The 57671-nt window shown below is 70.2% G+C and carries 53 protein-coding genes (2 of these 53 cut by a window edge); 38 read left to right on the plus strand and 15 right to left on the minus strand.

The features are described from left to right. The 20 genes from rho to EOT10_RS27330 form a co-directional block, all read left to right on the plus strand. A protein-coding gene (gene rho, locus EOT10_RS27235; protein ID WP_127830987.1) for a transcription termination factor Rho crosses the window boundary here: on the plus strand, nt 1-1101 show its 3' portion. It extends 936 nt beyond the left edge of the window; only the last 1101 of its 2037 coding nucleotides appear in the window; its start codon lies off the left edge, out of view; its stop codon occupies nt 1099-1101. A 142-nt stretch (nt 1102-1243) separates the two neighbouring features. Continuing rightward, on the plus strand, nt 1244-2977 hold the full coding sequence (locus tag EOT10_RS27240) for a trypsin-like serine protease (RefSeq protein WP_223281235.1): 1734 nt from the start codon (nt 1244-1246) through the stop codon (nt 2975-2977). Between the two features lie 192 nt (nt 2978-3169). Continuing rightward, nucleotides 3170-4294 carry an LCP family protein gene (locus EOT10_RS27245; protein WP_127830988.1) on the plus strand — a complete coding sequence of 375 codons (1125 nt, stop codon included), beginning with the start codon at nt 3170-3172 and terminating at the stop codon, nt 4292-4294. Nucleotides 4295-4441: 147 nt separating this feature from the next. Beyond that, nucleotides 4442-4660: a 50S ribosomal protein L31 gene (gene rpmE, locus EOT10_RS27250; protein ID WP_127830989.1), complete on the plus strand. Its 219-nt coding sequence runs from the start codon at nt 4442-4444 to the stop codon at nt 4658-4660. A gap of 141 nt (nt 4661-4801) precedes the next feature. Beyond that, nucleotides 4802-5878: a peptide chain release factor 1 gene (gene prfA, locus EOT10_RS27255; protein WP_127830990.1), complete on the plus strand. Its 1077-nt coding sequence runs from the start codon at nt 4802-4804 to the stop codon at nt 5876-5878. Nucleotides 5879-5962: 84 nt separating this feature from the next. Then, the gene (gene prmC / locus EOT10_RS27260; RefSeq protein WP_127830991.1) at nt 5963-6802 is read left to right on the plus strand and encodes a peptide chain release factor N(5)-glutamine methyltransferase; all 840 of its coding nucleotides are present in this window, start codon (nt 5963-5965) and stop codon (nt 6800-6802) included. Nucleotides 6803-6849: 47 nt separating this feature from the next. Further along, entirely contained in the window at nt 6850-7497 is a 648-nt protein-coding gene (locus tag EOT10_RS27265; RefSeq protein ID WP_127830992.1) for an L-threonylcarbamoyladenylate synthase, read from the plus strand. After that, the gene (locus EOT10_RS27270) at nt 7494-8144 is read left to right on the plus strand and encodes an arsenate reductase/protein-tyrosine-phosphatase family protein (protein WP_127830993.1); all 651 of its coding nucleotides are present in this window, start codon (nt 7494-7496) and stop codon (nt 8142-8144) included. The genes EOT10_RS27265 and EOT10_RS27270 overlap by 4 nt, the downstream gene beginning before the upstream one ends. A 420-nt stretch (nt 8145-8564) precedes the next feature. Then, the gene (gene glyA, locus EOT10_RS27275; protein ID WP_127830994.1) at nt 8565-9833 is read left to right on the plus strand and encodes a serine hydroxymethyltransferase; all 1269 of its coding nucleotides are present in this window, start codon (nt 8565-8567) and stop codon (nt 9831-9833) included. A 129-nt stretch (nt 9834-9962) separates the two neighbouring features. Next, complete coding sequence (locus EOT10_RS27280; RefSeq protein ID WP_127830995.1) at nt 9963-11288, plus strand: MraY family glycosyltransferase; 1326 nt, start codon at nt 9963-9965, stop codon at nt 11286-11288. Between the two features lie 272 nt (nt 11289-11560). Continuing rightward, a complete protein-coding gene (locus tag EOT10_RS27285) occupies nt 11561-12010 on the plus strand; it encodes a Cg1360 family ATP-synthase-associated protein (protein WP_127830996.1) in 450 nt (149 codons plus the stop codon). Between the two features lie 225 nt (nt 12011-12235). Beyond that, entirely contained in the window at nt 12236-13054 is an 819-nt protein-coding gene (gene atpB / locus EOT10_RS27290; RefSeq protein WP_127830997.1) for a F0F1 ATP synthase subunit A, read from the plus strand. Between the two features lie 77 nt (nt 13055-13131). Then, nucleotides 13132-13371: an ATP synthase F0 subunit C gene (gene atpE / locus EOT10_RS27295; protein WP_055564408.1), complete on the plus strand. Its 240-nt coding sequence runs from the start codon at nt 13132-13134 to the stop codon at nt 13369-13371. A gap of 37 nt (nt 13372-13408) precedes the next feature. Next, nucleotides 13409-13957, plus strand: coding sequence for a F0F1 ATP synthase subunit B (locus tag EOT10_RS27300; RefSeq protein WP_127830998.1), 549 nt, complete (start codon nt 13409-13411; stop codon nt 13955-13957). Then, complete coding sequence (locus tag EOT10_RS27305) at nt 13954-14775, plus strand: F0F1 ATP synthase subunit delta (RefSeq protein ID WP_127830999.1); 822 nt, start codon at nt 13954-13956, stop codon at nt 14773-14775. The genes EOT10_RS27300 and EOT10_RS27305 overlap by 4 nt, the downstream gene beginning before the upstream one ends. Nucleotides 14776-14895: 120 nt before the next feature. Continuing rightward, nucleotides 14896-16488, plus strand: coding sequence for a F0F1 ATP synthase subunit alpha (atpA, locus tag EOT10_RS27310; protein ID WP_127831000.1), 1593 nt, complete (start codon nt 14896-14898; stop codon nt 16486-16488). 20 nt (nt 16489-16508) lie between these two features. Further along, nucleotides 16509-17426 carry a F0F1 ATP synthase subunit gamma gene (locus tag EOT10_RS27315; protein ID WP_127831001.1) on the plus strand — a complete coding sequence of 306 codons (918 nt, stop codon included), beginning with the start codon at nt 16509-16511 and terminating at the stop codon, nt 17424-17426. Continuing rightward, entirely contained in the window at nt 17426-18868 is a 1443-nt protein-coding gene (gene atpD / locus EOT10_RS27320; RefSeq protein ID WP_127831002.1) for a F0F1 ATP synthase subunit beta, read from the plus strand. Before EOT10_RS27315 ends, atpD begins: the two co-directional genes overlap by 1 nt. Before the next feature lie 154 nt (nt 18869-19022). Then, nucleotides 19023-19397 (plus strand): F0F1 ATP synthase subunit epsilon, encoded by a 375-nt coding sequence (locus EOT10_RS27325; protein ID WP_127831003.1) that lies wholly within the window; start codon nt 19023-19025, stop codon nt 19395-19397. A 160-nt stretch (nt 19398-19557) separates the two neighbouring features. After that, nucleotides 19558-20007: a DUF2550 domain-containing protein gene (locus tag EOT10_RS27330; protein WP_127831004.1), complete on the plus strand. Its 450-nt coding sequence runs from the start codon at nt 19558-19560 to the stop codon at nt 20005-20007. A gap of 72 nt (nt 20008-20079) precedes the next feature. Here the strand turns inward: EOT10_RS27330 and EOT10_RS27335 are convergent, their stop codons facing one another. Together EOT10_RS27335 and EOT10_RS27340 are read right to left on the minus strand one after the other, a co-directional pair. Further along, complete coding sequence (locus EOT10_RS27335) at nt 20080-21918, minus strand: glycoside hydrolase family 18 chitinase (protein ID WP_127831005.1); 1839 nt, start codon at nt 21916-21918, stop codon at nt 20080-20082. A 238-nt stretch (nt 21919-22156) separates the two neighbouring features. Then, a complete protein-coding gene (locus EOT10_RS27340; protein ID WP_127831006.1) occupies nt 22157-22729 on the minus strand; it encodes a cob(I)yrinic acid a,c-diamide adenosyltransferase in 573 nt (190 codons plus the stop codon). Between the two features lie 253 nt (nt 22730-22982). Between EOT10_RS27340 and EOT10_RS27345 the strand changes: the two genes are divergently transcribed. The 3 genes from EOT10_RS27345 (at nt 22983) to EOT10_RS27355 (ending at nt 27177) form a co-directional block, all read left to right on the plus strand. Continuing rightward, nucleotides 22983-23831 (plus strand): 3-hydroxyacyl-CoA dehydrogenase family protein, encoded by an 849-nt coding sequence (locus EOT10_RS27345; protein ID WP_127831007.1) that lies wholly within the window; start codon nt 22983-22985, stop codon nt 23829-23831. 169 nt (nt 23832-24000) lie between these two features. After that, the gene (locus EOT10_RS27350) at nt 24001-24324 is read left to right on the plus strand and encodes an STAS domain-containing protein (protein WP_127831008.1); all 324 of its coding nucleotides are present in this window, start codon (nt 24001-24003) and stop codon (nt 24322-24324) included. Nucleotides 24325-24573: 249 nt separating this feature from the next. Next, nucleotides 24574-27177 (plus strand): ATP-binding protein, encoded by a 2604-nt coding sequence (locus tag EOT10_RS27355; RefSeq protein WP_127831009.1) that lies wholly within the window; start codon nt 24574-24576, stop codon nt 27175-27177. Between the two features lie 99 nt (nt 27178-27276). On the opposite strand, the gene nucS is transcribed toward EOT10_RS27355, so the two are convergent. Continuing rightward, the gene (gene nucS, locus EOT10_RS27360; protein ID WP_189492137.1) at nt 27277-27948 is read right to left on the minus strand and encodes an endonuclease NucS; all 672 of its coding nucleotides are present in this window, start codon (nt 27946-27948) and stop codon (nt 27277-27279) included. 243 nt (nt 27949-28191) lie between these two features. Between nucS and EOT10_RS27365 the strand changes: the two genes are divergently transcribed. Then, a complete protein-coding gene (locus EOT10_RS27365) occupies nt 28192-28584 on the plus strand; it encodes an SCO5389 family protein (protein ID WP_127831010.1) in 393 nt (130 codons plus the stop codon). Between the two features lie 99 nt (nt 28585-28683). On the opposite strand, the gene EOT10_RS27370 is transcribed toward EOT10_RS27365, so the two are convergent. Next, a complete protein-coding gene (locus EOT10_RS27370) occupies nt 28684-29733 on the minus strand; it encodes an LLM class flavin-dependent oxidoreductase (protein WP_127831011.1) in 1050 nt (349 codons plus the stop codon). A 212-nt stretch (nt 29734-29945) separates the two neighbouring features. Here EOT10_RS27370 and EOT10_RS27375 point away from each other — a divergent pair, with 212 nt between their 5' ends. Further along, nucleotides 29946-30287, plus strand: a complete 342-nt coding sequence (locus EOT10_RS27375) for an ATP/GTP-binding protein (protein WP_127831012.1) — start codon at nt 29946-29948, stop codon at nt 30285-30287. A gap of 5 nt (nt 30288-30292) precedes the next feature. On the opposite strand, the gene EOT10_RS27380 is transcribed toward EOT10_RS27375, so the two are convergent. The 7 genes from EOT10_RS27380 to mce all read right to left on the minus strand — a co-directional run bounded on the left by EOT10_RS27380 (nt 30293) and on the right by mce (nt 40249). Further along, complete coding sequence (locus tag EOT10_RS27380; protein ID WP_127831013.1) at nt 30293-31150, minus strand: ABC transporter permease; 858 nt, start codon at nt 31148-31150, stop codon at nt 30293-30295. Then, on the minus strand, nt 31147-32325 hold the full coding sequence (locus tag EOT10_RS27385) for an ATP-binding cassette domain-containing protein (protein ID WP_127831014.1): 1179 nt from the start codon (nt 32323-32325) through the stop codon (nt 31147-31149). Before EOT10_RS27385 ends, EOT10_RS27380 begins: the two co-directional genes overlap by 4 nt. 126 nt (nt 32326-32451) lie before the next feature. After that, on the minus strand, nt 32452-33222 hold the full coding sequence (locus EOT10_RS27390; protein ID WP_127831015.1) for an ABC transporter permease: 771 nt from the start codon (nt 33220-33222) through the stop codon (nt 32452-32454). Further along, on the minus strand, nt 33223-34224 hold the full coding sequence (locus EOT10_RS27395; protein WP_127831016.1) for an ABC transporter ATP-binding protein: 1002 nt from the start codon (nt 34222-34224) through the stop codon (nt 33223-33225). Nucleotides 34225-34359: 135 nt separating this feature from the next. After that, entirely contained in the window at nt 34360-35295 is a 936-nt protein-coding gene (locus EOT10_RS27400) for a coiled-coil domain-containing protein (RefSeq protein ID WP_127831017.1), read from the minus strand. A gap of 183 nt (nt 35296-35478) precedes the next feature. After that, a complete protein-coding gene (gene scy / locus EOT10_RS27405; RefSeq protein ID WP_127831018.1) occupies nt 35479-39600 on the minus strand; it encodes a polarized growth protein Scy in 4122 nt (1373 codons plus the stop codon). A gap of 208 nt (nt 39601-39808) precedes the next feature. Beyond that, a complete protein-coding gene (gene mce / locus EOT10_RS27410; protein ID WP_100595983.1) occupies nt 39809-40249 on the minus strand; it encodes a methylmalonyl-CoA epimerase in 441 nt (146 codons plus the stop codon). A gap of 137 nt (nt 40250-40386) precedes the next feature. Between mce and EOT10_RS27415 the strand changes: the two genes are divergently transcribed. The 3 genes from EOT10_RS27415 to EOT10_RS27425 all read left to right on the plus strand — a co-directional run bounded on the left by EOT10_RS27415 (nt 40387) and on the right by EOT10_RS27425 (nt 44034). Then, the gene (locus EOT10_RS27415) at nt 40387-41589 is read left to right on the plus strand and encodes an acetyl-CoA C-acetyltransferase (protein WP_127831019.1); all 1203 of its coding nucleotides are present in this window, start codon (nt 40387-40389) and stop codon (nt 41587-41589) included. A gap of 64 nt (nt 41590-41653) precedes the next feature. Next, entirely contained in the window at nt 41654-42610 is a 957-nt protein-coding gene (gene meaB, locus EOT10_RS27420) for a methylmalonyl Co-A mutase-associated GTPase MeaB (RefSeq protein ID WP_127831020.1), read from the plus strand. Nucleotides 42611-42771: 161 nt separating this feature from the next. Next, nucleotides 42772-44034: an MFS transporter gene (locus tag EOT10_RS27425; RefSeq protein ID WP_127831021.1), complete on the plus strand. Its 1263-nt coding sequence runs from the start codon at nt 42772-42774 to the stop codon at nt 44032-44034. A 98-nt stretch (nt 44035-44132) separates the two neighbouring features. On the opposite strand, the gene EOT10_RS27430 is transcribed toward EOT10_RS27425, so the two are convergent. Further along, complete coding sequence (locus tag EOT10_RS27430) at nt 44133-44609, minus strand: MarR family winged helix-turn-helix transcriptional regulator (protein ID WP_127831022.1); 477 nt, start codon at nt 44607-44609, stop codon at nt 44133-44135. Between the two features lie 449 nt (nt 44610-45058). On the opposite strand from EOT10_RS27430, the gene EOT10_RS27435 reads away from it, so the two are divergent. The 6 genes from EOT10_RS27435 (at nt 45059) to EOT10_RS27460 (ending at nt 49811) form a co-directional block, all read left to right on the plus strand. Further along, nucleotides 45059-45403: a DUF3817 domain-containing protein gene (locus EOT10_RS27435; RefSeq protein WP_127831023.1), complete on the plus strand. Its 345-nt coding sequence runs from the start codon at nt 45059-45061 to the stop codon at nt 45401-45403. After that, nucleotides 45400-45699 carry an MTH1187 family thiamine-binding protein gene (locus EOT10_RS27440; protein WP_127831024.1) on the plus strand — a complete coding sequence of 100 codons (300 nt, stop codon included), beginning with the start codon at nt 45400-45402 and terminating at the stop codon, nt 45697-45699. The genes EOT10_RS27435 and EOT10_RS27440 overlap by 4 nt, the downstream gene beginning before the upstream one ends. A gap of 162 nt (nt 45700-45861) precedes the next feature. Continuing rightward, complete coding sequence (locus EOT10_RS27445) at nt 45862-46371, plus strand: MarR family winged helix-turn-helix transcriptional regulator (RefSeq protein WP_127831025.1); 510 nt, start codon at nt 45862-45864, stop codon at nt 46369-46371. A gap of 43 nt (nt 46372-46414) precedes the next feature. Further along, entirely contained in the window at nt 46415-46750 is a 336-nt protein-coding gene (locus EOT10_RS27450; RefSeq protein WP_127831026.1) for a DUF3817 domain-containing protein, read from the plus strand. Nucleotides 46751-46834: 84 nt separating this feature from the next. Next, complete coding sequence (gene icmA, locus EOT10_RS27455; protein WP_127831027.1) at nt 46835-48547, plus strand: coenzyme B12-dependent isobutyryl-CoA mutase large subunit; 1713 nt, start codon at nt 46835-46837, stop codon at nt 48545-48547. Between the two features lie 172 nt (nt 48548-48719). Next, complete coding sequence (locus EOT10_RS27460; RefSeq protein ID WP_223281236.1) at nt 48720-49811, plus strand: alpha/beta fold hydrolase; 1092 nt, start codon at nt 48720-48722, stop codon at nt 49809-49811. Nucleotides 49812-49887: 76 nt separating this feature from the next. On the opposite strand, the gene EOT10_RS27465 is transcribed toward EOT10_RS27460, so the two are convergent. Beyond that, nucleotides 49888-50514 carry a TetR/AcrR family transcriptional regulator gene (locus EOT10_RS27465; protein WP_127831028.1) on the minus strand — a complete coding sequence of 209 codons (627 nt, stop codon included), beginning with the start codon at nt 50512-50514 and terminating at the stop codon, nt 49888-49890. A gap of 369 nt (nt 50515-50883) precedes the next feature. Between EOT10_RS27465 and EOT10_RS27470 the strand changes: the two genes are divergently transcribed. The 4 genes from EOT10_RS27470 (at nt 50884) to EOT10_RS27490 (ending at nt 55011) form a co-directional block, all read left to right on the plus strand. Next, nucleotides 50884-51852: a tetratricopeptide repeat protein gene (locus EOT10_RS27470; RefSeq protein WP_127831029.1), complete on the plus strand. Its 969-nt coding sequence runs from the start codon at nt 50884-50886 to the stop codon at nt 51850-51852. A gap of 628 nt (nt 51853-52480) precedes the next feature. Beyond that, on the plus strand, nt 52481-53098 hold the full coding sequence (locus tag EOT10_RS27480; RefSeq protein WP_127831030.1) for a DUF6230 family protein: 618 nt from the start codon (nt 52481-52483) through the stop codon (nt 53096-53098). Nucleotides 53099-53234: 136 nt separating this feature from the next. After that, complete coding sequence (locus tag EOT10_RS27485; protein ID WP_127831031.1) at nt 53235-53789, plus strand: DUF6114 domain-containing protein; 555 nt, start codon at nt 53235-53237, stop codon at nt 53787-53789. Further along, the gene (locus tag EOT10_RS27490; RefSeq protein WP_127831032.1) at nt 53779-55011 is read left to right on the plus strand and encodes a hypothetical protein; all 1233 of its coding nucleotides are present in this window, start codon (nt 53779-53781) and stop codon (nt 55009-55011) included. Before EOT10_RS27485 ends, EOT10_RS27490 begins: the two co-directional genes overlap by 11 nt. A gap of 98 nt (nt 55012-55109) precedes the next feature. On the opposite strand, the gene pyk is transcribed toward EOT10_RS27490, so the two are convergent. Next, the gene (gene pyk / locus EOT10_RS27495) at nt 55110-56540 is read right to left on the minus strand and encodes a pyruvate kinase (RefSeq protein WP_127831033.1); all 1431 of its coding nucleotides are present in this window, start codon (nt 56538-56540) and stop codon (nt 55110-55112) included. A gap of 74 nt (nt 56541-56614) precedes the next feature. Then, nucleotides 56615-57671, minus strand: partial view of an acetate kinase gene (locus EOT10_RS27500; RefSeq protein WP_262985446.1) — the 3' portion only. Its footprint extends 176 nt past the window's final position; 1057 of the gene's 1233 nt are visible here — the last part of the coding sequence; its start codon lies off the right edge, out of view; the stop codon is at nt 56615-56617.

The following is a 57671-nucleotide window of genomic DNA, read 5'->3' on the forward strand; positions in this document are numbered from 1 at the left end:
AACTACGCGTTCATCCGGACCTCCGGCTACCTGCCCGGCCCGAACGACGTGTACGTGTCCCTCGCCCAGGTCCGCAAGAACGGCCTGCGCAAGGGTGACCACGTCACCGGCGCGGTCCGTCAGCCCAAGGACGGCGAGCGTCGCGAGAAGTTCAACGCGCTCGTCCGCCTCGACTCGGCCAACGGCATGGCGGCCGAATCCGGGCGCGGGCGGCCGGAGTTCAACAAGCTCACGCCTCTGTACCCGCAGGACCGGCTCCGTCTGGAGACCGACCCGGGCGTCCTGACCACCCGCATCATCGACCTCGTGTCGCCGATCGGTAAGGGCCAGCGAGGCCTGATTGTGGCCCCGCCGAAGACCGGCAAGACCATGATCCTGCAGGCGGTCGCCAACGCGATCACCGTCAACAGCCCCGAGTGCCACCTGATGGTCGTCCTGGTCGACGAGCGTCCGGAAGAGGTCACCGACATGCAGCGGTCGGTGAAGGGCGAGGTCATCTCCTCGACCTTCGACCGCCCGGCCGAGGACCACACCACGGTCGCCGAGCTCGCCATCGAGCGCGCCAAGCGTCTCGTGGAGCTGGGCCACGACGTGGTCGTCCTGCTCGACTCGATCACGCGTCTGGGCCGTGCCTACAACCTGGCGGCGCCCGCCTCCGGCCGCATCCTGTCCGGTGGTGTCGACTCGACCGCGCTCTACCCGCCGAAGCGCTTCTTCGGTGCGGCGCGCAACATCGAGGACGGCGGCTCGCTGACCATTCTCGCCACCGCGCTGGTCGACACCGGCTCGCGCATGGACGAGGTGATCTTCGAGGAGTTCAAGGGCACCGGCAACATGGAGCTCAAGCTCGACCGGAAGCTCTCCGACAAGCGCATCTTCCCGGCGGTGGACGTCGACGCGTCCTCCACCCGTAAGGAAGAGATCCTGCTCAACTCGGAAGAGCTGGCGATCGTCTGGAAGCTGCGCCGGGTGCTGCACGCGCTCGACTCGCAGCAGGCCATCGAGCTGCTTCTCGACAAGATGAAGCAGACGAAGTCGAACGCCGAGTTCCTGATGCAGATCGCGAAGACGACGCCGACGCCGGGCAACGGCAACGACTGAGTGCTTCGCCGATAGGCGGCACCACCCAAGGGCCGCCCCCGTCACGCTGGTGACGGGGGCGGCCCTTCGTGGTGTCCGCGGTGAGTTGTACGATCGCGCTCTTCATCAAGCGTTCAACTCATCGCTCCCAGGGGGGACTTGCGTGGACACTTCGATATCCGGGCCCGGCCGGCACCGGCGAAGACTCGGCAAGGTGCTGCCGGCCGCGGCGGCGGGCCTCGCGCTGATCGGCGCGGGCGCGTTCGCCGTCACGTCGTACGCGGGGGAGTCCGACGCCGGCCGGGTCGTGCAGCCGCCGCCCGGCGCGAAGACCGCGGAGCCCACGACGTCGTCCCCGTCGCCGAGCGGTGACCGCACCGTCACGCCCCGCATCATCGGCGGCACCGACAGCGCCGCCTCCTGGATGGTGCAGCTCGTCTACAACGACCCCTCCGGCGGCTCCTACTTCGTCTGCGGCGGCACCCTGGTCGCGCCCAACAAGGTCCTCACCGCCGCGCACTGCCTGCACGACGAGAACGGCAACCGGCAGGACTGGGGCAAGTACGGCGAAGTCGCCGTAGGCACCAGCAAGAGCGTCACCGTCGCCGGCAACGGCGCCACGTACATCGACGTCACCCGCAGCTGGGTCCGCGACGGCTACGACCCCGACGCCATCACGAACGACGTCGCCCTGCTCACCCTCGCCAAGCCGGTCGCCCAGACCACCCTCGAGCTGGCCGGGGCCGACGACAGCGCGCTCTACACCGCGGGCACCGGCGCCACCGTCTACGGCTGGGGCCTGACCGGCTCGAACGAGGACACCGCCACCATCGCGTCCCAGCTGCAGAAGGTCACCCTGCCGCTGAACTCCGACGACGCGTGCACGCAGAACCTCGACCCGTACTTCCAGGCCGGGAAGATGATCTGCGCCGGGCAGCTCGGCACCGGCGACGACAGCACCGGCAAGACCACGTGCCCCGGCGACTCGGGCGGCCCGCTCGTCGTGGGCGGCAAGGTCGTCGGCATCGTCTCCTGGGGCATCAGCCAGGGCACGCAGGTCTGCAACGTCTCCGGCACGTACGAGGCGTTCACCAAGGTCTCCACGTACCAGGCGAAGGTGCGCCCGCGCATCGACGACACCGACATCAGCCGCAACGGCAAGGCCGACTTCTTCGTGCGCGCCGCCACCGGCGGCCAGGGCTACGTCAAGGAGTCCACGGGCAGCGGGTTCGCCGCCCGCAAGACGCTGAGCGGGTCCTGGAGCGCGTACAACCTCGTCCTCCAGGCCGACATGAACCGCGACGGGTACCAGGACTTCATCGTCCGCCGCAGGTCCGACGGCGCCGTCTACTGGCGCCACCGCTCCGCGTCGAGCTCCACGTACACGGACACGAAGATCGCGAGCGACTGGTCGACGCGGAAGTTCATCGTGGCGCCCGGCGACGTGACCGGCGACCGGTTCCCCGACCTGCTGTCCGTGACCTCCGGCGGAGCGCTCTACCTGTACCCGGGCAAGGGCGACGGGACGTACGGCACCCGGACCACCGTTGGCAGCGGCTACCAGGTCTTCAACTCCCTGCGCGGCAAGGGCGACTTCACCGGCGACGGGAAGAGCGACCTGATCGCGCGCGGCAGCGGCGGCAAGCTGTATCTCCTCAAGGGCACCGGCAAGGCGGCCGCGCCCTTCGAGGCCGGGGTGCAGGTGCGCACCTGGGACGGCTACAACGCGTTCGCGGCGCCCGGTGACGTGACCGGTGACGGCAAGGCCGACTTCGTGGCGCGCACGCCCGGCGGGACGCTCTACCTGTACCCGGGCACGGGCACCGCCTCCTCGGAGATCTTTGCCACACGCATCAAGATCGGGACCGGCTACACGCAGTACAACGTGTTCGGATAAATCCCCAGGTGAGAGCCGGGTGACTGGCCGTCACCGCCACACTCTGTGCCCGTCGCGTCACTCGCGGCGGGCACAGCGCGTTGTGCAACCCTTCTTCCGGTTTCCACGTCTGACGACAAGAGACGTCCGATCGAGCCTGACCCTGCCCCCAGGGGGTAACCGACCACCGAGCAATTGAGGACCGAGGGACACATGGCCGACGAGAGCAGTCACGCGAGCACCGATCCCAGCCGCCGCACCCGGGGCGCCGGGGGCAAGCGGCGCAAGCCGCGCGGCAAGCACAGCAAGGCCCTCGTCATCACGGCCTGCACCGCGGCCGGACTCGTCGTCGTGGCCGGCGCGGGCGCCGGCTTCCTGTACTTCAAGCTCAACGGGAACCTCAAGGGCGTCGACATCAACGCCGCGCTCGGCACCGACCGCCCCGCGAACGTCGACAACGGCTCGATGGACATCCTCGTCCTCGGCTCCGACTCGCGCTCCGGCGCCAACGCCAAGTACGGCAAGGACCAGGGCGGCGCCCGTTCCGACACCGCGATGGTCGTCCACGTGTACAAGGGCCACAAGAAGGCCAGTGTCGTCTCCATACCGCGGGACACCCTCGTCACCCGGCCCACCTGCACCGACTCGCGGGGGAACGCGGTCGCGGGCGGCAGCGAGCAGATGTTCAACACGGCGTACGAGGTGGGCGGCCCGGCCTGCGCCGTCAAGACGGTCGAGAAGATGTCCGGCATCCGCATGGACCACTACGTCGAGGTCGACTTCTCGGGCTTCAAGAAGCTCATCAACACCCTGGGCGGCGTCGACATCACCACCCAGAAGGCCATCAACGACAACAAGAGCCATCTGCACCTGACGGCCGGCAAGCACACCCTCACCGGCGAGCAGGCGCTCGGCCTCGTCCGCACCCGGCACGGCGTCGGCGACGGCAGCGACCTGGGCCGAATACAGCTGCAGCAGGCCTTCATGAAGGCGCTGATCAAGCAGATCAAGGACGTCGGCGTCTTCACCAGCCCCACGAAGCTGTACGACCTCGCGGACACCGCCACCAGCACCGTCACCACGGACTCCGACCTCAACTCGGTCAAGGAACTCGCCGGCTTCGCCAGCGGCCTCAAGGGCATCGGCGCCGGCGACATGAAGATGGTGACGCTCCCGGTCCAGTACGACCCCCAGAACCCGAACCGCGTGCTCCCGCTGGAGAAGGAGGGCGCGAAGGTCTGGGCGGCCCTCCGGACGGACCGGCCGATCCCCGCCGCCGCGACCAGGGACTCCGCCGGGGACAAGGGCGCCGCGGGCTCCGTCGTCACCAGCCACTAGTTCCAGGTGACCCTTCGGGAATAGTTGCGCCCCGACCCCGGTTTTGGGGGATACGGCCAGTCCTGGCAGACTGGTACGTCGGTCCCGGTTCACGCTCCCGCAATCCGCGGAAGCGACCCGGAACCCTCCGAGAACATAGGAGACACCTTGAAGCGCGACATCCACCCCGAGTACGTCGAGACCGAGGTCAGCTGCACCTGCGGCGCGACGTTCACCACCCGCAGCACGATCTCCAGCGGCACCGTCCGTGCCGAGGTCTGCTCCGAGTGCCACCCGTTCTACACGGGCAAGCAGAAGATCCTCGACACCGGTGGCCGCGTGGCCCGCTTCGAGGCCCGCTTCGGCAAGGCTGCTGCCGCCAAGTAGCGAGCCACTTGCGCCGGTCCACGGCCGCCCTTCGGGGCGGGCCTGGACCGGCGTGCTTTTTTGGTCGGCCGGGGGCCCGGGGGTCTTCCCCGCCGGCCCGTGGCCGTTCCCTTTCGCTGTACCTCACTTCAGGAGCCGGAGATGTTCGAGGCCGTCGAGGACCTCATCGGTGAGCACGCCGATCTCGAGAAGAAGCTCGCGGACCCCGCGGTCCACGCCGACCAGGCGAACGCGCGCAAGCTCAACAAGCGCTACGCCGAGCTGACCCCGATCATCGCCACCTACCGCTCCTGGAAGCAGACCGGTGACGACATCGAGACCGCCCGCGAATTCGCCGCGGACGACCCGGACTTCGCCGCCGAGGTCAAGGACCTGGAGAAGCAGCGCGAGGAGATCACCGAGAAGCTGCGGCTCCTCCTGGTCCCCCGGGACCCCAACGACGACAAGGACGTCATCCTCGAGGTCAAGGCCGGCGCGGGCGGCGACGAGTCCGCCCTGTTCGCCGGCGACCTGCTGCGCATGTATCTGCGGTACGCGGAGCGCGTCGGCTGGAAGACCGAGATCATCGACGCCACCGAGTCCGAGCTGGGCGGCTACAAGGACGTCCAGGTCGCCGTCAAGACCAAGGGCGGCAACGGCGCGACCGAGCCCGGCCAGGGCGTCTGGGCCCGCCTGAAGTACGAGGGCGGCGTGCACCGCGTGCAGCGTGTGCCGTCGACCGAGTCGCAGGGCCGTATCCACACCTCCGCGGCCGGTGTCCTCGTGACGCCCGAGGCCGAGGAGGTCGACGTCGAGATCCACGCGAACGACCTCCGCATCGACGTCTACCGCTCGTCGGGCCCCGGCGGCCAGTCCGTCAACACGACGGACTCCGCGGTGCGCATCACACATCTGCCCACCGGAGTCGTCGCTTCCTGCCAGAACGAGAAGAGCCAGCTCCAGAACAAGGAGCAGGCGATGCGTATCCTGCGCTCCAGGCTCCTCGCCGCGGCCGTGGAGAAGGCCGAGGCCGAGGCCGCGGACGCGCGCCGCAGCCAGGTCCGCACCGTCGACCGCTCCGAGAAGATCCGTACGTACAACTTCCCGGAGAACCGCATCTCGGACCACCGCGTCGGTTTCAAGGCGTACAACTTGGACCAGGTGCTCGACGGTGAGCTCGACCCGGTGATCCAGGCCTGTGTCGACGCCGACTCGGCCGCCAAGCTCGCCGCCGCCTAAGCCACGCCAGAAGAAGACCAGCTCAGCCCCGGAGGGACCAGCGTGCAGCAACATCTTGGGGGGCGACCCCCGAACCCCCGCAGCGTGCTGCTCGCGGAAGTCGCCCAGGCCACCCAGCGCCTCGCCGACGCGGGCGTGCCCTCGCCGCGCAACGACGCGGAGGAACTCGCCGCGTTCGTGCACGGCGTGAAGCGGGGCGCGCTGCACACGGTCAAGGACGCGGACTTCGACGCCCGCTACTGGGAGGTGATCGCGCGCCGCGAGGCCCGCGAGCCGCTCCAGCACATCACCGGGCTCGCCTACTTCCGATACCTCGAACTCCAGGTGGGCCCCGGCGTGTTCGTGCCGCGGCCCGAGACGGAGTCCGTGGTCGGCTGGGCCATAGACGCCGTACGCGCCATGGACGTCGTCGAGCCGCGCATCGTCGACCTGTGCACCGGCTCGGGCGCCATCGCGCTCGCGCTCGCCCAGGAGGTCCCGCGCTCGCGCGTACACGCCGTGGAGCTGTCCGAGGACGCCCTGCGGTGGACGCGCAAGAACGTCGAGGGGTCCAGGGTCGACCTGCGCCAGGGAGACGCCCTGGAGGCCTTCCCCGAGCTCGACGGCCAGGTCGACCTGGTGGTCTCCAACCCGCCGTACATCCCGCTCACCGAGTGGGAGTACGTCGCCCCCGAGGCCCGCGACCACGACCCCGAACTCGCCCTGTTCTCCGGCGAGGACGGGCTCGACCTGATCCGCGGCATCGAGCGCACCGCGCACCGCCTGCTGCGGCCCGGCGGCGTCGTCGTCGTCGAGCACGCCGACACCCAGGGCGGCCAGGTGCCGTGGATCTTCACCGAGGAGCGGGGCTGGGCCGACGCCGCCGACCACCCCGACCTGAACAACCGCCCGCGCTTCGCCACCGCCCGCAAGGCGATGCCGTGACGACCGTGATTTCAAGCCAGCAGTACGTGTACGAGGAGGCCCGCTAAATGGCTCGGCGATACGACACCAATGACGCGTCGGACCGTACGACCGGTCTGCGTGAAGCGGCGTCCGCGGTCCGCCGCGGCGAGCTCGTCGTGCTGCCCACCGACACCGTCTACGGCATCGGCGCCGACGCGTTCACGCCCGAGGCGGTCGGTGACCTCCTGGAGGCCAAAGGCCGCGGCCGCAACATGCCCACCCCGGTCCTCATCGGCTCCCCGAACACGCTGCACGGGCTCGTCACGGACTTCTCCGAGATGGCCTGGGAACTCGTCGACGCGTTCTGGCCGGGCGCCCTCACGCTCGTCGCCAAGCACCAGCCGTCCCTCGCCTGGGACCTCGGCGAGACCCGTGGCACCGTCGCCGTCCGCATGCCGCTGCACCCGGTCGCGATCGAGCTGCTCACCGAGGTCGGCCCCATGGCCGTGTCCTCCGCCAACCTCACCGGGCATCCCGCCCCCGAGGACTGCGACGCCGCGCAGGACATGCTCGGCGACGCCGTCTCCGTCTACCTGGACGGCGGCCCCACGCCCGGCATCGTCCCGTCGTCGATCGTCGACGTGACCGGGAAGGTTCCGGTGCTCCTGCGCGCGGGTGCCCTGACCGCGGACGAGCTGCGCAAGGTCGTACCCGACCTCGAGGTGGCGAATTGACAGCCCCTGAGACGGGGCGTGGCATAGGCAACGGGGACTCCTTCCGCATCCTCCATGTCAGCACCGGCAACGTGTGCCGCTCGCCGATCACCGAGCGGCTGACCCGGCACGCCCTGTCGGACCGGCTCGGCGACCCCCTCGTGCGCGGCCTCATCGTCGAGAGCGCGGGCACCTGGGGGCACGAGGGCGCGCCCATGGAGGCCAACGCCGAGGCGGTCCTCGCGGACTACGGGGCGGACGCCTCCGGCTTCGTGGGCCGCGAGCTCCTCGACGACCACGTGATCCGCGCCGATCTGGTCCTCACGGCCACCCGCGACCACCGCGCCCAGGTCATCTCCATGGGCCACAGCGCGGGCCTGCGCACCTTCACGCTGAAGGAGTTCACGCGCCTCGTCCAGGCCATAGACCCGGCCACGCTGCCCGATCCCCTCGACGGGGCGGCCGGCGGCGTGGTCGAACGCGCACGCGCACTGGTACGCGCGGCGGCGGCTCTACGCGGGTGGCTCCTGGCCCCGAGCGTGGAAGCGGACGAGGTCTACGACCCGTACGGCGCCCCCCTCCCGTTCTTCCGCTCGGTCGGAGACGAGATCAACGAGGCGCTGGAACCGGTGGTGACGGCACTCACGGGCGTGCCTGCGCGGATGTGAGCGCGGGGCCGTGGCGGCGCGCTGACAGGGGTTCCTGCGCGTATGTGGGTGCGGGCGGTGAGGCTCTGTCGGGGTGCTGCACGTGTGTGGGTGCGGGCGGTGACGCTCTGTCGGGGGTTGCTGCGCGGGCGTGACTGCGATGGTGGCTCTGTAGGGCGTTGCCGCGCCGTGTGACTGCGGCGGTGGTTCTGGCGGGGGCCCCCGCGCGCGTGAGAGCGGTGGCGTTCTGTCGGGGGTTCCTGCGCGCGTGCAACTGCGGTGGTGGCTCTGGCGGGTGCTCCCGCGGGCGTGAGTGCGGTGGTGGCTCTGTGGGGTGTTTCCGGCTGCCGCTACACCCGCTCGTACCCGGCTTTCGGGCGGGGCGGGCGGGGCGGGCCTACATTGGAGCTGAGGTCACCCCCGCGAGGCCCGGAGCCCAAGATGCCGGTCACCACTGAACAAGCCCCCGCCGGTGCGACGTACGCGTACGCCGGCTTCGACACGCTGCGCCGGCAGGACCCCGAGATCGCCGAGATCATCCTCGGCGAGGCGGCCCGGCAGGCCATGTCGCTGCAGCTCATCGCCGCCGAGAACTTCACGTCGCCGGCCGTCCTCGCGGCCCTCGGCTCCCCGCTCGCCAACAAGTACGCCGAGGGCTATCCCGGCGCCCGCCACCACGGCGGCTGCGAGCTCGTCGACGTGGCGGAACGCATCGCCGTCGACCGCGCCAGGGTGCTCTTCGGCGCCGAGCACGCCAACGTGCAGTCCCACTCCGGCTCGTCCGCCGTCCTCGCCGCCTACGCGGCCCTGCTGCGCCCCGGCGACACCGTCCTCGCCATGGGGCTCCCCTTCGGCGGCCACCTCACCCACGGCTCGCCCGCGAACTTCTCGGGCCGCTGGTTCGACTTCGTGCCCTACGGCGTCGACCCGGAGACCGGCCTCATCGAGTACGACCAGGTCCGCGCCCTGGCCCGCCTGCACCGTCCCAAGGCCATCGTCTGCGGCTCGATCGCCTACCCGCGGCACATCGACTACGAGGCGTTCCGCGACATCGCCGACGACGTGGGCGCCTACCTCATCGCCGACGCCGCGCACCCCATCGGCCTGGTCGCCGGGGGAGCGGCCCCGAACCCGGTGCCGTACGCCGACGTCGTCTGCGCCACCACGCACAAGGTCCTGCGCGGCCCCCGCGGCGGCATGATCCTGTGCGGGGCCGAGCTCGCGGAGCGCATCGACCGGGCCGTCTTCCCGTTCACACAGGGCGGCGCCCAGATGCACACGATCGCCGCCAAGGCTGTCGCTTTCGGGGAGGCGGAGACCCCGGCCTTCGCCGCGTACACCCATCAGGTGGTCGCCAACGCGAGGGCTCTCGCGGCCGCGCTCGACGCCGAGGGCCTCGCGATCACCACCGGCGGCACCGACACCCATCTGCTGACCGCCGACCCCTCGCCGCTCGGCGTCGAGGGCCCGGCCGCCCGCGGCCGGCTCGCCTCCGCCGGTATGGTCCTCGACACGTGCGCACTGCCCTTCGGGGACGGCCGCGGCCTGCGCCTGGGCACCGCCGCCGTCACCACACAGGGCATGGGTGAACCCGAGATGGCCCGGATCGCCGTCCTCTTCGCGGGGGTCCTCCGCGGCGACTTCGATCCGCGTGCGGCACGGGAAGAAGTACGGGAACTGGCCGGAAGATTTCCGCCGTATCCGGCCTAGTCGGGGGTAGGCGGTCCAGGGCCGCTCGTCACTCGTGCAACCATCGTCGCTACCCGGCAGTCCTTCACCACATGCGCGCGAAGCTAGGGTGTGGGGCTGAGATGGCCAGCGATATATGTGGGGAAGCCCGTGCGTGAATACCTGCTGACGCTCTGCATCACGGCCGCGGTGACCTACCTGCTGACCGGCCCGGTGCGGAAGTTCGCGATCGTGGCCGGCGCCATGCCGGAGATCCGCGCCCGCGACGTGCACCGGGAACCCACACCCCGGCTCGGCGGGATCGCGATGTTCTTCGGCCTGTGCGCGGGCCTCCTCGTCGCGGACCACCTGACGAACCTCAGCCCCGTCTTCACAATGTCGAACGAGCCGCGGGCCCTGCTCTCCGGAGCCGCCCTGATCTGGCTGATCGGCGTCCTGGACGACAAGTTCGAGATCGACGCCCTGATCAAGCTGGGCGGCCAGATGATCGCCGCGGGCGTCATGGTCATGCAGGGCCTGACGATCCTGTGGCTGCCGATCCCGGGCGTCGGCACGGTCTCGCTCACGCAGTGGCAGGGCACGCTCCTCACCGTCGCCCTGGTCGTGATCAGCATCAACGCGGTCAACTTCGTGGACGGCCTCGACGGCCTCGCCTCCGGCATGGTGTGCATCGCCGCCACGGCGTTCTTCCTGTACGCCTACCGCCTCTGGTACGGCTACGGCATCGAGGCCGCCGCCCCCGCGACGCTGTTCTCGGCGATCCTGATCGGCATGTGTGTGGGCTTCCTGCCGCACAACATGCACCCCGCCCGGATCTTCATGGGCGACTCCGGATCGATGCTCATCGGCCTCGTCCTGTCCGCCGGTGCGATCTCCATCACGGGCCAGGTCGACCCGAGCGTGATGAAGCTGAACTTCGGCGGCACCCGTGACGCCACTCACGCGATGGTCCCGGTCTTCATCCCGCTGCTGATGCCGCTGACGATCATCGCGGTGCCGTTCGCGGACCTGGTCCTCGCCATCGTGCGGCGTACCTGGAAGGGCCAGTCGCCGTTCGCGGCCGACCGCGGGCACCTGCACCACCGGCTCCTGGAGATCGGCCACTCGCACAGCCGCGCGGTCCTGATCATGTACTTCTGGGCTGCGCTGCTGTCCTTCGGCGCGGTCGCCTACTCCGTCCACTCGTCGTCGATGTGGCTCGTGTTCGCGATCGTCGGGCTGAGCTTCGTCGGCCTCGTACTGCTCCTGCTGCCGCGCTTCACACCGCGCGCCCCGGACTGGGCGGAGGCCTTCGTGCCGCCGCGCTACCGGCGCCGGCGGGCCGCGGTGGTGGCCGACGTGGAGCGGCCCGAGGGCGCGGGTCAGAGCGCGGGTGAGGGCGCGCGTACGCCGATGCCCGCGGGTGTCAACGGAGCGACGGCGATCGGCGCCCGTGCGCGCGTGCATGACCGTCGTAAAGCTCACTCGTCCCGCTGAAGCGGCCGAAGGCGACCGGAGAAACCGGGCCAATACCAGACAAGTTGGCCCGATTCTTGCTCAGACGCGCGGATTACTCCTCACGTGTGACAGTGAGCACACTACACAGGTAAAGACCTCATCAAATAGTTTGTGATACCGTTCACGAGACCCGGGGATAGAGCCGAAGGACCGTAGTGCGACGGCCCCTTGGCCCGAAGTTCCCTCTCGGCCCCGGACTACGCTCGTCCATGACGACACCCTGCCCCCGTCCAGTTAGCGGAGCTGCCGCCATGCCCTCGAATGACGCACGGATCCTTCTCCAGGCCGTTGTGCCCACAGCCGTTGCCGGCGCGATCGCCGCCGTCATCAGTGGTGTGCTCGCCGGCGGCAAGGGGGCTCTCGGCGCGGTCATCGGCGCGGTGGTCGTGATCGCCTTCATGGGCCTCGGGCAGATCGTTCTTCAACGGACGGCAAAATCGCTTCCGCAGCTCTTCCAGGCGATGGGGCTCATGCTCTATGTCGCCCAGCTGCTGCTGCTTCTGATCTTCGTCGCCGTCTTCAAGGACACGACACTGTTCAACCCCAAGGCCTTCGCCGCGACACTCGTCGCCGCCACCGTCGTGTGGATGGCGGCACAGGCGCGTGCGCACATGAAGGCCAAGATTTTCTATATCGATCCCGACTCGGCCGAAGACTCCGAGAAGAGTGACAAGCCCGAGAAATCAGGGTCGTCATCGTGAGGGGTAGGGGCGGGATAAATGGTGGTTCGCGTTACTGCTATCGTCCGGTGCCAACTGCGGCACTGCGGGCGCGGGCATCTGAGCTGACGCCTGCTCGACTGCGAGGCTCACTGCCTGCCTGCCGCCCCCACATCCGAAACACCAGACCGGTGCCGATCCGCGGCTGCGCGCCGCACCGACACAACGAGGTTGCCGTACCTATGCGTCACGCCGAAGGAGCCCGTGGTGAGTGCTGACCAGACTGAGCTCGCCTTTGACTGGAGCTGTCGGATTCTCTCCGACAACGGCTGCGGCTTTCCGGCTCCCGGTCTGCACTCGTTCCTCTTCCAGCCGATCTTCACCGTCGGCGGGTTCGAGTTCAACAAGGTGATGCTGCTTGCCCTGTTGACGACGCTGATCATCGTGAGTCTCTTCTACGCCGCCTTCGGCCGCGCCAAGGTGATCCCGGGGAAGCTCCAGATGGTCGGTGAGGCGGGGTACGAGTTCGTGCGCCGCAGCATCGTCTTCGAGACCCTCGGCAAGAAGGAGGGCGAGAAGTTCGTCCCCGTCATGGTCTCGATGTTCTTCTTCATCTGGATCATGAACGTGTGGTCCGTGATCCCGCTGGCCCAGTTCCCGGTGTCGTCGGTGATCGCGTACCCGATCGTGCTCGCCCTCCTCGTCTACCTGATCTGGGTCCCGCTGACCTTCAAGCGCCACGGCTTCGTGGGCGGCTGGAAGAACATCACGGGTTACGACAACTCGCTCGGCCCGATCAAGTGGCTCGTCTCGTTCATCGAGTTCTTCTCGAACCTGTTCGTCCGCCCGTTCACGCACGCGGTGCGACTGTTCGCGAACATGTTCGCCGGTCACCTGATGCTGGTGATGTTCACGGTCGCCTCCTGGTACCTGCTGAACAGCTACATGATCCCGGCCGCGGGCGTCTCGTTCGTCATGACCGTCGTCATGATCCTCTTCGAGCTTTTCGTGCAGGCCGTCCAGGCGTACGTCTTCGTACTCCTCGCCTGCACCTACATCCAGGGCGCGCTCGCCGAGCACCACTGAGTCCCGCCCTACCTGTCAAACCCCACTCGTCCGGTGGCCAACCCCCACCGGTTCGTTAAAGAGAAGGAAGTAACGGCATGTCCGCGACCCTCGAACTCGCCGCTGGCGTCTCCGGCTCCCTCGGTTCCATCGGCTACGGTCTCGCTGCCATCGGCCCCGGCATCGGCGTCGGCATCGTGTTCGGTAACGGCACCCAGGCTCTGGCCCGCCAGCCCGAGGCCGCCGGTCTGATCCGCGCCAACCAGATCCTCGGCTTCGCCTTCTGTGAGGCGCTCGCCCTCATCGGCATCGTTATGCCGTTCGTGTTCGGTAAGTAATCACTTCTTACTGACACTTTCGACGAAAGGCACTGATGTGATCGCCAACCTGGTTGCACTCGCGGCCGAGGAGCAGCAGAACCCGCTCGTCCCCGCGGGTCCTGAGCTGCTCATTGGCGCGCTTGCCTTCGCCATCGTCTTCTTCTTCTTCGCCAAGAAGCTCCTCCCGCGTATCAACAAGACGCTGGACGAGCGCCGCGAGCTGATCGAAGGCGGTATCGAGAAGGCCGAGGCCGCCCAGACCGAGGCCCAGAGCGTGCTCGAGCAGTACAAGGCTCAGCTGGCCGAGGCCCGCCACGAGGCCGCGCGTCTGCGCCAGGAGGCGCAGGAGCAGGGCGCCACGCTCATCGCCGAGATGCGCGCGGAAGGCCAGCGGCAGCGTGAGGAAATCATCGCCGCCGGCCACTCGCAGATCGAGGCCGACCGCAAGGCCGCCGCTCAGGCGCTGCGCCAGGACGTCGGCCAGCTGGCCACGACCCTGGCCGGCAAGCTGGTCGGCGAGTCCCTCGAGGACCACGCCCGGCAGTCGCGCACGATCGACCGTTTCCTGGATGACCTCGAGGAGAAGGCAGAGGCCGCTCGATGACTGCCCACGGAGCGAGCCGCGAGGCACTCGCCTCCGCACGTGAGCGTCTCGACGCGCTGACCGACAACACCTCGGTCGACGCCCGACAGCTCGCCACGGAGCTGGCCGCGGTCACCGCGCTGCTCCACCGCGAGGTGTCGCTGCGTCGGGTCCTGACCGACCCGGCGCAGTCCGGCGAGGCCAAGGCCGAGCTCGCGGGGCGCCTGCTCAGCGGCCAGGTCAGCGGCGAGACCGCCGACCTGGTGGCCGGTCTGGTCCGCTCCCGCTGGTCCGCCCCGCGCGACCTGGTCGACTCCCTCGAGGAGCTGGCCAACATCGCCGAGCTGACCGCGGCGCAGAAGGCCGGCGAGCTGGACGACGTCGAGGACGAGCTGTTCCGGTTCGGCCGGATCGTCTCTTCGAACACCGAGCTGCGCGCCGCGCTCACGGACCGTGTCGCCACGGCTACGGCCAAGGGTGAGCTGCTGCGCAGCCTGCTCGGCGGTCGCGCCAAGGCCACCACCGAGCGTCTCGTCGAGCGCCTTGTGACCCAGCCGCGTGGACGTAGCCTTGAACAGGGACTCGAGTCCCTGTCGAAGCTCGCCGCGGAGCGCCGGGACCGCATGGTCGCGGTCGTCACCTCGGCGGTTCCGCTGAGCGACACGCAGAAGCAGCGCCTGGGTGCCGCCCTGGCGAAGCTCTACGGGCGCCAGATGCACCTGAACCTCGACGTGGACCCCACGGTCCTCGGCGGGATCAACGTGCAGGTGGGCGAAGAGCTCATCAACGGAAGCATCGCGGACCGCATTGAGGACGCCAGCCGCCGCATGGCCGGCTGACGGACTCGCACAACGTAGTAGTACCTACGGCCCTAGTTGGGCCGTGCAGAGGATTCCTGGGGGCTTACCCCAGACCCCCCAAGAAAACTTCGGGCCCAACAAGGAGAGCAGGGAACCCAGATGGCGGAGCTCACGATCCGGCCGGAGGAGATCCGGGACGCGCTGGAGAACTTTGTCCAGGCGTACAAGCCGGACGCGGCCTCGCGCGAGGAGGTCGGTACGGTCACCCTTGCCGGCGACGGCATCGCGAAGGTCGAGGGCCTGCCCTCGGCCATGGCCAACGAACTGCTGAAGTTCGAGGACGGCACCCTCGGCCTCGCCCTCAACCTCGAGGAGCGCGAGATCGGTGCCATCGTGCTCGGTGAGTTCACCGGTATCGAGGAGGGCCAGCCGGTGCAGCGCACCGGTGAGGTGCTCTCCGTCGCCGTCGGCGAGGGCTACCTGGGTCGCGTCGTCGACCCGCTCGGCAACCCGATCGACGGCCTCGGCGAGATCGAGACCAGCGCGCGTCGTGCCCTTGAGCTGCAGGCCCCCACGGTCACGCAGCGCAAGTCGGTGCACGAGCCGATGGAGACCGGCTACAAGGCCGTCGACGCGATGACCCCGATCGGCCGCGGTCAGCGTCAGCTGATCATCGGCGACCGCCAGACGGGCAAGACCGCCCTGGCCGTCGACACGATCATCAACCAGCGCGACAACTGGCGCACCGGCGACCCGAAGAAGCAGGTCCGCTGCATCTACGTCGCCATCGGTCAGAAGGGCTCGACCATCGCCTCCGTGCGTGGCGCCCTCGAAGAGGCCGGCGCGCTGGAGTACACGACCATCGTCGCCGCCCCGGCGTCCGACCCGGCCGGCTTCAAGTACCTGGCGCCGTACACCGGTTCGGCCATCGGCCAGCAGTGGATGTACGAGGGCAAGCACGTCCTCATCATCTTCGACGACCTCTCGAAGCAGGCCGACGCCTACCGCGCCGTGTCCCTGCTGCTCCGCCGCCCGCCGGGGCGCGAGGCCTACCCGGGTGACGTCTTCTACCTGCACTCCCGTCTGCTCGAGCGCTGCGCGAAGCTCTCGGACGAGCTGGGCTCGGGTTCGATGACCGGTCTGCCGATCGTCGAGACCAAGGCGAACGACGTGTCGGCGTTCATCCCGACCAACGTCATCTCCATCACCGACGGCCAGTGCTTCCTGGAGTCGGACCTGTTCAACGCCGGTCAGCGCCCCGCGCTGAACGTCGGTATCTCCGTCTCCCGAGTCGGTGGTTCCGCGCAGCACAAGGCGATGAAGCAGGTCTCCGGCCGTCTGCGCGTGGACCTCGCCCAGTTCCGTGAGCTCGAGGCGTTCGCCGCCTTCGGTTCCGACCTGGACGCCGCGTCGAAGGCGCAGCTGGAGCGCGGTCAGCGCATGGTCGAGCTGCTCAAGCAGCCCCAGTACCAGCCCATGGCCACCGAGGACCAGGTCGTCTCCGTCTGGGCCGGCACCACCGGCAAGATGGACGACGTCCCGGTCGCGGACATCCGCCGCTTCGAGCGCGAGCTGCTCGACTACCTGCACCGCAAGGAGCAGGGCCTGATGACCTCCATCAAGGAGGGCGGCAAGATGTCGGACGACACCCTCACGGCTGCCGCCGACGCGATCGCGGAGTTCAAGAAGCAGTTCGAGACCTCGGACGGGAAGCTTCTCGGCGAGGACGCTCCGGCCGCCGCCGGTAAGTGACGACGGAAGGGACCTGACTCATGGGAGCCCAGCTCCGGGTCTACAAGCGTCGCATCAAATCCGTCACCGCGACCAAGAAGATCACCAAGGCGATGGAGATGATCGCCGCCTCGCGTGTCGTCAAGGCACAGCGCAAGGTGGCGGCCTCCACGCCGTACGCGACCGAGCTCACCCGCGCGGTCACGGCTGTCGGCACCGGTTCGAACACGAACCACCCGCTGACGACGGAGCCGGAGACGGCGACGCGCTCCGCGGTGCTGCTCCTCACGAGCGACCGCGGTCTGGCCGGCGCCTTCAACTCGAACGCCATCAAGGCCGCGGAGCGACTGACCGCGCGTCTCGAGGCCGAGGGCAAGGAGGTCGACATCTACATCGTCGGCCGCCGTGGTGTCGCCCACTACAACTTCCGTGAGCGCAAGATCGCGGAGCAGTGGACGGGCTTCACCGACGAGCCCTCGTACGCGGACGCCAAGAAGGTCGCGGGCCCGCTGATCGAGGCGATCGAGAAGGACTCGGCGGAGGGCGGCGTGGATGAACTCCACATCGTCTACACGGAGTTCATCTCGATGATGACGCAGTCGGCCATCGACGGCCGTCTGCTTCCGCTCAGCCTCGAAGAGGTGGCGGAGGAGTCGAAGTCCAAGGGCGAGATCCTTCCGCTGTACGACTTCGAACCGTCGGCGGAGGACGTCCTCGACGCCCTGCTGCCGCGCTACGTCGAGAGCCGTATCTACAACGCGCTGCTCCAGTCGGCTGCTTCCAAGCACGCCGCCACGCGCCGCGCGATGAAGTCGGCGACCGACAACGCGGGAGACCTGATCAACTCGCTCTCCCGACTTGCCAACGCGGCCCGCCAGGCCGAAATCACCCAGGAAATCAGCGAGATCGTCGGCGGCACTGCAGCCCTGGCCGACGCGACCGCGGGGAGTGACAAGTAATGACGACCACTGTTGAGACGGCCGTTGCCACGGGCCGCGTCGCCCGGGTCATCGGCCCGGTCGTCGACGTGGAGTTCCCCGTCGACGCGATGCCGGAGATCTACAACGCCCTGCACGTCCAGGTCGACGACCCGGCCACCGAGGGCGCGAAGAAGACGCTGACCCTCGAGGTCGCCCAGCACCTGGGTGACGGCATGGTCCGTACGGTCTCGATGCAGCCCACCGACGGCCTGGTCCGCCAGGCCCCGGTGACCGACACCGGCGCCGGCATCTCGGTGCCCGTCGGTGACCTGACCAAGGGCCGGGTGTTCAACACCCTCGGCGACGTCCTGAACGACGACGCCTCCTCGGTCGCCGACGCCCCGCGCTGGACGATCCACCGCAAGGCCCCGGCCTTCGACCAGCTCGAGTCCAAGACCGAGATGTTCGAGACCGGCCTGAAGGTCGTCGACCTTCTCACCCCGTACGTCAAGGGTGGAAAGATCGGTCTGTTCGGTGGTGCCGGTGTCGGCAAGACCGTTCTGATCCAGGAAATGATCGTCCGTGTGGCCAAGCTGCACGACGGTGTCTCCGTCTTCGCCGGTGTCGGCGAGCGCACCCGTGAGGGCAACGACCTCATGGTCGAGATGGAGGAAGCCGGCGTTCTGGACAAGACCGCGCTGGTCTTCGGCCAGATGGACGAGCCGCCGGGCACGCGTCTTCGCGTCGCCCTGGCCGGTCTGACCATGGCGGAGTACTTCCGCGATGTGCAGAAGCAGGACGTGCTGTTCTTCATCGACAACATCTTCCGCTTCACGCAGGCCGGTTCCGAGGTCTCCACGCTGCTCGGCCGCATGCCTTCCGCGGTGGGTTACCAGCCGACCCTCGCCGACGAGATGGGTCTCCTCCAGGAGCGCATCACGTCGACCCGTGGTCACTCGATCACCTCGATGCAGGCGATCTACGTCCCCGCGGACGACCTGACCGACCCGGCCCCGGCCACCACGTTCGCCCACCTCGACGCGACGACGGTTCTCTCCCGTCCGATCTCCGAGAAGGGCATCTACCCGGCCGTGGACCCGCTGGACTCCACGTCCCGCATCCTGGACCCCCGCTACATCGCGCAGGACCACTACGACGCCGCCATGCGCGTCAAGACGATCCTGCAGAAGTACAAGGACCTCCAGGACATCATCGCGATCCTCGGTATCGACGAGCTGGGCGAGGAGGACAAGCTCGTGGTCCACCGTGCCCGTCGCGTCGAGCGCTTCCTGTCGCAGAACACCCACGCCGCCAAGCAGTTCACCGGCGTCGACGGTTCGGACGTGTCGCTCGAGGAGTCGATCACCGCGTTCAACGCGATCTGCGACGGTGAGTACGACCACTTCCCCGAGCAGGCGTTCTTCATGTGCGGTGGCATCGAGGACCTGAAGGCCAACGCCAAGGAGCTCGGCGTCTCCTGATTCTGGCTCCCCCGGGAGCACAGACTCGTGGGAGAGGGGCGGGGATACCCGCAGGGTGATACCCCAGGGTGTGTCCCGTCCCTCTCCGTACGCCGACTAGACTTTGACCCAACACCCGGCAGCAACCGCCGGGTGGTGACCCGAGGAGCCCACCTTGGCTGCTGAGCTGCACGTCGAGCTCGTCGCCGCGGACCGCAGTGTCTGGTCCGGCGAGGCCACCCTGGTCGTCGCGCGCACCACGTCCGGCGACATCGGCGTCATGCCCGGTCACCAGCCGCTTCTCGGTGTGCTGGAGTCGGGCCCGGTGATGATCCGCACGAGCGACGGCGGGACGGTTGTCGCCGCTGTGCACGGCGGTTTCGTCTCGTTCGCCGACAACAAGCTGTCCCTGCTCGCCGAGATCGCCGAGCTGTCGGACGAGATCGACGTCAAGCGTGCGGAGCGGGCGCTCGAGCGCGCGAAGTCGGATGCCGACGCATCCGCCGAGCGTCGCGCGGACGTCCGACTGCGTGCGGTGGCGACGCGCTGACCCCTGGGGGAGCGCGGAGTGACATGACTCAGCCGCGGCCAGGACCGGAGACACTTTCCGGACCGGGTCGCGGCTGAGGCGATCCTTGGTCAATTTTGCAGTTCCGTTATCGGATCCGCTGTCGGGCCCGTTATCAGATGAGGCGAGGAGGTCGGTACGAATGGTCCTCGTTCTCGTGCTGTGCGTGGTCGCGGTCGTCGTACTCGTATTGCTGGGGTTGTTCGTCTTCGGCCTGCGGCGCCGGCTGATCCAGCGGTCCGGGGGCACCTTCGACTGCTCCCTGCGGTGGGACGTGCCCGAGGAGGGCGACGCGTCCGGCAAGGGCTGGGGCTACGGCGTGGCCCGCTACAACGGCGACCGCATCGAGTGGTTCCGCGTCTTCTCCTACGCGATCAGGCCGCGCCGCACCCTGGAGCGCTCGGCGATCGAGGTGACGGGACGGCGCGCGCCCGAGGGCGAGGAAGAGCTGGCGCTGCTCTCCGACGCGATCGTCCTCGCGTGCTCGCACCGCGGCTCGCGTCTGGAGCTGGCGATGAGCGAGGACGCGCTGACGGGTTTCCTCGCGTGGCTGGAGGCGGCGCCGCCGGGCCAGCGGGTGAACGTGGCCTGAGCGGTTTTCTTCGTACGAAGAAGCCGGGCGAACGGGGGGCGGCCCCGTTCACCCGGCTTCCGTCGTGTGTGGCTAGCCGAGACCGCTGTTGATCGCGGTCACCAGTTCCCCACTGGCGGTGTCACCGCTGAACTCCCAGAAGAACGCGCCGCCCAGGCCCTGGCTCTTGACCCACGCCATCTTGGAGTTGATGGTGGCGGGGGTGTCGTACGACCACCAGTCGCTGCCGCAGAACGCGTACGCCGTACCGGCCACCGTGCCGTTCGCCGGGCACTTGGTCTTGAGGACCTTGTAGTCCTCGATGCCCTGCTCGTAGGTGCCGGCGGCGGGGCCGGTCGCCGTGCCGCCCGGCTCCTTCTGGGTGACGCCGGTCCAGCCGCGGCCGTAGAAGCCGATGCCGAGGAGCAGTTTGCCGGCCGGGACGCCCTGTGCCTTCAACTTGGCAATGGCGTCAGCCGAGTTGAAGCCCGCCTGCGGGATGCCGGAGTACGACGTGAGCGGGGAGTGCGGGGCGGTCGGGCCCTTGGCGTCCCACGCGCCGAAGAAGTCGTAGGTCATGACGTTGTACCAGTCGAGGGACTGGGACGCGCCCGCGTAGTCGTTCTTCTCGATCTTGCCGCCCGATGATGCGTCGGCCGTGATGGCCGCCGTCACCAGGTTGTTCGAGCCGAACTTGGCGCGCAGCGCCGTCGTGAGCTTCTTCAGGGCGTCCTGGCCGCTCGTGTCGCAGGACAGGCCACAGGCGTTGGGGTACTCCCAGTCGATGTCGATGCCGTCGAAGACGTCGGCCCAGCGCGGGTCCTCGACCAGCTTGTAGCAGGAGTCGGCGAACGCGGCGGGGTTCTGTGCCGCCTGGCCGAAGCCACCGGACCAGGTCCAGCCGCCGAAGGACCAGAGGATCTTCAGGCCCGGGTGCTTGGCCTTGAGCTGGCGCAGCTGGTTGAAGGCGCCGCGCAGCGGCTGGTCCCAGGTGTCGGCCTGGCCCGAGACGGAGTTGGCGGCGGTGTACGCCATGTCCGTGTCGGCGTAGGAGTCGCCCATCGTGCACTGGCCGTTCTGCACGTTGCCGAAGGCGTAGTTGATGTGCGTGACCTTGGCGGCGGAGCCGGAGGTCTCCAGGTTCTTGGGGTAGTAGGCGCGCCCGTAGACGCCCCAGTCGGTGAAGTACCCCATCTTGACCTTGCCGCCGGTGCCGGGGCCCGGGTCGGTGGTGCCGCCGCCGGTGGTGTGCACCTTGACCGCGCCGGAGACGGGACCGGTCTGGTCCGCGGTGTCGCGGGCCTGCACGGTGTACGAGTAGTCGGTGCCGGCGGTGAGCCCGGTGTCGGAGTACGAAGTCCCGGTCACCGTCGCGACCTTGGCGCCGTCGCGCAGGACGTCGTAGTTCTTGACGCCCTTGTCGTCGGTGGCCGCGGTCCAGGAGATCTTGGCCGAGGTGTCCGTGACGGAGGAGGCGCTCGGGGTGCCGGGGGCGGAGGGGGCCGCGTCGCCCGGGACGTCACCGCCGTCGCAGGAGGCGCCGTTCAGCTTGCAGCCGGTGGGGGCGCCGGGGCCCGAGCCGTTGAACCCGAAGGAGACCGAGGCGCCGGGGGCGAGCGTCCCGTTGTAGGAGGCGTTCTTGGCGGTCCAGTGGTCGGCGGAGTTGGTGACCGTGGCGTCCCACGCCGAGGTCACCTTCGTGTCGGAGGGGAAGTCCCACTCGACGGTCCAGGAACTGAGCGCCGTGGTACCGGTGTTCTTCACGGTCCACTTGCCTTCGAAGCCCGTGCCCCAGTCCTGGGTCTTCGCGTAGGTCGCGGTGGCCGTGCTCGCGGCGGCCGCCGCGTGGGAGGGGGTGGCGAGGCCGACGAGCGCGGCGGCCGGGAGCAGCAGGGTGGTCAGTCCTGCCACGGCTTTGTGTCGCGGTTTCATGCTGAGTCTGAAGCGCAAGGGGTGCTCCTCGGGTGTTCCGGGGGTCATGACGGGGGGTGGAACCCTGCGCCGCCCGTGAGCATTGCCGTGCTTGGTCATGTGCATGGCGCTGCGCACCGCAGTGCCGTGAGGATAGAAAGGTCTGGACCAACGGTCAAGGTCTAAACCAATCACGAAAGCCGCCCCGGCACAGAACCAACTCCCGTGCCAGGGCGGCCTCTTGCGCGGAAGACCCCGGTCAGCGCTCCCCGCCCGGCACCCAGAGCACGTCCCCGACCGCCTTGTTCGCCGTACGCGCCAGGATGAAGAGGAGGTCGGAGAGGCGGTTCAGATATGTGGCCGTCAGCGGGTTCATCGTCTCGCCGTGCGCCTCGAGAGCCGCCCACGTGGAGCGCTCGGCCCGGCGGACCACGGTGCACGCCTGATGCAGCAGCGCCGCACCCGGCGTGCCCCCGGGCAGGATGAAGGACCGCAGCTTCTCCAGCTCCTCGTTGAAGCGGTCGCAGTCCGCCTCCAGCTTGTCCACGTAGAACTGCTCGACCCGCAGCGGCGGATATTTCGGCTCCTCGACCACCGGGGTGCACAGGTCGGCGCCCACGTCGAACAGGTCGTTCTGGACCCGCACGAGGACCTTCACGACCTCCTCGTCGAGCCCGCCGAGCGCGATCGCCGTACCGATGACGGCATTGGCCTCGTTGGCGTCGGCATAGGCGGAGATCCGCAGATCGGTCTTGGCGGTCCGGCTCATGTCCCCGAGGGCGGTGGTGCCCTGGTCGCCGGTCCTGGTGTAGATACGCGTCAGATTGACCATGGGGTCAGCGTAGTTACGCCGGCGCCCCGCGCGACGGCACGGGAGGGCCGGATGGGCCCCGCCAGGCGCCCAACTACGCCGTACGGGACGTCTGGTGGCCCGTCCCGGTGTGATGTCCGTCATGTGAGACGTGACGCGCATCTCTTAGCGGTCACATGACCGCCCGCGGGCGCTAATGTCCGCCGAAGAGATATGTGAACGGGTGTCAAGCGTTACGCGGTCAGCGGATGAAGTGGACAAGGGGAGTCGCACAGTGGCAGGGAAGCTCGCCGTCATCGGAGCCGGTCTCATGGGTTCCGGAATCGCCCAGGTCTCGGCGCAGGCCGGCTGGGACGTCGTCCTGCGCGACGTCACCGACGCCGCACTGGCCCGTGGCACCGACGGCATCAAGGCCTCGTACGACAAGTTCGTCGGCAAGGGGAAGCTCGCCGCCGAGGACGCAGAGGCCGCGCTCGGGCGCATCACCACGACCACCGACCTGGACGCGGTCGCCGACGCCGACATCGTCGTCGAGGCCGTCTTCGAGAAGCTCGAGGTCAAGCACGAGATCTTCCGCGCGCTCGACAAGATCGTGCGTGAGGACGCGGTGCTCGCCTCCAACACCTCCGCCATCCCGATCACCAAGATCGCGGCGGTCACGGAGCGCCCCGAGCGCGTCGTCGGCGCGCACTTCTTCTCGCCGGTCCCGATGATGCAGCTGTGCGAGCTGGTCCGCGGCTACAAGACGAGCGACGAAACCCTCGCCACCGCACGGGAGTTCGCCGAGTCGGTCGGCAAGACGTGCATCGTCGTGAACAGGGACGTGGCGGGGTTCGTCACCACCCGCCTGATCTCCGCCCTCGTCGTCGAGGCCGCGAAGCTGTACGAGTCGGGCGTCGCCACCGCCGAGGACATCGACATCGCCTGCAAGCTCGGCTTCGGCCACGCCATGGGGCCGCTCGCCACCGCCGACCTCACCGGCGTCGACATCCTGCTGCACGCCACGAGCAACATCTACACCGAGTCCCAGGACGAGAAGTTCGCTCCGCCGGAGCTGATGCGCCGGATGGTTGACGCGGGTGACATCGGGCGCAAGAGCGGGCAGGGGTTCTACAAGCACTGACACCTCGTCACCCCGTGGGTCACCCCACGGGGTGAATTCGGTATCGGTTCGCTTACAGACGGCAACTTCTGCGCCCCCGCGCCAGTCAGTTGCAGTGACATACCAAGAATCGCCGTACGACACAGAGACCACTGGAATCACGGCACACAAGCACTCTCGGGGAGCGCATATGCACATCAGGGGCGACCACGCCGGGCTGGCCGTCGGGGGCCGCCTCGACGTCCGGAGCGCGGCGGACGCCCGTACGGTCCTGCACACGGCCCTCGACGACGGGGTCGGCGACCTGCTGCTCGATCTGTCGGAGCTGGACTCGTGGGACGCGACCGGGCTCGGCGTCATCATGGGCGCCCACCGGCGGGCCGGACGCTGCGGCCGCAGGCTCGTGCTGCGGGGTGTGCCGCCCCAGATGCAGCGCCTCCTGGTGGCGACGCGGCTGCACCGGATCCTCGCCATCGAGGGCGGCATCGGGGTCGAATCCCTGCCCAGGGTGTGAACCGGACGTTCCGATGTCCGGCGCCCACAATGTCCGGCGCCCACAATATCCGGCGCCCACAATCCTCATGAGACCGTGACGTCTCGGACGACGTGGCACCCCGGGTGTCCGGCAATACTGAGCCAGGTCTAGGGTTCGGTCGCCCGCGGATTGACGGACCCACCACGCGGACACCGGACCAGAAGCGACAGCGCAGTGTGCACAGGCCGGGAGGGGCAGCGGCACACCACGCTTTTGGGGGCTTTGACCATGGACCCGATGAACCCGGGACCGGAAGACTTCGGGCACGATCCGTACGGCGGTGAACCCCGCGACCGTGCGGACCGGGGCCGCCACGACGACGAGGGCGACAGCCGGGCGGGCCGCCCGCGGCCGCCCAGGGATCCCCTGACTCCCGACTTCGGCCAGCCCTCGCAAGGGCTCGCCCGCACCGTGCGGCTCGTGTCCGGCGACTCCCTGCTCACCGTCAACCCCGTCGACGGCAGCGAGATCGAGCCCTGCCCGCCGGGGGAGCGGCCGGGCCGCCCCGCCAAGTACGCCCCGGCGGACCGCGCCGAACGGGCCCGCGCCGCCCGGCCCCCGCTGCCGGCCGGCCCGCCGCTGCCCCGACTGCCGCTCCTGGAGCGCCAGGAGGAGCGCGAGCGGCTCGTACGCCTCCTCGCGCGCGGACGCTCCGTACGGCTCACCGGACCCTCGGGCTCGGGGCGCAGCGCACTGCTCGACAGCGTCGCCGAGGACTGCGCGGACATCGCGCCCGACGGCGTCGTCCGGCTCTGCGGCCACCGGCGCTCCTCGACGGACCTGCTGTACGACCTCTTCACCGCCGTGTACGACGCGCCGCTGCACCGGCCCGACCGCGCCCTGCTCCTCGAACTCGTCCACGACATCGGCGCCGTGGTCGTCCTCGACGACCTGGAGTTCGGCGGCGCGGCCCTCGACGAACTCCTCGACGCCACACCCGAGTGCGCCTTCCTGGTCGCGGCCACGCCCGACGTCGCCGCGCCGTCCGCCGACTCGCACCTCGAAGAGGTCTTCCTGGGCGGCCTCGGCCGCGGCGGGGGACTCGAACTCCTGGAGCTGACCGTCGGCCGCGCCCTCACCGACGACGAGGCGAACTGGGCGGGCGACCTCTGGTTCGAGTCGGAGGGCCTTCCGCTGCGGTTCGTGCAGGCCGGCGCGCTTCTGCGGCAGCGCGACCAACTCCGCGCCGACCCCGACGCCTTCGACGAGTCCGGCTACTTCGGGGGCCTCGGCGCCCGGCCCGCCGACGTGCCCTTCGATGCGCCCTTCGACGCCGAGGACGGCCATGACGTGCCGCTGCCCTCGCTCGCCGACGGCGCCGCGCCCGCGGCCCTGCTCGCGTCCCGGCTCAGCGCGTCGGCCCGCGCCACCCTGCGGTTCGCGGTCGCGCTGGGCGGCGAGCTGCCGCACCAGGCCCACCTGCCTGCCCTCGTGGGCGACACCCACGCCGACGCGGCCCTCGCCGAACTCGCCGGCTGCGCCCTCGTCTCCCCGGTCGGCGGCCGCTACCGCCTCGCCTCCGGCGTGTACGACCAGCTGGCCGCCGTGGGCTACGCCGACGACGCCGCCGACCACGCGCACACCGCCGCCCGGCACTACGCGTGGTGGGCCGGCCACCCCTCCGTCGGGCCCGAGCGGGTCACCGCCGAGGCCGACGCGCTGCTCGCCGCCCTGAGCGTGGTCGTCCCGACGACGACCCCGACGCCGCCCACGTCCCCGACCGCGACCGCCGCCTCGTCCTCGTCCGCGTCCTCGTCTGCGCCGGACGACGAGGGCGGCGTCGCCGTGCGGCTCGCCCGTACCGCCGCGCCCGCCTTCGCCGCCGGGCTCGGCTGGACCGCCTGGGAGCGCTGCCTGCGGTCCGGTCAGGAAGCCGCGAGGCTGGCCGGCGACGTGGCCGAAGAAGCCTATTTCCACCATGAGTTGGGCATCCTGGCGCTGCTCGGCGGGCAGCTCGACCGGGCCCGCGCCGAGCTGGAGGCCTCCATCGCCCTGCGCGGCGCCCTTGCCGACAAGCGGGGCACCATCGCGGGCCGCCGCGCCCTCGCCCTGGTCGCGGACCGCTCCGGCGGCGCGCTGCCCGGCGGGCGTACGGCCGCGGGCGAGGAGGTGCCGGCCGCGCGCCACGAGGAGTCGGCGTCGCCGCCCGGCGGGGTACCGGCCGCGTTCACGCGGCCCGTACCGGCCGCCGAGCCCGACACCGTCGTGACCCGGAAGGCGGTTCCCGGCGGCCTCTCTGCCAAGGCGGGCGCGGCCCGTAGCGCCCTCCTCAGCGGCGCGCGGCGCAACCTCGTGGCCGCGGGCGCCGGAGCGCTCCTCGTGGCCGTCCTGGGCACCGTCGTGACGCTCGGCGCCACGTCGAACACCGACACGCCGTCCGACAACGGCAACGTGAACCCGTCGGCTTCGCAGGGCGAGGACGGCGGGGACATCGGCGTCGGCACGGCGGACACGGGCGGCGACACGGGCTCGACGAGCCGGCCCGCCGACCCGGGCAAGGACGGCATCCCGAACACGACGGACGACCCGACGCCCAGCACCGGGCCGACGCCCGGCGAGAGCGGCACGCCGTCGGGCGAGCCGAGCGGCAAGCCCTCGGACACGCCGTCCGACAAGCCGACCACGTCGAAGCCGCCGACCACCAAGCCGCCCACGACCAAGCCGCCCACGACCAAGCCCCCGACGTCGAAGCCGCCGACGAGCTCCCCGTCGCCCTCGCCGTCCGAGTCGCCGTCCTCCACGCCGCCGTCCCCGGGCACGTCGAACTCGGCGAGCGGTCCCGCGCCGAGCAGCCCGGCGGACAGCGCGCCGGGCGCCTCGTCGACGATCTGACGGCCCCTGACGGCCTGAAGGCCGTACACGCGCGGCACACGCGGCACATGACTGAGGGCCGGGTTCACAGGAACCCGGCCCTCAGTCGTGTCCGACGGGTCAGAACAGGCGGAGCTTGTCGTCCTCGATGCCGCGCAGCGCGTCGTAGTCCAGGACCGTGCAGCCGATGCCGCGGTCCGTGGCGAGGACACGGGCCTGGGGCTTGATCTCCTGGGCGGCGAAGATGCCGCGCACCGGGGCGAGGTGCGGGTCGCGGTTCAACAGCTCGAGGTAGCGCGTGAGTTGCTCGACGCCGTCGATCTCCCCGCGTCGCTTGATCTCGATGGCGACGGTCGCGCCGTCACCGTCCCGGCACAGGATGTCGACGGGCCCGATGGCCGTCGGGTACTCGCGGCGGATGAGCGTGTAGCCCTCGCCGAGGGTGTCGATCCTGTCGGCGAGGAGCTCCTGGAGGTGCGCTTCCACGCCGTCCTTGATGAGGCCCGGGTCCACGCCCAGCTCGTGCGAGGAGTCGTGGAGGACTTCCTCCATGGTGATGATGAGTTTCTCGCCCGCCTTGTTGATGACGGTCCAGGTGCCGCTGTCGTCGCCCGTGCCCTCCTTCAGGGTGCAGGGCGGGGACATCCAGTTGAGGGGTTTGTAGGCCCTGTCGTCCGCGTGGATCGAGACGCTGCCGTCCGCCTTCACGAGGATCAGGCGGGGAGCAGACGGGAGATGGGCGGTGAGCCTGCCCGCGTAGTCCACGGAGCAGCGGGCGATGACGAGACGCATGGTCGGCAACGCTACTCGACGACCGGTGGTCCACGCGATTCGCCCTGGAACTACCGGGTTCGTATATGGCCGGTTGTGGACGGACTGTGCGCGCCATGCCCTGTTGCGCGCCGGGGAGGTTGCTTACCGTATAAGCGGGAGGTCGCGACGCCTGTACACAGCGTGTTCGTGGTCGTACGTCGTCGCGCGCTCCTTACCTGCCCGTCAGCCCCCGCTCCCCGTGGGGGTGCGAGAGGAGAACCCATGTCGCTCGACGTCTCACCGGCACTGTTGGAACAGGCCGAGCGAGGCGAGGTCGACGAAGCTGACTTCGTCGACTGCGTCCGGACCTCCCTGCCTTACGCATGGGAGATGATCAGCTCCCTGGTGGCCCAGCTGAAGGTCGACGGCGGAGACTTCGCCGACAACCAGACGCCTCCGCCGGACGAGCAGGCACGTGGGCAGCTGCTGCGTGCGCTGGCGAGTGACGCGATTCGTGGCGCGCTGCAGCGGCACTTCGGCGTACGGCTGGCCTTCCAGAACTGCCACCGTCTTGCGGTGTTCCCACAGGACCCGTCGGTGGACGGCACGCTGGCTCGCTTCACCTCGCCCCGCAACCAGCTGTTGAACCAGTCACCTGAGCTCAGGGACTGCTGACGGCCGGTTGAAGAGGGAATCGGATGGTCCGCCGCTCCGTACGCGGGAGGTGCTCAGGTACGGGGCGGCGGACCGCGCGCCGCGCGGCCGGTACGGGTCTCAGCGGAGCCGGGGGAGTACGTCGGCGCCCAGCCTGCGCACGTTCTCCTCGGTGGCCGCGAGATCGCCGGAACCCTCGACGAGCAGCGCGAACCGCGTGATGCCCGTGCGCTCCGAGGTCGCCGCGAGCCGGTCGGCGCACTGCCCCGGGGTCCCCACCGGGTGCAGCCCGCAGAGCAGCTCCGTGTACGCGATGGGGTCCCGCATGGACCGGATACGGCCGTCCACCGTCACATGCGCGTCGAGGCCCTGTTTCAGCCAGCCGGGCATCGCCTTGACGAGGGCCTCCCGTGCCTCCGTGCCCCGATCGCCGATCTGCGCCACCCCGGCCGAGACGTGCGGTGCGGCGTCGATCTCCTCCGGGGTGCGGCCCGAGGCGCGGGCGTGCGAGCGCCACAGCGCGACCATCGCGGCCTTCTCCTCGTCGTCGGCGTGCATGCCGAGCAGCATCGGCAGGCCGCGCTCCGCAGCGAGGCGCACGCTGGCCGGCGAGGTGCAGGCGACGACGACCTCGGGCCCGTCGGGGGAGTCGAGCGCCTCGTCGGGGGAGTCGAGCGCCTCGTCGGGGCGCGGGACCACGGGGACCTCGCGGAAGCTGAACCGTTCCCCCGTGGCGGCGACGCTGGGCTCGCGCAGCCAGCGCAGCAGCAGGTCGAGCGACTCGGGGAACCCGTTCTCGTACGCGTCGAGACCTGAGCCGAAGACCTCCAGGTCGACCCAGGGGCCGCCGCGTCCGACGCCGAGGGAGAAGCGGCCGCCGGACGTCAGGTGCAGCAGCGCCGCCTGCTCGCCGAGGGCGACCGGGTGGGCGGTCGGCAGCACGCTGACCGCCGTGCCGACGCGGATGCGCCGGGTGCGGCCGAGCAGCAACGCGGCGAGTGTCACGGCAGACGGGCAGGTGCCGTACGGCACGAAGTGGTGTTCCGCGAGCCAGACCGCGTCCAGGCCGGCCTCCTCGGCCACCTCGGCCGACCGCACCGCCCGGTGCAGCGCCTCCCCCTGGCCCTGGCCGGGGAACTGGGCGGCCAGTACAAAAGTTCCTACACGCATCGCACTCCTGCCTTCCTTGGCGCCGACGCGGCACTCCCCCCACCGGCAATAACGGCTGACAAGTGCCAAGGGCACGGCTTCCCATGGGGATTGGCAGATTTTCCGGTGAACTCATGAGGGTGACGGAGTGCGGGTACCCGAGTGACGTCCGCGTACGCTGGATGAGCCCCAAGCCGCCGTGCAGGCCCTGTACCAGTCCCAGAGGAGAGCCGGTGTCCCCGCGCAAGAATCACTCGTCGTCCCGTCGCGGCGGCCGCCCGTCCAGCAGCGCACGGGACGAGGAGCAGGGGGACCGCTACGGCGGTTTCCAGCGCACGGAGAGCTGGCAGGGCGAGGAGTGGAGCGTGCGTCACGTCGCGGGCGCGAGCGCCGCCGGCAAGACGTACCGGTGCCCCGGCTGCGACCAGGAGATCCCCTCCGGGGTCGCGCACGTGGTGGCCTGGCCCGAGCACTCCGGCGTGGACGAGCGCCGGCACTGGCACAAGGCGTGCTGGAACGCGAAGGACCGCCGCACCACACGGGTGCAGCGGTCCCGGAACGCGCCTCGCTACTGAGGGTCTTACACGTCGCGCCGCTCCAGCAGCACGAACGCGCCGGCCACGGCTGCGGCCGTGACGCCGACCAGCAGCCACACCTGGGACCCGCCCGAGCTGCCGCCGTCCGCGCCGAAGATCTTGGCGAGGGAGTTGATGGCGTTGTACTCCTGCATCTTCTCGCCGAGCTTCTGCGTGCTGCGCGAGATCACCAGGAAGACCGGCAGGATCGACGGCAGCAGCACGAGGCCGAGCATCGCGGTGATCGCGCCCGCGGAGTGCCGCAGCATCGAGCCCACGGCGAGGCCGAGGACGCCGAGCAGGGACACGTAGAGCGCGCCCTTGAAGACCGTGCCGCCCCAGCTCAGGTCGCCGACGCCGGGGCCGCTGTGCATCGACGCGGTGAGCAGACCCACCAGGAGGATGGAGCCCGCCGAGACGATGAACGAGACCGTGAAGAACACCAGGATCTTGGCGGCGAACACCCGGTAGCGCTGCGGCGACGCGGTGAACGTCGTGCGGATCATGCCGGTGCCGTACTCCGACGACGTCACCAGGACGCCCAGCGTGATCAGGCAGATCTGGCCGAGGAGCAGGCCGATGAAGGCCGGGAACGTGAACGGCAGATCGCGGTAGTTGAGGTCCTCCGTCTGGGCGGAGACGAGCAGGCCGCCGCCGAGGACCAGGAACAGGAAGATGCCGAGCGTCCAGACCGTGGACCGCACGGACTTGATCTTCGTCCACTCCGAGGCGAGCGCGTGCCCCAGGTGCGTGCGCGTGACCGGGATGGGCGAGGTGTACGAAGTGCCGGGCGCGCCCTGCCAGTTGGGCGCACTCTGCGGGGCGTAGGCCTGCGGAGCCGGCTGCGGGGGCGGCGTCGTCATCGGGGGTCCTCGGGCTTGTTCAGGTCGGCGGGGGCGGGCGCAGCAGGTGCTGCGGGCGCGGTGGGCGGCTGCTGCGGCGGCGCGGCGTACGGGTTCGGGCCGCCCGGAGCCGGCTGCGGCGGGGCGTACGGCTGAGCGCCCTGAGGCTGGGGCGGCGGCGGGGCGTACCAGTCCGGCTGGCCCTGGCCGGGCGCGGGGAACTGCTGCTGCGGCATCACGCCCGGCGGGAGCTGCTGCTGGAGCCCGGCCCGCTGGTCGGCGGTCGAGCGGTAGTCGACGGCGCCCTGCGTCATCCGCATGTACGCCTCCTCCAGGGAGGCCTGGTGCGGCGACAGCTCCCACAGGCGTACGTCGGCGCCGTGCGCCAGGTCGCTGATGCGGGGGAGCGGCAGGCCCATGACGCGCAGCGCGCCGTCCTGCTCGGGCAGGACCTGGCCGCCGGCCTCGGTCAGGGCGGCCGTCAGCTTCTCGCGCTGCTGGGGCTCCGTCGCGGGGGTGCGCACGCGGGCGAAGTCGGCGGAGTTGTGCGAGATGAAGTCCCGCACGCTCATGTCGGCGAGGAGCTGCCCGCGGCCGATGACGATCAGGTGCTCGGCGGTCAGCGCCATCTCGCTCATCAGGTGCGAGGAGACAAAGACCGTACGGCCCTCGGACGCCAGCTGCTTCATGAGGTTGCGGACCCAGAGGATGCCCTCGGGGTCGAGGCCGTTGACCGGCTCGTCGAAGAGCAGCACCTGCGGGTCGCCGAGCAGCGCGGCCGCGATGCCCAGGCGCTGCCCCATGCCGAGCGAGAAGCCCTTGGAGCGCTTCTTCGCCACGTCCTGGAGACCGACGACGCCGAGCACCTCGTCGACGCGGCGGGCCGGGATGCCGGACAGCTGCGCGAGGCAGAGGAGGTGGTTACGGGCGTGCCGGCCGCCGTGCACCGCCTTGGCGTCCAGGAGCGCGCCGACCTGGCGGGGGGCGTTGGAGAGCTTGCGGTACGGGTAGCCGCCGATCGTCACCTGACCCGTGGTCGGCTGGTCGAGCCCCAGGATCATGCGCATGGTCGTCGACTTGCCGGACCCGTTCGGACCCAGGAAGCCGGTGACGGTACCCGGTCGGACCTGGAAGGAAAGGTTGTACACGGCTGTCTTGGCGCCGTAGCGCTTCGTCAGGCCGACTGCCTCGATCATTCTCCGCACCCATCGAAAGGTTCAGGACATCGGGGCACACGCCCCCGTAAGGGTTAGGAGCCTATCGGGGCGCTGACGGTTCCGGCCAAGACGAGGCAAAGCTCTCGGGACGCCCGTCAGGCGGCCCTACGCGTCCCTTTTCTTGAGGAGCAGATAGCCGAAGAACAGGGCCACGACCACCCAGATCACCATGATCAACAGGCCGCCCCAGGGCCCGTACGGTGTGTCGTCGCCGACCGGCGGCACCACCTGCATGATCTTGCTGCCGGCCTGGTCGGGCAGGAACCGGCCGATCTTCTTCGTCGCCGAGACGGCGCCCAGGATGTTCGAGATCAGGAAGAAGAACGGCATCAGGATGCCGAGCGACAGCATCGGGCTGCGCAGCATCGACGCGACGCCCATCGAGAACACGGCGATGAGCGTCATGTAGAGCCCGCCGCCGATGACCGCGCGCAGGACGCCCGGGTCACCGATCTGCGCCTTGTACGAGCCCAGCATCGCCTGTCCGAGGAAGAACGCGATGAAGCTGGTGGCGAGCCCCACGACGAACGCCAGCAGCGTGGCGACGGCGATCTTGCTGAACAGGAACGTGCCGCGCTGGGGCACCGCGGCGAGCGAGGTGCGGATCATCCCGGTGCTGTACTCGTTCGACACGACGAGGACGCCGAAGACGATCATCGCGAGCTGCCCGAGACTCATCCCGGCGAAGCTGATGAACGTGGGGTCGAAGCCCATCTGCTCCTTCACGCTCATGTTCTTGAACTCGTTCCGGGACAGGATCGAGATCAGGACGCCGAGCGCGATCGTCAGGACGGCCGCCAGACTGAGCGTCCACACCGTCGACGCGACGGACCTGATCTTCGTCCACTCGGACCGGAGAACCTGGGTCGCGGCCATCTATCGGGCTCCCTCGTCCTTTGCGCGGTCCCAGCTCTCGCCCCAGCCCGGCCGCGCCAGGGGCGGCTCCTGGACGGGCGGCGTCATTCCGGGCTCGTCGGTGTGCGCGTGGTACTCCACCGTCTCGGCGGTGAGCCGCATGAACGCCTCTTCGAGCGAGGCCTGCTGGGGGCTCAGCTCATGCAGCACGAGCTGATGGGTGGCCGCGAGCTCACCGAGCTTCTCCGGGCTCCCGCCGTCCACCTCCAGCGTCCCGTTGCCCGCCTCGACGACAGTGATCCCGGCCTCGTGCAGCACGTCGAGCAGCCGCTCCTGCTGCGGCGAGCGCAGCCGGACGTACGAGCGGGAGTTCTGCTCGATGAAGTCGGACATCGAGGTGTCGGCGAGGAGGTGTCCCTGGCCGATGACGACGAGATGGTCGGCGGTCAGCGCCATCTCGCTCATCAGGTGCGAGGAGACGAAGACGGTGCGGCCCTGCCCGGCGAGGGACTTCATCAGGTTGCGGATCCAGTGGATGCCCTCGGGGTCGAGCCCGTTGACCGGCTCGTCGAACATCAGGATCCGCGGGTCGCCGAGGAGCGCGCCCGCGATGCCGAGCCGCTGGCCCATGCCGAGCGAGAAGCCCTTCGCCTTCTTCCGGGCCACCGGGGTCAGGCCCACCGTGTCGAGCACTTCGGCGACGCGGGCGCGCGGGATGCCGTTGCTCTGCGCGAGGCACAGCAGGTGGTTGAAGGCGCTGCGCCCGCCGTGCATGGCCTTGGCGTCGAGGAGCGCGCCGATGTACGTCAGCGGGTCCTTGAGCTGCGCGTAGTGCTTCCCGTCGATCCGCACGTCGCCGGCGGTCGGGTTGTCGAGCCCGAGCATCATCCGCATCGTGGTCGACTTGCCGGCGCCGTTGGGGCCGAGGAAACCCGTGACGATGCCCGGTCTGACGGCGAAGGTGAGGTTGTTGACAGCCAGCTTCTCGCCGTATCGCTTGGTCAGCCCCTCAAGCTCGATCATGCGGCCACGCTAGAACGGCACGAGGGCCCCTGCCACCGGAATGGCAGGGGCCCTGACTATGTCTGCGCCCCGTAAGGGGCGCGGGGAACTGCGCGATCCGCCACAACGGACCCGCAGCTACCCCACAAGCGCTACCTACCGGCTCTGCTGAGCCGGAACCCCACGAGAGATCGGCTCGTCCTCGGCCGGCGCACCCGCGGCAGCGACCGCCGCACCCGTAAGGGTCGCCAGCATCTCCCGCACATTGGTGAGCTGAGCGTTGATCGAGTCACGCCGGTTCGTCAGCGCAGCAAGCTCGCGCTCCGATTCCGAACGGATCCGGTCCGCCTTGGCGTTGGCGTCGGCCACGATGTCCTCGGCCTGGCGCTGAGCCGTCTCCACCGTCTGGCGGGCGCGGCGCTCGGCGTCGGTGCGCAGCTTCTCGGCCTCCAGGCGGAGCTGCTCCGCGCGGTGCTCGATCTCCGCGAGACGCTTCTCTGCCTTGGCCTGACGCGAGGCCAGGTCGCGCTCGGACTGCTCGCGGCGCTTCGCCAGGTTCGTCTCGAAGTCCGCGGCGGCCTGGGCGGCCTTGGCGCGGGTCTCCTCGAAGAGGGCGTCCGCCTCCTCACGCTTCGACTGAGCGTCCTTCTGGGCCTCGGCGCGCAGCGTGCCCGCCTCGCTCTTGGCCTTCTCGACGATCCGGACGCCCTCGTCCTCGGCCTTCGCCTTGCGCTCCGCAGCGAACGATTCTGCGTCGTTGCGCACCTGCTGGGCGGCCGACTCGGCGAGCTCGCGGTGCTGCTCGGCGGCGCGACGGGCCTCCTCGCGCAGGTCCTTCGCCTCCTCCTCGGCGAGTCGGAGGATCTTCTCGACGCGAGCGCCGAGGCCGGCGTACGACGGCTCCGCGTCGTTCACCTGGGCCTGGGCGTTCTGCGTCTCGAGGTGGAGTTCCTCGATGCGCTTTTCCAGAGCAGTGATACGAGCGAGAGCGCTGTCACGGTCGGAGACGAGTTTGGAGATGCGTTCGTCCACCTGCGCGCGGTCGTACCCACGCCGCACAAGCTCGAAGCCGTAGGGGGAAGTGTCGCTCATGGGGTTCCTGTCAAATGAGACCGGTGAGGTGATAGGGGGAATCCTAGGGGCCAAAGCGGCGTGTCATCGAGCAGATGCCCGTTTGATCTGGAGAATGACACCCCTTTTGAGTGGCTAACCTCAGGTTGGCTTGCCAGCGACAGGGCCGAAGGTCCTTACCAAGCACGTGCGTTGCCGTCCTGGCTACCCTTCCGACCCCTTGCCACCCGATCGGGGAGCTCCCACGGTGGCCCCGGCCTTGACGGCGCCGTCCTTGGCGCCACCGCCACCGGACGGGGCCTCGAAGGACTCCAACGCCTCCAGTACGTCCTGGACACGGGAGATCTCGGCGTTGATGTCCTCGCGCCGCCTGACAAGGACCTCCAGTTCGCGCTTGCCCTCGGCGACCATGCGCTCCGCCTCCGCCTTCGCCTCGGCCAGGACGCGTTCGGCCTCGCGGGACACCTCGGTCTTCTTCGCCCCGGCCTCCTTGAGCAGGCCCTCGGCCTTCTTCACGGCGGAGATCCGGACCTTGCTCGCCTCCGAGTTCGCCTCCGAGACCAGTTCCTTGGCCTTCGCCTGCGCCTCGGCGAGCTGCTCCTCGGCGGCCTTGATGAGCGCGTCGCACCGCTCGCCCGCCGTCTTCATGGCTTCGGCGGACTCGCGCCGCGCCCGCTCGTGCAGGTCGTCGACCTCACCGGTGACGCGGTCGCGCAGCTCCTCGGCGCGCTCCCTGATCGCCGTCGCGTCGCGGCGCGCGCCGACCAGCAGCTCGTCGGCGTCCGTGCGAGCCTTCTCGACCAGCGTGTTGCCCTCGATGGTCGCCTCGGAGACCAGCCGGTCCGCCTCCTTGCGGGCCGCGCCGACCATGACGTCGGCCTGCGACTCGGCGTCCGCGGTCGCCTTGAGCGCCGCCTGCCCGGCCTCGGCGGTCAGCTTCTCGGCCTCCGCGCTCGCCTCCGTGATGAGCTTGTCGGCCTGCGAGGCGGCCTCGGAGCGCCGCTTGTTGGCGTCCTTGCGGGTCTCGTCGAGCGTCCGCTCCGCCTCGGCGCGGGCCGCGGACGTGAGCCGCTCGGCCTCGGCCGCGGCCTCCCCCTTGACGCGCTCCGCTTCGCTGCGGATCCGCTCGGCGTGCTGCTGCGCGGAGCCGACGGTCTCGGCGGCCTCGGCGCGCAGCCGCTCGGCGTCACCGGTGGCGTCCGCGATGAGCTTCTCGGCCTTGGCGACGGACTCGGTGCGTACCCGCTCCGCTTCGGTGTTCGTCTCGTCGGTGAGCCGGCGTGCCGCCTCGGTGGCGTCGGCGACGAGCTTCTCCGCGGCTGCCGTGGACTCGGCGTGCAGCCGAGCGGCCTCGGTGGTGGCGTCACCGACGAGCTGCTCGGCACGGGCGGTCGACTCGGTGCGGACCCGTTCCGCTTCGGCGTTGGTCTCGTCGGTGAGCCGGCGTGCCGCCTCGGTGGCGTCGGCGACGAGTTTTTCCGCGGCTGCCGTGGACTCGGTACGTACCCGCTCCGCCTCGGCGTTCGTCTCGTTGGTGAGACGCTCCGCCTCGCTCGTGGCCTCCGTGATGAGGGTGTCCGCCTGCGTGGCGGCGTCCGAACGGATGCGGTTGGCGTCCTCGCGGGCCTCGGCCCGGCTGCGGGACGCGTCCTGCTCCGCCGACGCGAGCCGCTCGGAGACCTCCGTACGGACGGCCTGCGCGTGCTCCGAGGCGTCCGAGCGCATCCGCTCCGACTCGGCGATCGCGTCCGAAACCGTGCGCTCCGCAAGGGACTTGGCGGCCTCCGCCTCGGCGGCGGCCTCGGCACGGAGCCGGCCCGCGTCCTCGGCGGCGCGCTCGCGCTCCGCGTACGCGTCGGCGCGGACCCGGTCGGCCTCCTCCTGCGCCTCGGTCCTGGTGCGCTCGGCGGCGTGCTCCGCCGCGCTGCGCAGCCCCGTGATCTCTTCCTGCGCCTGCTCCTGGAGCCCGGCCACGGAGTCGCGCACCTGCTGCGCGGTCTGCTCGGCGGCGCCGACCATCTCGGTGGAGCGCCGGTCGGCCTCCTCGACGAGCCGTACGGCCTCGGCCTGCGCCTCCTCGACACGGGCACGCGCCACCGCGAGGAGCTCCTCGCTCTGCTCGCGGGCCCGCTCGCGCTCCTGGTCGGCCTCCTGGCGCGCGGAACCGAGGGTCTCCTCGGCCTCGCGGCGGCGCCGGGCGGCCTCCTCCTGGGCGGCGGACAGCGCCTCGGCGGCCTCGGCCGCGACCCGCTCGGCCGCGGCGGCGGCCTCCGCGCGGACCCGGTCCGCGGTCTCCTGCGCCTCCGACTTGAGCCGCTCCGCCTCGGTCGCGGCCTCGGACCGCAGCCGTACGGCGACGTTCTCCGCCTCGGCGCGGGTCTGCGACGCGTCCGACGCGGCCTCGGTGCGCAGCCGGTCGGCCTCCGTCTCGGCCTGCGCCTGAAGGGTGCGGATCCGCTCGGCGGCCTCCGCGCGCAGCCGGTCCGTCTCGTCCGACGTCTCGCGGCGGATGCGCTCCGACTCGGCGCGCGCGTCCGTGAGCGCGGTCTCGGAGGCGGTGAGGCGCTGCTCGGCCTCGGTGTGCAGCCGCGTCAGCTCCTCGGCGGCCTCCGCCTGCCGGGCCGCCACGGCCCGCTCGGCGTCCTCGCGCAGCTCCTGCGCGGCCCGCTCGGCCTCCGCCCGGGTGGCCTCGGCCTGCTCGGCGGCCTCCTCGCGGTGCAGCTCGGCCTCGGCGCGGGTGCGCTCCAGGGTCTCCTCGGCCTGCTTGCGCAGGTTCGTGGCGCGCTCGATGGCCTCGGTACGGACCCGCTCGCTCTCGGTCTGCGCGCCGGCGCGCAGCTCGTCCGCGTCGGCCTTCGCCTTGGCGAGCAGCTCCTCGGCGGTCCTGGCCGCCTCCTCGATCTGCTGGACGGCCTCGCGGCGCGCCTCGCTGCGGATCCGCTCGCCCTCGTCGACCGCCTCGGACCGCAGCTGCTCGGCCTCGCCGCGAAGGCGTCGCGCCTCCTCCTGGAGCTCGACGGTCTTGGCGCGGTAGTCCTTGGTGTCGTCCTTCGCGGCGCCCTTGAGCTGCTGGGCGATGTCGTGCGCCTCGCCGCGCAGCCGGTCCGCCTCGGCCTCGGCCTCGGTGCGCAGCCGCTCGGCCTCCTCGGCGGCGGCCTTCGTGGTGGCCTTGGCGTCCTCGGACGCCTTGTTGAGCACTTCCTCGGCCGTGCGGGCGGCCTTGGCGAGCTGGGAGGCGGTCTCCTCGGCCGTGACGTTGCGCGCCTTCTCGCCGGCCTCGGCGACGATCTTCTCCGCCTGCGCCTTGGCGTCCGCGACGAGCTGCTCGGCCTCCGACTTGGTGGACTCGGCCTCCTTGGTGGCCTCCGAGACCAGCCGGGCGACCTGCTCCTTGGCGGTGCGCGTGCGCTGCTCGTTCGCCGACTCGGCGCTCGCGAGCTGCTTGGCCGCGGCTTCCTTCGCCTCGGTGACGACCTTCTCCGCCGTCGTACGGGCCTCGCGCAGCGCCGTGTCGGCCTCGGCCATGCGCTGCTCGGCGGCGCGGCTCAGCTCGGCGGACTGGCGGCGGGCCGCGTCCGACTCGGTGGCCGTGGACGAGCGCAGCTGCTCGGCGTGCTCGGTGGCTTCCTGCGCCTGCGTGGACGCGGCGTTCAGGAGGCGCTCGGCGTCGGCGCGGGCGCGGCGCAGCAGGGCCTCGGCCTCGGCGCGGGCCGTCTCGGCCTCCGACGTCAGGCGCTGGCGGGCCTCGGTGGCGATCCGCTCGGCCTCGGCGCGGGCGGCGGCGAGCGCCTGGTCGGCCTCGGCGCGGGACTCGTCGACGAGCCGGCGGGCCTGCTGCTCACTGCGGGCGCGCAGCTGCTCGGCCCACGCCACGTTCTCGTTGACGTGCGCCTCGACGGTCTGGCGGCGCTCGGCCAGCTCCTGGTCGAGCTGCTGGCGGCGCGAGACGGCCTCGGCGTGCAGCTCGGACTGGAGCCGGGACTGCTGCTCGGCGTGCTCCTGGAGGATGCGCTGCGTCTGGGCGCGGGCGTCGCGCAGTTCGCGCTCGGCGTCGGCGCGCAACTGGTCGGCCTGGGTCTGCGCGTTCCGCAGCATCTGCTCGGCCTGGTACCCGATGTCCCCGCCGTCGTAGGCAGGACGGGACGCGAGGTTGCGGCGCGCCTCGTGCAGCTTGGCGCGCAACACCTCGACCTGGTAGCCGAGGTCCTCGGCGTGCTGGACCGCCTTCTCCCGCTCGGTCTTCAGCCGGTCCATCTCGGCCTCGAACCGCGAGAGATGGTCGGTCTCAGCCGGCCGCCGGCTGTCCTGGCTCTCGTAGCCCCGCACTGCGCGGTCCCATCCGTCCCCTGGTCGCAAGTCTCTCCAAACGAGCACCGTCCATCCGCCGAACGGGGCCCCCGGGGAATGGTGTCAGATCAACGGCGGAGCATGGGCTGCTGCCCCGTCGCCCGCCCCCCGAAACCCGGACCCCGGCCCGCGGCCGTCCGTGTGACGGACGGCCGCCCCCAACCCTACCGGCCCGGATATACGGAGGTCAGTGCTCAGGTGACTCGACGGGTGCCGAAGTGACCAGTTCCGTCAGGACACCGTGGCAGTCCTTGGGGTGCAGGAAGGTGATGCGCGACCCCATCGACCCGATGCGCGGCTCGTCGTACAGCACGCGTACGCCCTTGCCCCGGATGTCCGCGGAGTCGGCGTCGACGTCCGCCGTGCCGAAGGCGATGTGATGGACGCCCTCGCCGTTCTTGGCCAGCCACTTCCCGACCGCGGAGTCCTCGCGGGTGGGTTCGAGGAGCTGGAGGTACGAGGCCCCGCCGTCGCTCGTCTCGTTGATCTTGAGCATGGCCTCCCGCACGCCCTGCTCCTCGTTCACCTCGGAGTGGAACACTTCGAAGCCATAAGTGGCACGGTAGAACTCGACGGTCTTGTCGAGGTCGAAACAGGCGATTCCGATGTGGTCGATTCGCGTCAGCATGCTGTAAGTGCAGCGCGGTCGGACGTGGTTACGCAACGTGCGCGCGATCACACCGTTCGGCCGGTGACGTGGGAGGTACTGCTCAGTACATTCGAGTAAACCCTCGTTCACTCCTCATCTCCAAGGGGCCGTGCCTCATGTCTGGAACGACCGGTACCACCTCAGTGATCGTCGCGGGCGCCCGTACGCCCATGGGCCGACTGCTCGGCTCGCTGAAGTCCTTCTCCGGAGCCGACCTCGGAGGGTTCGCCATCAAGGCGGCGCTCGACCGGGCCGGGATCGGCGGAGACCAGGTGCAGTACGTGATCATGGGCCAGGTGCTCCAGGCGGGGGCAGGGCAGATCCCCGCGCGCCAGGCCGCCGTCAAGGCCGGCATCCCGATGAACGTGCCGGCGCTCACCATCAACAAGGTGTGCCTCTCCGGTCTCGACGCCATCGCGCTCGCCGACCAGCTGATCCGCGCCGGCGAGTTCGACGTCGTCGTGGCGGGCGGCCAGGAGTCCATGACCAACGCTCCGCACCTGCTCCCCAAGTCCCGCGAGGGCTACAAGTACGGCGCGGTCGAGATGCTCGACGCGATGGCGTACGACGGCCTGACCGACTCCTTCGAGAACATCCCCATGGGTGAGTCGACGGAGAAGCACAACACCCGCCTCGGCATCAAGCGCCCCGAGCAGGACGAGATCGCCGCGCAGTCGCACCAGCGCGCCGCCGCCGCCCAGAAGAACGGGCTGTTCGAGGCCGAGATCACCCCGGTCGAGATCCCGCAGCGCAAGGGCGAGCCGGTCGTGTTCAGCAAGGACGAGGGCATCCGCGGCGAGACCACCGCCGAGTCCCTCGGCAAGCTGCGCCCGGCCTTCACGAAGGACGGCACGATCACGGCCGGCACGTCCTCGCAGATCTCCGACGGCGCCGCGGCGGTCGTCGTCATGAGCAAGGCGAAGGCGCAGGAGCTCGGCCTGGAGTGGATCGCCGAGATCGGCGCCCACGGGAACGTGGCGGGCCCCGACAACTCCCTCCAGTCGCAGCCGTCGAACGCCATCCAGCACGCCCTCAAGAAGGAGGGCATCGGCGTCGAGGACCTCGACCTGATCGAGATCAACGAGGCCTTCGCGGCCGTCGCCGTCCAGTCAATGAAGGACCTCGGCGTGTCCTCGGAAAGGGTGAACGTCAACGGTGGCGCGATTGCCCTGGGTCACCCGATCGGGATGTCCGGCGCCCGCGTGGTCCTGCACCTCGCCCTCGAGCTGAAGCGCCGCGGCGGCGGTGTCGGCGCGGCCGCGCTGTGCGGTGGCGGCGGTCAGGGTGACGCGCTCATCGTGCGGGTACCCAAGGCCTGACGCCTTTCTCGTTTCTCGTACGAGTCCGACGCAACGGAACTGAACGGAACTGAACGGAGCTGTGATGCAGGACGTCTCCACCCTGGTGGCCCAGGCCAGGGAAGGCCGGCCCAGGGCCGTCGCCCGGCTGATCTCCCTGGTGGAGGGGGCGTCCCCGCAGCTGCGTGAGGTGATGGCGGCGCTGGCCCCGCTCGCGGGGCACGCGTACGTCGTCGGGCTCACCGGGTCGCCGGGCGTCGGCAAGTCCACGTCCACGTCCGCGCTGGTCAGCGCGTACCGGCGGGCCGGGAAGCGGGTCGGCGTGCTCGCCGTGGACCCGTCGTCGCCGTTCAGCGGCGGAGCCCTCCTCGGCGACCGTGTCCGCATGTCGGAGCACGCCTCCGACCCGGGCGTCTACATCCGTTCCATGGCCACGCGCGGGCACCTGGGCGGACTCTCGTGGGCCGCGCCCCAGGCGATCCGGGTGCTCGACGCGGCCGGCTGCGACGTCGTCCTCGTCGAGACCGTCGGCGTCGGCCAGTCCGAGGTCGAGATCGCCTCGCAGGCCGACACGTCCGTCGTCCTCCTCGCCCCCGGCATGGGCGACGGGATCCAGGCGGCCAAGGCCGGAATCCTGGAGATCGGCGACGTCTACGTCGTCAACAAGGCCGACCGCGACGGCGCCGACGCGACCGCGCGTGAGCTCAACCACATGCTGGGGCTCGGCGAGTCCCGGGGCGCCGGCGACTGGCGCCCGCCCATCGTGAAGACCGTCGCCGCGCGCGGCGAGGGCATCGACGAGGTCGTCGAGGCCCTGGAGAAGCACCGGGCCTGGATGGAGGAGCACGGCGTCCTCCAGGAGCGCCGCCTGGCCCGCGCCTCCACCGAGGTCGAGACGATCGCCGTCACGGCCCTGCGCGAGCGCATCGCGGACCTGCACGGCGACCGCCGCCTCAGCACCCTCGCGGAGCGCATCGTGGCGGGCGACCTGGACCCGTACCGGGCGGCGGACTCTCTGGTGGAGGGCCTGAAGCAGTCGTGACCGGGCGGGAGGTGCTCGTGGCCGACTCCCGCCCCCCGCTGCTACGTTGACGGCATGTTCCACCTCTGTGCTTAGGGCGCACCCCGACCGCGGCCACCGTTTCGAACGGTGCTGCCGCGGTCCTCGGTGTCCGCGTGCCCTTCGCTCTCTGAGGAACTCCCATGTCGTACGCAGCAGTTCTGCGTGTTCCGCATGCCCGTCGCACCTTCGGGGCCGCCCTGCTCGCGCGGCTCTCCTACGGGACCGTGTCCCTGTCCCTGATGCTCGCGGTGACCTCCGCCACCGGCTCGTACGCCGTCGCCGGCACCGTCATGGCGCTCTTCGGCGCCGCGAGCGTCTTCCTCTCGCCCCTGCGCGCCCTCTACGTCGACCGGTACGGGCCGCGCCGCGCGCTCCTGCCGATGACGGGGGCGTACGCCGTGCTGCTCGGCGTGCTGGCCGCCGTGACCTGGCGGCCGGGAGCGTCCGGCGCGCTTCTCGGTGCGCTGGCCGTCGCCGCCGGGGCCTGCACGCCGCCGCTCGGCCCGACCATGCGGACCGTGTGGAGCGAACTCGTCGGCACGCGTGAGGGGTTGGTCCAGCGCGCGTACAGCCTCGACGGCGTGGCCGAGGAGCTGCTGTTCGTGTCCGGGCCGCTTCTGGTGGGCGTGGTCGTGCAGTTCGCCCCCGCGGCGTTCGGAGTCGCCCTGAGCGCGGTCCTGGTGGCCGTCGGGACCGCCGCGTTCGTGGCGTCGCCCGCCGTCCGCGGCCTCACAGGTCGGGCGCCGGGCGACCGCCGTCGTACGGGAGGTGCCTCGCCGGTGCGGGGGCTCGCGCAGCCCGTGGTGGCCGCGGTGGGGGTCGGGCTCGCCCTCGGCGCCCTCGACCTGCTCGTCCTCGCCTTCGCCGACGCCCGGCAGCACGCCGACGCCGTGGCCTGGGTGCTGGCCGCGCTCTCGGCGGGCAGCGCGGTCGGCGGCCTGGTGAACGGCGCCGTCACCTGGTCGGCGCCCGCCCGCGCCCGGCTTCCGTTCCTGGCGGCGGGGCTCGCGGCGGCGCTCGGGGCGGCGGCGTTCGCGCCCGGCCTGCTGACGCTCGGAGCGGCGGCGGCCTGCGCGGGGCTCTTCGTCGCGCCCGCCCTGACGACCGCGTACCTCGTCGCGGACGAGACGGCCGGGCCCGCGTTCCGCACGCAGGCCGGGGCATGGGTCAACACCGCCGTGAACGCCGGGCTGTCGGCCGGCACGGCGGGCGCGGGCCTCCTGGTGGCCCGCCTCCCCCTCGCGCTCTGCTTCGCCGTGGCGGCGGCGCCCCCGGTCGTGGCGGCCGTGTGGGGCGTACGGGGCGCGCGGACCACGCGGGAGGCCGCGCCCGGAGACGGTGCTCCGGACGCGGCCCGCGAGAGTGACCCGGCGGTGGGCTCTACGAGCTCAGACGGCCGGTGACCGGCCAGGGAAGGGTGACCGGCTGAGGAACGGTGACCGGCTGAGGAACGGTGACCGGCTGGGAACGGAGGAAGTCGGCGGACCCCCGTTCGCGTGGGTCACGGCTTGCCGCGCTGTGCACGCAGGTGGTCGGCGATCGGGGTCAGGGCCTTGTGCAGGGCGTCGAGCTCCCCGGCGGAGATCAGGTCCACGAAGTGCCGCCGCACGGACGCCACATGGTGCGGGGCGACCTTCTTCATGGTCTCCATGCCGTTCTCGGTCAGCACCGTGTAGAGGCCGCGGCGGTCGGACTCGCAGTTCTCACGGCGGACGAGTCCGGCGTTCTCCATACGGGTGATCTGGTGGGAGAGCCGGCTCTTGGACTGCAGGGTGGCGGTGGCGAGGTCGCTCATGCGCATCCGGTGGTCGTCCGTCTCGGAGAGATGCACGAGGATGTCGTAGTCGTTCATCGTCAGGCCGAACGGCTGGAGGTCCTTCTCGAGCTGATAGGTCAGCATCCTGTTGACCTCTACGTGTGTGCGCCAGGCGCACTGTTCCTCGTCGCTCAGCCAGCGTGTGGCCGTCTCGGTCTCCATGTATTGATTCTACCTAAGAAGTTGAAATGCGAACGAAAGTGGGGGGTGTGACGCCTCCCACCCCTGGTGACGCAAAGGGGTCACGCGTTCGACGTCACACTCCGCAGATTACCGCTCACCGTCCGAAGTGACGCTGGAGGCCGCCGAGCTGTCCGGGAAGGCGCGGTACCTTCGCCCGCCCTTCGCCCACCCCACGCGCCCGCCCGCGCTCGGCACCAGTGAAGGTGCCGCTGACCAGCGGTGCCGGGGGCCTGGACGGCGGCCGACCGCACCGTAGCGGGACTTGGCCGAAAAGCGAGCAACCAGGGCTTGCTCCCGACCCCGGACCGGCTCCCGAACCAACCCTGGGCGAAGCCCGCGCAACCCCCGGTGCCACAATGGGCAGCGCTTGTGCTCGCATTCACAAGATCAATCGCCCGCCTCCTCACCGCTTCTGCCGAAGGTGCCCCGTGGACATCAAGACCGCCTCCGCACTCCGCCGACTCCGCCTGGTCTCCGCCCCGGAGGCCGTCTCCTTCCTGCTGCTCCTCGTCTGCTCGGTGCTGAAGCGGACCACGGACTTCGACGCCGTCCCGGTGATGGGCATGGTGCACGGCGTCCTGTTCATCCTCTACGTGATCTTCTGGCTCGACGCGTGGAACCGTACGAAGTGGGGCTTCAGGACGGGCGTGCTCTACTTCGTCCTCTCCGTCCTGCCGACCGGCGGTTTCTTCGCCGAGCGCAAGCTCAAGCGGGAGGCCGAGGCCGCGGTGATCGCATCCCGCGCCCGCCAGGAGAAGGTCGTGAACGCATGATCGTCGCCTTCTCCGTATCCCCGCTCGGTGTCGGCGAGGACGTCGGCGAGTACGTGGCCGACGCCGTCCGCGTCGTCCGCGAGTCCGGCCTCCCGAACCGTACCGACGCGATGTTCACCACCATCGAGGGCGAGAGCTGGGACGAGGTGATGGACGTCGTGAAGCGCGCCGTCGCCGCCGTCGAGGCCCGCGCCCCGCGCGTGTCCCTGGTCCTCAAGGCGGACATCCGTCCCGGTGTGACCGACGGCATGACCTCGAAGGTCGCGACGGTGGAACGGCACCTCGCCGCCGAGTGACACACCCTCGGTCTTCCGTGTGAGCCCCGGCCCGGGTGGGCCGGGGCTTTCGCATGGGGCCGAGGGCTGGGGACCGAGGATCGAGGGCCGAGGGCTGAGCGCCGAGGACCGAGGGGCGAGACGGGGCTGACCAGCATATGACCGGCCGGTAGGGTCTTGGGCGTGCCGAAGCCGCTCAGCCTTGCCTTCGATCCCATCGCCCGCGCCGACGAACTCTGGAAGCAGCGCTGGGGATCCGTCCCGTCCATGGGTGCGATCACCTCGATCATGCGCGCGCACCAGATCCTGCTGGCCGAGGTCGACGCGGTCGTCAAGCCGTACGGGCTGACGTTCGCGCGCTACGAGGCGCTGGTCCTGCTCACCTTCTCCAAGGCCGGCGAGCTGCCGATGTCGAAGATCGGCGAGCGACTGATGGTGCACCCGACCTCGGTGACGAACACGGTCGACCGCCTCGTGCGGTCCGGCCTCGTCGCCAAGCGGCCCAACCCGAACGACGGGCGCGGCACCCTCGCCTCCATCACCGACAAGGGCCGCGAGGTGTGCGACGCCGCCACCCGCGACCTGATGGCGATGGACTTCGGACTCGGGGTCTACGACGCCGAGGAGTGCGCCGAGATCTTCGCGATGCTGCGGCCGCTGCGCGTGGCCGCGCACGACTTCGAAGAGGACTGACCCGCGCGAAGATCGCGCAAATCGGGCGGTTACGCTCGTCTGTATGAAACAAAGCGTGCTGACCCGGTACCGGGTGATGGCCTATGTCACGGGCGTCCTGCTGGTCCTGCTGACCCTCGGCTGCGTCGCCAAGTACGGCCTGCACATCGACGGCGCCGGGAACTTCACCAAGATGGTCGGCATCGCGCACGGCTGGCTCTACGTCGTGTACCTGGTCTTCGCCTTCGACCTGGGCTCCAAGGCGAAGTGGCCGGTCGGCAAGCAGCTGTGGGTGCTGCTCGCGGGCACGATCCCGACCGCCGCGTTCTTCGTCGAGCGGAAGATCTCCCGCGAGCTGGCCGCCGAGGTCACGGACGACGCGAGCCTCGCCAAGGCGTAACGCCTCACCGTCCGCACGATGTGGCGGGCGGTTTGCCATCGACATTTACTAGGACGTCCTAGTAAATTTGAAGGCATGGGAAGCATGGATGCTGACGCCAGCCGTACGGACATTGAAGAGGGCCGCCGTCGCTGGCAGGCCCGGTACGACTCCGCCCGTAAGCGGGACGCCGACTTCTCGACGCTCTCCGGGGACCCCGTCGACCCGGTCTACGGGCCGCGCCCCGGGGACACGTACGACGGCTTCGAGCGGATCGGGTGGCCGGGCGAGTACCCGTTCACGCGCGGTCTGTACCCGACCGGCTACCGGGGCCGTACGTGGACGATCCGCCAGTTCGCCGGGTTCGGGAACGCCGAGCAGACCAACGAGCGGTACAAGATGATCCTCGCCGCCGGCGGAGGCGGCCTGAGCGTCGCGTTCGACATGCCGACGCTCATGGGGCGCGACTCCGACGACCCGCGCTCGCTCGGCGAGGTCGGGCACTGCGGCGTCGCCATCGACTCGGCCGCCGACATGGAGGTCCTGTTCAAGGACATCCCGCTGGGCGACGTCACCACGTCGATGACGATCAGCGGGCCCGCCGTGCCCGTCTTCTGCATGTACCTCGTCGCCGCCGAACGGCAGGGCGTAGACCCCGCCGTCCTCAACGGCACGCTCCAGACGGACATCTTCAAGGAGTACATCGCGCAGAAGGAGTGGCTCTTCCAGCCCGAGCCCCATCTGCGCCTGATCGGCGACCTCATGGAGCACTGCGCCGCCGGCATCCCCGCGTACAAGCCGCTCTCCGTGTCCGGGTACCACATCCGCGAGGCCGGTTCCACGGCCGCGCAGGAGCTGGCGTACACGCTCGCCGACGGCTTCGGATACGTGGAGCTCGGCCTGTCCCGCGGCCTCGACGTGGACGTCTTCGCGCCCGGTCTCTCCTTCTTCTTCGACGCGCACCTCGACTTCTTCGAGGAGATCGCCAAGTTCCGCGCCGCGCGCCGCATCTGGGCCCGCTGGATGCGGGACGTGTACGGGGCGAGGACCGACAAGGCGCAGTGGCTGCGCTTCCACACGCAGACGGCCGGGGTCTCCCTGACCGCGCAGCAGCCGTACAACAACGTCGTGCGTACGGCGGTGGAGGCGCTGGCGGCCGTCCTGGGCGGTACCAACTCCCTGCACACCAACGCCCTCGACGAGACGCTGGCCCTGCCGAGCGAGCAGGCCGCCGAGATCGCCCTGCGTACGCAGCAGGTCCTCATGGAGGAGACCGGCGTCGCCAACGTCGCGGACCCGCTGGGCGGTTCATGGTTCGTCGAGCAGCTCACGGACCGGATCGAGGCCGACGCCGAGAAGATCTTCGACCAGATCAAGGAGCGCGGCCTGCGCGCCCACCCCGACGGGCAGCACCCCATCGGGCCGATGACCTCGGGCATCCTGCGCGGCATCGAGGACGGCTGGTTCACCGGCGAGATCGCCGAGTCCGCTTTCCAGTACCAGCAGGCCCTGGAGAAGGGCGACAAGCGGGTCGTCGGCGTCAACGCACACCATGGTTCCGTCACCGGGGATCTGGAGATCCTGCGGGTCAGTCATGAGGTGGAGCGGGAGCAGGTGCGGGAGCTGGGTGCCCGCAAGGCGGCCAGGGACGACGCGCAGGTGCGGTCGGCCCTCGACGCGATGATGGCTGCCGCCCGGGACGGCGGGAACATGATCCCGCCGATGCTGGACGCGGTGCGTGCGGAGGCGACCCTCGGCGAGATCTGTGGGGTGCTGCGGGACGAGTGGGGCGTTTATATGGAGCCGGCCGGGTTCTAGGCCTCTGCCGGGTTACGGCGGGCGGCGGGTGCGGGTTCGTTGTGGCTGGTCGCGCAGTTCCCCGCGTCCCTGAGAAGGCGCACTTCGTGCGGCCTCTCAGGGGCGCGCTTCAGGGGGCGGCCGTTCGGGTAGGCGCGGACACGTCAATCGATGTCTGCCCCCGGGAGATCCCGTGCGCCTGTCCGGACCCGACCGCATCACCACGACCACGGTCGGCTGCGCCGCCCTCGCTCTGCTCGGCGGGCTCGTTCTCGGCGGGTCGGGGGCGGTCAGCGCGAGTCCGCCGGCCGAGCCGAAGGTGCAGGACACCTTCGACTCCCTCGGCCCGGACGTCCACGCCGCGAGGCTGCCTTCCGGACGCACCGCCCACTACACCGACTCGGGCCCGCGTGACGGTGTCCCGGTCCTCTACATAGGGGGCACGGGGACCAGCGCGCGGGCCGTCCACATGACCGACTTCTTCCGGACCACGCGCGAGGGCCTCGGCCTGCGGCTGATCTCCGTCGAGCGCGACGGCTTCGGCGACACCGCGTACGACCCCGGGCTCGGCAAGGCCGACTTCGCCCAGGACGCCCTCGACGTGCTCGACCGTCTCGGCGTCGACCGGTTCAGGATCATCGCGATCTCCGGGGGCGGCCCGTACGCCGCCGAACTCGCCGCCCGCGCGCCGGGACGGGTCTCCGCGCTGCACCTCGCCGCCGCACTCCCGCCCTACGGCGCGAAGCCCGCGTACTGCGCCATGTCCGACGACGCGCTCGCCGCCGCCCTCAAGGACTCCATCACCGACCCGCGCAAGTGGTGGGCCTTCCCCGAGGACAGCCCCGTCAGATCCATCCCGGGCTTCGCCGACACGGCGTACGAGGACGGCGCCCGCACCTACAACCAGCGCGGCCAGCAGGCCGATCCGGCGCCGCAGGTCCATGAGCAGAGGCTGTACTGCGAGCGGCCGGGACCGGACCTGTCGCGGTTGACGGCGCCCGTGTACCTGTACGGCGGCGACAAGGACACCACCGTCCCGCCGGCCACGCTGGCGACCTGGCGGCAGCAGTTCTCCCCGGACCGGGTCACCGTCCGCACGTACGCCGACTCGGGGCACGACGTGCAGTACCGCCACTGGGACCAGATCCTCGTGGACCTCGCGGGGCACGGGGACCGGACGGTGGTCTGTCGTGGTGCGCACACCCAGGTGCTGCCGGCGGACGACGCCGAACGCCTTGTCGCCAAGGAGCGCGCCACGCTGGGGAGCTGCGCCTGGAACAAGTAAGCCTGGAGCAAGTAAGCCTGGAACAAGTGAACCTGGAGCAAGTAAGCCTGGAACAAGTGAGCCCGGCCGGGGCGGGCTACGCCTCCACGGACGCGAGCCCGCCGAGCAGCAGGGTCGTGAAGCGGTCCACCCACGCCTCGTCGACCTCCTCCGCGCTCACCAGGGTGCGGTGCACCACCGCTCCCGCGACCACGTCGAAGATGAGGTCGGCGACGCACGCCGCGGCGGCCGGGTCGGCGTCGAGGGGGAGTTCGCCGCGGGCGTGGGCGCGGGCGCGGCCCTCCAGGACCAGGCGCTTCTGCCGGTCCACGATCGAGGTGCGGATGCGCTCGCGCAGCGGTGCGTCGCGGGTGGACTCGGCGACCACCGCCATCAGCGCCGTCTTGGTCTCCGGGCGGTTCAGGAGCGCCGCGAACTGGAGGACCACGCCCCCGATGTCCGCGGCCAGACTGCCGTTGTCGGGGAGTTCGAGCTCGTCGAAGAGGACCGCGACCGCGTCCACGACGAGCTCGTTCTTGCTCGCCCAGCGCCGGTAGAGCGTCGTCTTGGCGACACCGGCGCGCGCGGCCACGTCCCCCATCGTGAGCTTGGACCAGCCGAGGTCCACCAGGGCCGCGCGGGTCGCCTCCAGGATCGCCGCGTCGGCGGCGGCGCTGCGGGGGCGGCCCGTTCTCGGGAGGGACGAGGGGATGCGGCTCTGCATGAAAGTGACGATACCGGCCGGTAGGGATAGCGCCGTGAGGGAGACCACAGGCAAGATCGCCAGAACCCCCTCCCCACGCGGACCGCGCGAGAGTTACGCTACGACGCGTAGCGAAAGCTCAGCGATGCCCGGCGGCTCGCCGAGCCCGGCGACAACCACGAAGGCGCCCGGGTGGGGACCCGGCGCCGAACCGGCCTCCTCGGGCCACAGGGAAACAGTGAAACCGGCCTCCTCGGGCCACACAACGGCCCCTTCGGGGGCCGCACAGACAGTCCGTGACCCGTCAGCGCGCGGCGCCCGCATTCCGGCGGGACGCCGCTCAGTGCGGTCCCGGCCCACAGCGCACCGCGGAAGGGGGAGGATGTACTCATGCAGCCACGGAACATGTCCATGAGCGGAGTCGTCGACCTCGCCGCGGTGAAGGCGGCCCAGGAGGCCAAGGCGAAGGCGGAGCAGGCGCGTGCCGAGTCCGCCCGGCAGGGCGGTGGCGGGGCGGTGTCCCCGTCGAGCCTCGTCATCGACGTCGACGAGGCGGGTTTCGAGCGCGACGTCCTCCAGCGCTCGGCCGAAGTGCCCGTCGTCATCGACTTCTGGGCCGAGTGGTGCGAGCCGTGCAAGCAGCTGAGCCCGCTGCTCGAAGGTCTCGCCGCCGAGTACAACGGCCGGTTCGTCCTCGCCAAGATCGACGTCGACGCCAACCAGATGCTGATGCAGCAGTTCGGGGTCCAGGGGATCCCGGCGGTCTTCGCGGTGGTGGCCGGTCAGGCCCTGCCGCTCTTCCAGGGCGCCGCGCCCGTCGAGCAGATCCGCGGCACGCTCGACCAGCTGATCCAGGTCGCCGAGGAGCGCTTCGGCCTGACCGGCATCACGGTCGACCCCGATGCGGAGGGTGCCGCACCGGTCGTGGAGGCCCCGGCGGGCCCCTACGACGCGCTGCTCGAAGCCGCCTTGCAGGCCCTTGACGCCGGCGACCTGGCCGGCGCCGTCCAGGCGTACAAGAACGTGCTGTCCGACGACCCGGCCAACACCGAGGCCAAGCTGGGCCTCGCGCAGGCCGAGTTGCTCCAGCGCGTCCAGGGCCTCGACCCGCAGCAGGTCCGCAAGGACGCCGCCGACCGGCCCACCGACGTGGCGGCGCAGATCGCCGCCGCCGACCTCGACCTGGTCGGAGGCCATGTCGAGGACTCGTTCGGCCGGCTCATCGACACCGTGCGGCGCACGGCGGGCGACGACCGGAACGCGGCACGGGTGCGGCTGCTCGAACTCTTCGAGGTCGTCGGGTCCGATGATCCGCGGGTGACTACGGGCCGTGCAGCTCTGGCCCGCGTTCTCTTCTGACCGGTTTCTGACCAGTCCCTAAACGCCGGGCCATGTGGTGCCCAGGTGAAAGTTCTGTCCCCACGGGCGCACAGCGGTCGCCCTTTACCAAATCTTGGTAAAGGCGGCCGCTGTTACTTGGAGTAAGTCGGGGTCCTTCATCTGTCCGGTTACGCCCCTTCTTCCTCTGTTTTGGCAACTCGCCTGGCAGCACCCTGTGTTGCCGGTCGATGCCGCCGGGTCGCCGTTCGGTTATCCGTCCGTTACTAGCGAGTAACGAAGCCCCTTGTGCCCAGGCCGAGAATGCACCACGATCGGCGACGCTCGGTCCTCGTCCCGCAGTCCGACAGCCAATCGGGTCGCGGGGTTTCAGGGTCCCCACCGAGCAGGCCGGTAGCAGTGCCGCCGGCCTTGGACAGGGGGGTCTCTGCTGACCGGCAGGGCCTGTCCAGCAGGTTGCGCGTGACTGTCAGGTGCGACCAGTGGTTGTCGCTCGGGGGTGATCGCCGGTGATTCGGGTGCCAGTTGAGCGCCCCGGTCCGGGCGCTCTCCTTCCCGAGGACGTAGCACTTCTCCCATCCCTGCCCGGCTGAGTGCCCCAAGGGGTGCAGTCAGGGCCGGAGATGTACGTCCGAGAAGGAGGAAAGTCATGGAGTCCGTGGCTCGTGGCGGAACCAGATGGAAGCGGTTCGCCGTAGTCATGGTGCCGAGCGTCGCGGCGACTGCCGCGATAGGCGTCGCCCTCTCGCAGGGTGCGCTTGCGGCATCGTTCAGTGTTTCGGGTCAGTCGTTCAAGGTGACGGCAGACTCGCTCGACGGTACGGGATTCGTCCAGTACGGGGCGCTCGACAGCGGTAAGACGGGTACGCACCCGGTCGCCGTCGTCGGCCTCGACGAGGCGAAGATCACCAACCTGTGCCAGTCGGTCGTCGTGCCGGTGCCGGTCTTCGGCACCGTGTCGATGAAGCTCAGCGCCGGCGCCGCGGGTGGTCCCCGCGTCGAGGCGAAGAAGCTCTACATCGACGCCGACGACCTGCACACCAACGCCACGTTCAACAACATCGACATCGGCGTCGGTATCAACTCGACCACCAAGGGTCCGGGTCCGTCGAAGGGCGACAAGTACGTCCAGGACTCGTTCGCGCAGCAGGCCGACTCGGTGCACTTCGAGGATGTCAAGCAGCGTGCGTGGGCGACCACGGCCGGCACCTTCAAGCTCTCCGGCCTGCACATGCAGGTGCAGAAGGGCAAGCACGAGTGCTACTAGGCCCCAGGGTCTGATGCACTCACAGCGCTGAACGGCCGGGCGCGGGGGCGAACGGGAAGCTCCGGGACGTCCCCGTGCCCGAATCCGACACGCACCATCACCACAGAACAACGCCATTCCCGAGGAGCTGTACGACATGAGCGCCGAAGCGCAAGCAGGGCTGGGCGACAGGCTCGGCCAGACGCGCCGATCGTTCCGAGGGTGGCGCGGTCAGCGCCCATTCTGGGGTGGTCTGCTGACGCTGCTGGGCGGCATTCCGATCATGTACTTCCCGTACGCGAACCTCTCGCTCGGCTCGATGACCATCCGGATGTCGACGACCGCCGGCGCCGGTTCACTGATCATCGGTGTCCTGCTTGTGGTGCTCGGCCTGACGCTCTGGTTCCAGCCGATGTCCCGCATCTTCGCGGGCGTCGCGGCGATCCTGCTCGCCCTGGTCTCGTTGGTGGTCTCGAACTTCGGTGGCTTCGTCATCGGCTTCCTGCTGGCGCTGCTCGGCGGCGCTCTCGGTATCTCCTGGGGGCCCGCACGGGTCGCGAAGGAGACCGGCGGCGCGAAGCCGGCGGACGACGCGGACTCCCGGAAGGGCGAGCCGGTCGCCTTCGACGCCTTCGGTGGTGGGTCGGACGATCTGTCAGGAACGAGCCCGAACGGCAACGACGGGACGAACGGGAGGCACCGTGCCGGCTGACGAGGTGCACCACGAGAACTCTGCGGCAGAGTTCCGTGAGAGAACCGGGCCGCGGCATGCAGCCCCCAGAAAGCATCTGTTCACGAGGCTGCACATGCCCGCGGGCAAGGCGATAGCCATCGCGGCGATGCCGACGGCCGTACTGATGGGCATGGGCCTGACCCCCACGCTCGCCCAGGCCAAGGACAACCCGACCAAGTTCTCGGCGGACGACTACAAGGCGTGCGCCGACGCGGTCAAGGCGTCCAAGGAAGCGAAGGACGGCAAGGGGGACGAGTCCGCCTCGCCCACCCCGACCCCGTCGCCCTCCGCGTCCGCGAGCAAGGACACGAAGGACGGCACGGCGGGCTCCGGCGACAAGGCCACGCCCACCCCGTCGCCCTCCGCGTCCAAGTCCTCGGACACGTCGGGCGGTTCCTCGGACAGCACGACGGCACCGAAGTCCGCGACACCGACCCCGTCGGCCTCCGCGACCAAGAACCCGCTCGATCCGCTGGGCGTGGGCGACGCGCTCGACAACCTGCTGGGGACGGGCCAGAAGGAGTCGGCGACCCCGACCCCCTCGGCTTCCAAGTCCACGGACGTGGGCGGCACGGTCACGGACACGGTCGGCAAGGTCACCAAGCCGGTCACGGACACGGTCAAGGACACGGCGGACAAGGCCGGGAAGGCCGTCAAGGACACGACGGACAAGGTCACGAAGGTGGTTCCGGCGGCGCCGCTGCCGGGCGCCTCCGCGGCGCCGGACAACTGCCCGGCCGCCACGGACGCCGAGGGGAACAACGAGCAGACCCCTGCTCAGGTCCCGAACGACTCGTGGCGTCTCGAAGCCAGTTCGCTGACCCTCAAGGGCGCGGACTACAAGGGCGTCGTGAACGTGCGCACGCCCAACGGCACCATCAAGAAGGTCCTGAAGTACGTCATCTCGGACGGCACCGACATCGGTGACCTGCACCAGCTGGTCGACGGTCCGGACGGCAAGACGTACCACGTCCAGGCCGGCAAGGGCACCACGTCCACCATCCGCGGCGGCAAGACCATCATGTACACGGAGTCGATCTCGGGGAACCTCCTGGGGCTGATTCCGATCACGTTCGACGCGGAGCACCCGCCGCCGCTGAACATCCCGCTGATCTACTTCACGAACGTGAAGGTGAAGCAGGCCGGTCAGTTCGGCGGCAACCTGCACGTGCCGGGTCTCCACCAGTACCTCACCGGCTGACCTCGCTACAAAGAACGCGAAAACGCAAGAACGCGAAAACGCCGAGGGCGCCCCCTTCAACAGGGGGCGCCCTCAGTGCTGTTCGGGGAGCGGAGCCGTCAGTCGCGCTCTCCGCCGCCCAGGTGGTGCACCCGGACCATGTTGGTCGTGCCGGGGACGCCGGGGGGCGAGCCGGCCGTGATGACCACGGTGTCACCGTCGTTGAAGCGGTTCAGCTTCACCACCTCGGCGTCGACCAGGTCGACCATTGCGTCGGTGTTGTCGACGTACGGCACGATGTGCGGGTCGACGCCCCAGCTCAGGGTGAGCGCGTTGCGCGTGGACGGGTCCGTGGTGAAGGCCAGGATCGGCTGGGCCGCGCGGTAGCGGGAGAGCCGGCGGGCGGTGTCGCCGGACTGGGTGAAGGCCACCAGGCCCCTGGCGCCCAGGAAGTCGGCGATCTCGCAGGCGGCGCGGGCCACCGAACCGCCCTGCGTGCGCGGCTTCTTGCCGGGCACGAGCGGCTGCAGACCCTTGGAGAGGAGCTCCTCCTCGGCCGCGACGACGATCTTCGACATCGTCTTCACGGTCTCGATCGGGTACGCGCCCACCGAGGACTCGGCGGACAGCATGACCGCGTCCGCGCCGTCCAGGATCGCGTTGGCGACGTCGGACGCCTCGGCGCGCGTGGGGCGGGAGTTGGTGATCATCGACTCCATCATCTGGGTCGCGACGATCACCGGCTTGGCGTTGCGGCGGCAGAGCTCCACGAGGCGCTTCTGCACCATCGGGACCTTCTCCAGCGGGTACTCGACGGCGAGGTCGCCACGGGCCACCATGACGCTGTCGAACGCCGCGACGACGCCCTCCATGTTCTCGACCGCCTGCGGCTTCTCCACCTTGGCGATGACGGGGACCCGGCGGCCCTCCTCGTCCATCACCTTGTGGACGTCCTTGACGTCCTCGGCGTCGCGCACGAAGGAGAGGGCGACCATGTCGCAGCCCATCCGCAGCGCGAACCGCAGGTCCTCGACGTCCTTCTCGGACAGCGCGGGCACGTTCACGGCCGCGCCGGGCAGGTTGATGCCCTTGTGGTCGGAGATGACACCGCCCTCGACGACGATCGACTTCACGCGCGGGCCGTCGACCTCGACGACGCGCAGCTCGACGTTGCCGTCGTTGATGAGGATCTGGTCGCCCTTGGAGACGTCGCCGGGCAGACCCTTGTAGGTCGTGCCGCAGATCGACTTGTCGCCCGGCACGTCGTCGGTGGTGATGGTGAACTCGTCACCGCGCACCAGCTCGACGGGGCCTTCGGCGAAGGTCTCGAGACGGATCTTGGGGCCCTGGAGGTCCGCGAGGACACCGACGGCGCGGCCGGTCTTCTCCGCGGCGGCCCGGACACGGTCGTACCGCCCCTGGTGCTCGGCGTGCGTGCCATGGCTGAAGTTGAAGCGGGCCACGTTCATACCGGCTTCGATCAGCGCAACGAGCTGCTCTTCGGAGTCGACGGCGGGGCCCAGCGTGCAGACGATTTTGGAACGGCGCATGGGGGCGATCCTATCGGTTTGTTTCGCTACGGAATATTCCGTCTGGTGGAAACTACAAATGGGCGGTGGTGCGCTCAGTCGTTGCGGTCGGCGGAGTCATGCACGAGGGCGTAGGTCTGCCGCGCGATCTCCAGCTCCTCGTCCGTCGGGACGACCGCGACGGCGACCCTGGCGTACTCGGGCGAGATGATCCGCGGTTCGTCGGAACGTACGGAATTGAGCTCGGCGTCGACCGCGAGACCCAGCTCCTCCAGGCCCGCGACCGCAGCTTCCCGCACCGGCGCCGCGTTCTCGCCGACCCCCGCCGTGAACGCCAGCGCGTCCACCCGGCCGAGCACCGCGTAGTAGGCGCCGATGTACTTCTTCAGACGGTGCACGTAGATGTCGAACGCGAGGCGCGCCTCCTCGTCGCCCTCGTCGATACGGCGGCGGATCTCCCGCATGTCGTTCTCGCCGCACAGGCCGACGAGGCCGCTCTTCTTGTTGAGCAGGACGTCGATCTCGTCGGCCGACATGTTGCCCACCCGCATCAGATGGAAGATGACCGCCGGGTCGACGTCTCCTGAACGCGTCCCCATCACCAGCCCCTCCAGCGGCGTCAGGCCCATCGAGGTGTCCACGCACACCCCGCCGCGCACCGCCGACGCGGAGGCGCCGTTGCCCAGGTGCAGCACGATGACGTTGACCTCCTCCGGCTCCTTGCCGAGGAGCTCGGCCGTCCTGCGCGACACGTACGCGTGCGACGTGCCGTGGAAGCCGTAGCGGCGGATGCGGTGCTCGTCGGCCGTCTTCACGTCGATCGCGTAGCGCGAGGCCGACTCCGGCATCGTCGTGTGGAACGCGGTGTCGAAGACGGCGACCTGCGGCAGATCGGGGCGCAGGGCCGTCGCGGTGCGGATACCGATGAGGTTCGCCGGGTTGTGCAGCGGCGCCACCGGGATGAGCCGCTCGACCTCCTTGAGCACGGCGTCGTCGATGACGGTCGGCTGGGTGAAGTGCTTGCCGCCGTGCACCACGCGGTGGCCGATCGCGGCGAGTTCGGGGGAGTCGAGGCCGAGCCCGTCCCGGCTCAGTTCCGCGGCGACCGCCTTGAGGGCGGTGGAGTGGTCGGCGATCGGCCCTTCGGTGTCC

The sequence above is a fragment of the Streptomyces antnestii genome (assembly GCF_004005495.1).
Classification (GTDB): Bacteria; Actinomycetota; Actinomycetes; order Streptomycetales; family Streptomycetaceae; genus Streptomyces; species Streptomyces antnestii.

Coding starts and splice junctions, on each gene's coding strand:
- EOT10_RS27245 (WP_127830988.1), top strand. CDS start 3,170: ATGGCCGACGAGAGCAGTCACGCGAGCACCGATCCCAGCCGCCGCACC.
- prfA (WP_127830990.1), top strand. CDS start 4,802: ATGTTCGAGGCCGTCGAGGACCTCATCGGTGAGCACGCCGATCTCGAG.
- EOT10_RS27265 (WP_127830992.1), top strand. CDS start 6,850: ATGGCTCGGCGATACGACACCAATGACGCGTCGGACCGTACGACCGGT.
- glyA (WP_127830994.1), top strand. CDS start 8,565: ATGCCGGTCACCACTGAACAAGCCCCCGCCGGTGCGACGTACGCGTAC.
- EOT10_RS27285 (WP_127830996.1), top strand. CDS start 11,561: ATGCCCTCGAATGACGCACGGATCCTTCTCCAGGCCGTTGTGCCCACA.
- atpE (WP_055564408.1), top strand. CDS start 13,132: ATGTCCGCGACCCTCGAACTCGCCGCTGGCGTCTCCGGCTCCCTCGGT.
- EOT10_RS27305 (WP_127830999.1), top strand. CDS start 13,954: ATGACTGCCCACGGAGCGAGCCGCGAGGCACTCGCCTCCGCACGTGAG.
- atpA (WP_127831000.1), top strand. CDS start 14,896: ATGGCGGAGCTCACGATCCGGCCGGAGGAGATCCGGGACGCGCTGGAG.
- EOT10_RS27315 (WP_127831001.1), top strand. CDS start 16,509: ATGGGAGCCCAGCTCCGGGTCTACAAGCGTCGCATCAAATCCGTCACC.
- atpD (WP_127831002.1), top strand. CDS start 17,426: ATGACGACCACTGTTGAGACGGCCGTTGCCACGGGCCGCGTCGCCCGG.
- EOT10_RS27330 (WP_127831004.1), top strand. CDS start 19,558: ATGGTCCTCGTTCTCGTGCTGTGCGTGGTCGCGGTCGTCGTACTCGTA.
- EOT10_RS27335 (WP_127831005.1), bottom strand. CDS start 21,918: ATGAAACCGCGACACAAAGCCGTGGCAGGACTGACCACCCTGCTGCTC.
- EOT10_RS27340 (WP_127831006.1), bottom strand. CDS start 22,729: ATGGTCAATCTGACGCGTATCTACACCAGGACCGGCGACCAGGGCACC.
- EOT10_RS27350 (WP_127831008.1), top strand. CDS start 24,001: ATGCACATCAGGGGCGACCACGCCGGGCTGGCCGTCGGGGGCCGCCTC.
- EOT10_RS27355 (WP_127831009.1), top strand. CDS start 24,574: ATGGACCCGATGAACCCGGGACCGGAAGACTTCGGGCACGATCCGTAC.
- nucS (WP_189492137.1), bottom strand. CDS start 27,948: ATGCGTCTCGTCATCGCCCGCTGCTCCGTGGACTACGCGGGCAGGCTC.
- EOT10_RS27365 (WP_127831010.1), top strand. CDS start 28,192: ATGTCGCTCGACGTCTCACCGGCACTGTTGGAACAGGCCGAGCGAGGC.
- EOT10_RS27370 (WP_127831011.1), bottom strand. CDS start 29,733: ATGCGTGTAGGAACTTTTGTACTGGCCGCCCAGTTCCCCGGCCAGGGC.
- EOT10_RS27380 (WP_127831013.1), bottom strand. CDS start 31,150: ATGACGACGCCGCCCCCGCAGCCGGCTCCGCAGGCCTACGCCCCGCAG.
- EOT10_RS27385 (WP_127831014.1), bottom strand. CDS start 32,325: ATGATCGAGGCAGTCGGCCTGACGAAGCGCTACGGCGCCAAGACAGCC.
- EOT10_RS27390 (WP_127831015.1), bottom strand. CDS start 33,222: ATGGCCGCGACCCAGGTTCTCCGGTCCGAGTGGACGAAGATCAGGTCC.
- EOT10_RS27395 (WP_127831016.1), bottom strand. CDS start 34,224: ATGATCGAGCTTGAGGGGCTGACCAAGCGATACGGCGAGAAGCTGGCT.
- EOT10_RS27400 (WP_127831017.1), bottom strand. CDS start 35,295: ATGAGCGACACTTCCCCCTACGGCTTCGAGCTTGTGCGGCGTGGGTAC.
- mce (WP_100595983.1), bottom strand. CDS start 40,249: ATGCTGACGCGAATCGACCACATCGGAATCGCCTGTTTCGACCTCGAC.
- EOT10_RS27415 (WP_127831019.1), top strand. CDS start 40,387: ATGTCTGGAACGACCGGTACCACCTCAGTGATCGTCGCGGGCGCCCGT.
- meaB (WP_127831020.1), top strand. CDS start 41,654: ATGCAGGACGTCTCCACCCTGGTGGCCCAGGCCAGGGAAGGCCGGCCC.
- EOT10_RS27425 (WP_127831021.1), top strand. CDS start 42,772: ATGTCGTACGCAGCAGTTCTGCGTGTTCCGCATGCCCGTCGCACCTTC.
- EOT10_RS27430 (WP_127831022.1), bottom strand. CDS start 44,609: ATGGAGACCGAGACGGCCACACGCTGGCTGAGCGACGAGGAACAGTGC.
- EOT10_RS27440 (WP_127831024.1), top strand. CDS start 45,400: ATGATCGTCGCCTTCTCCGTATCCCCGCTCGGTGTCGGCGAGGACGTC.
- EOT10_RS27450 (WP_127831026.1), top strand. CDS start 46,415: ATGAAACAAAGCGTGCTGACCCGGTACCGGGTGATGGCCTATGTCACG.
- icmA (WP_127831027.1), top strand. CDS start 46,835: ATGGATGCTGACGCCAGCCGTACGGACATTGAAGAGGGCCGCCGTCGC.
- EOT10_RS27465 (WP_127831028.1), bottom strand. CDS start 50,514: ATGCAGAGCCGCATCCCCTCGTCCCTCCCGAGAACGGGCCGCCCCCGC.
- EOT10_RS27470 (WP_127831029.1), top strand. CDS start 50,884: ATGCAGCCACGGAACATGTCCATGAGCGGAGTCGTCGACCTCGCCGCG.
- EOT10_RS27480 (WP_127831030.1), top strand. CDS start 52,481: ATGGAGTCCGTGGCTCGTGGCGGAACCAGATGGAAGCGGTTCGCCGTA.
- EOT10_RS27485 (WP_127831031.1), top strand. CDS start 53,235: ATGAGCGCCGAAGCGCAAGCAGGGCTGGGCGACAGGCTCGGCCAGACG.
- pyk (WP_127831033.1), bottom strand. CDS start 56,540: ATGCGCCGTTCCAAAATCGTCTGCACGCTGGGCCCCGCCGTCGACTCC.